This is a genomic window from Lysinibacillus sp. HST-98 (assembly GCF_016757845.1).
In the GTDB taxonomy this organism is placed as follows: Bacteria; Bacillota; Bacilli; order Bacillales_A; family Planococcaceae; genus Lysinibacillus; species Lysinibacillus capsici.
This window is the reverse complement of record NZ_JAENHX010000007.1, coordinates 173,014-230,684: the sequence shown is the minus strand read 5'-3', so window position 1 is coordinate 230,684 and position 57,671 is coordinate 173,014. Positions and strand designations below refer to the sequence as shown.

Here is a 57,671-nt window from a genome sequence, read left to right as displayed (position 1 = left end):
AGATTTTCAATTTGAAAAATTTGAAGGTAATATCATTCATACATCTAAAGGATCTTATACATATGAAAACCTTTTATTTGCAACTGGACGTCGTCCCAATATAGAAATTGCTGAGCAATTAGGAGTAACTTTAGATGGTCGATTAATCGCTGTCAATGAGCACTTTGAAACAAGCCTGCCGAATATTTATGCGATTGGTGACTTAGTGGGGGGGTATCAACTTGCACATTCTGCCAGTGCTGAGGGTATTTACGTTGTCGATTATATTGTAGGAAATCAACCAATACCAATTGATCAAACAAGCATTCCACGTTGTGTTTATACAAACCCTGAAATAGCTACATTTGGTTTACTAGAAGAGCAAGTCAAAGCGCCGTACATTGTAACGAAAATGCCTCTACAAACAAACCCAAAGGCATTAATGGAGGGGAATACCGAAGGCTTTGTGAAGCTAATTTCATCTAAGGATAATGGGCAAATTTTAGGGGCGTGTGTAGTAGCTGATGGCGCAACAGAAATGCTTAATACGCTATTAGCAACAAAAAATGCTGGTGGTACAGCTCGATCACTTGCACATATTATTTTTCCACATCCTACTGTATCGGAGCATATTGGAGATGTAGCTAAAGCTGTGTTTGGGAAAGCAATACACCAATAAAAAGCTGTTGACATTCTAGAAATTTATGTTAAATTAATTTTATAAGAATACTAGGTATTTAAGTTAACTAGACATCTAGAGGCTTCTATTTTACAAAACGATTGTTCATCGATTTGTAGAATAGGGGCCTTTTTTATAACATTGATAAAAGGAGTGGGCAAGATGACAAAAGCAGTCATTATTAATGGAAGTAATTCGAAAAATTCTCGAGTTACTGCCATTCATGAAAAGGTGGAGAATCATTTCATTGCACAAGGAGTAGAGGTTCACTCAAATTATATACATGGGCTCCCAGCTACAGATTTATTAACAGCAAATTTTTCTAGTAAGGAAATACAGTCTGAAAATGAGCATGTTAAGGAAGCAGATTTTATTGTCATCCTTACACCAATTTATAAAGCATCCTATACAGGTATTTTGAAGACTTACTTGGATCTACTACCACAAAAAGCCTTGCTCGAAAAGGCTATACTCCCCATTGCTGTAGGCGGTTCGATCAGTCATTTGTTGGCATTGGAATATGCATTAAAGCCAGTGTTAGCTGTACTAGGAGCCACATCCATTACTAATTCTGTTTACATTTTAGATAAACAAATTATTCGTTTGGAAGATGGAGGCTTTGCGATAGAAGAAGAAGCCATCAGTAGACTTGAAGCACAATTAGATCAGTTGCGGCATGTATTCATTATTAATTGAATAAATAAAAACGCATGATAGGGGCATCCTATAATGCGTTATTTTTTAATTTCCTTCTGGATTTTCTTCATTCTCCACAGGTATTGTAGAGAGATATAAGAAAGCCTCATCTTGCAATAGCAATATTTTTTCTTCACAAATTCCATGCGATAATGGTCCGGAAAAAATGGACTCCCACCATGTTCCTGTTGTTGTTGTCATTCATCTACGCCCCCGTTTCGGTTGTAATATGTAGTTGTATATTTCCCGAGATGAAAAAACTAAAACATTTCATTTTCACATATTGCTATTTCACCCCCTCGATGTAGAAAGAGGATTTTTGCCTCTCGATGTTGTATCGTATAGACAAAGATAGTTTGTTTCAAAATGAAAAAACTATGTATGCCATTTTAAAAAAGGGGTGCTTTATTGATGAATTTTACGTCACAAGATGTGGAAAATATGATTACAGAGCAACGTCAATTTTATTTTTCCCGTGCTACAAAAAGTGTGAAATTTAGAAAAGAGCAATTAAAGAACTTAAAAATTTCAATTTTGAAATATGAGAAGGAAATATTGAATGCACTTTACTTAGACCTTCGTAAAAGTGAATTTGAGGCGTATGCAACAGAAATTGGCATTGTATTAGATAGTATTTCATATATGGTAAAACATGTAGAGGAATGGATGGAACCAGAAGCAGTCAAAACACCGATACAATATCAAATGGGCAAGAGCTTTATTGTTCGTGAGCCCTATGGCGTAACATTAATTATCGGGCCATTTAATTATCCATTCCAACTTGTAATGGAGCCACTAATTGGTGCCATAGTTGGAGGAAACACTGCAATTGTCAAACCATCAGAAACCTCTGTACACACAGCAGCCATTGTGAAAAAAATCATTGAGGAAACGTTCCCGTCTTCATATGTACGTGTTGTGGAAGGTGAAAAGGAAGAGGTTACGGCTCTTATTCATGCTTCCTTCGATTACATCTTTTTTACAGGCAGTGTGGCCGTTGGTAAAGTAGTAGCAAAAGCTGCTGCAGAACGTTTGACACCAGTTGCTTTAGAGCTTGGTGGCAAAAGTCCAGCAATTGTCGATCAAACAGCAAATCTAGAGGTAGCGGCAAAGCGGATTGTATGGGGTAAATTTACTAATACAGGACAGACATGTGTGGCCCCTGATTATCTGCTTGTACACAAGGACGTTTATGATCGTTTTATGAAAATATTAAAAGAAACAATCCGTTCGTTTTATGGCAAAAACCCTTTAAAAAGCCCTGATTATGGGCGTATCGTCAATTTAAAGCAATTTGATCGTTTACAGCAAATAATTGTGGAAGAACGTGATGCCATTACATATGGTGGACGAATAGATCGGGATGATTTATATATTGAACCTACAATCGTTGAATATGTAAAGTGGACAAGTCCATCAATGCAGGAAGAACTATTTGGTCCTATCTTACCTGTTATGATGTATAATGATTTGCCACTTGCCATTCATCAAATCAGGCAATTACCGAAGCCTTTAGCGGCATACTTCTTCTCAGAACATGAAAAAGCTATGCAATACTTTTTGGAAGAATTACCGTTTGGTGGTGGGTGTATTAACGACACCATCACACATGTTGGAAACTTACATTTACCATTTGGTGGTGTAGGTCCATCAGGTGTGAAAGCATACCATGGCAAAGCGAGCTTTGAAAACTTTACTCACCCGAAATCTATCTTGAAGAAATCATCCAAGCTGGAGACAAATGTGTTATTCCCGCCATATAAACAGAAAGTGAAAATTGTGCGCTCAATTATGAAATAGCTTAACAATGGAGGTATCTTCTGATGCCTCCATTGTCACTATAAGCTTAAGGTGCATAGACAATTGTTCTCTAAATAACTCTTTCTCGTTATGTCGAAAAATGCCGATTGGTGATTATAAATGAAAATTTGAAGAAAACATGATTTTTTCTTCGAATGAAAGCGTTTTCGTTGAAAAAACACAAGAGAGGCATTTTATTTATCATGAAATAAGTAGTAAAATAAGTTCAATAGAACGTGGGGGTTTTCATATTGTCGTTTTTTGTCGATTATTAAGAATGATGACATGAGTGTAGAGATTGATTGGAGGACTATGAAATGTATGCAGAGGAATTGTTAAGCGCATTACCTTTGAAAAAAATAATTGGCGTGCTGCCAGATCAGGTTAGCGATATCGTAATAGATTCAAGAAGTGTGCAACCAAATAGCATGTTTGTTTGTATCAAAGGTTATACAGTAGATGGGCATGATTATGCGCAAAAGGCTGTGGATGGTGGCGCAACAATTGTTGTGACGGAGCGAGAATTACCGCTAGGAGAGACGATTGCACAAGTGATTGTGAAAGATACAGATCGTGCAGTAGGTTTACTAGCTGCAAAGTTCTTTGATTATCCTTCTAAGGACATAACGATGATTGGTGTAACAGGAACGAATGGTAAAACATCCGTAACAGGAATTATTCAAAATATAATGCATGGTATGGGCGAAAAATCGGCTTTATCCGGTACAATTGGCTTTAATTTAAATGGAATTTTATATGAATCAGCTAATACAACGAGTGATGCGTTATCGACACAACAAATGATTTTCCGTGCAAAAATGGAAGGCTGTCGATTAATGACAATGGAAGTTTCATCACACGGATTAGCACTTGGACGTTTAGCAGGTGTTGATTATGATATCGCTATTTTTACTAATCTAACGCACGATCATCTTGATTTCCATGGTACGATGGAGGAATATGGCCATGCAAAAGGGTTATTATTTTCCCAACTTGGACAAGATTTAGAAAAAAATAAATTTGTTGTGTTGAATGCTGACGATGCTTGGTCAGAGCGATACGCTGCAATGACACCATTTCCGGTGTGGACATATGGTTTAAAGAATGAAAATGCTGATTTCCGCGCCATTAACTGTGAGTATCACGACTATATGACATCATTTGACGTGGAAATGCCTGAAGGAATTTATCGTGTAAAAATGAATTTGCTTGGGGAATTTAATATTTATAATGTATTGGCAGCCATGATTGCGTTTTATGGTAGGGGCTATTCAATGGAGTCCATTATTGAACAAATTGAGCAACTACCACCAGTCAAGGGTCGTATGGAGAAAGTATGTTCAGAGCTACCGGTGCAAATTTTTATTGATTATGCCCATACTCCAGATGCAATTGAAAAGGCGATTGAAGCAGCGCAACCTTATAAAAAAGGCAAGCTGATTTTCTTAGTTGGAACAGGTGGCAATCGTGATAAATCGAAGCGTCCTGCCATGGCTGAGAAAGCGTCTGCTGCGGAATATGTCATTTTAACGACAGATGATCCTCGCTATGAAGACTATGATAGTATTACAGGCGATCTTGCTAAAGGAATGCTTCATGATAATTATGCTTGTATTGGAGATCGTGCAGAGGCAGTGCGCCATGCGGTTGAAATTGCTGAGCCAGGTGACATGATTATTTTTGCTGGTAAAGGTCATGAGGATTATCAAATTATCGAAAATACCAAATTTCCACATAGTGATGCAGAAATTGCGATAGAAGCAGGCCGATTAAAATTCGTGTGATGAAAGCTAAATTCTTAGGAAACCCTTTTAGTTGTAACTAAAGGGTTTTCTTTTTTGAGATTTCATGTAAAAAGGTTGTACGAAAGGCAAGTCTTCTTTTATTATTATTAAGTATGAAAAAAGGAGAATGACGAGATGAATTCAAATTTAGAAAAAGATATACTATCGCGTCGTACTTTTGCCATTATCAGTCACCCTGATGCTGGAAAAACGACGATTACAGAAAAGCTTTTACTTTTTGGTGGTGCCATTCGTGATGCAGGTACAGTAAAAGGGAAAAAAACAGGTAAATATGCAACATCGGACTGGATGGAGATCGAAAAACAACGTGGGATTTCGGTTACTTCATCTGTCATGCAATTCGATTATAATGGCTCTCGTGTGAATATTTTGGATACCCCTGGTCACCAAGATTTCTCAGAAGACACATATCGTACATTGATGGCTGTAGATAGTGCTGTCATGGTAGTGGATGCTGCAAAAGGGATCGAGGCCCAGACTTTAAAGCTATTTAAGGTTTGTAAGATGCGTGGTATTCCTATTTTTACATTTATTAATAAGTTAGACCGTCAAGGGAAAGAGCCTCTTGAATTGATTGAAGAGCTTGAAGAGGTATTAGGTATCAATGCATATCCTATGAACTGGCCAATCGGTATGGGTAAAGAGTTCCTTGGTATTTATGATCGTTACAATAAACGCATTGAGCAATTCCGTACAGATGAGGCGGAACGTTTCTTACCAATAGACGACAATGGGGAGCTTGCTGTAGAGCATCCAATGAAGGTGACTTCTTATTATTCACAAGCAATGGACGATATTTTACTTTTAGATGAAGCGGGGAATGCCTATTCTGAGGAAAAAATACGTCGTGGGGAATTAACACCTGTATTCTTTGGTTCAGCATTAACGAACTTTGGTGTTCAAACTTTCCTTGAAACTTATCTACAATTCGCACCGACGCCTCAGCCAAGAATTACTGAAGATGAGCAGTTTATTGATCCTGTGGAGCATGATGAGTTTTCAGGCTTTATTTTCAAAATTCAGGCCAATATGAATCCAGCACACCGTGATCGTATTGCCTTTGTACGTATTGTTTCTGGTAAATTTGAACGTGGGATGAACATGACGTTATCTCGTACAGGAAAGTCATTTAAAGTCACACAATCTACACAGTTCCTTGCAGACGATCGTGAGACAGTAGATGAAGCAGTTGCTGGCGATATTATTGGTTTGTACGACACAGGAACATACCAAATTGGCGACACTGTTGTAGGTGGCAAGAAAACATTCCAATTTGAAAAATTACCACAGTTTACACCAGAATTATTCGTCCGCGTAACGGCAAAGAATGTTATGAAATCAAAGCAATTCCATAAAGGGATTTTACAATTAGTGCAAGAGGGTGCTATTCAATACTATAAAACGCTGCATACAGAGGAAGTTATACTTGGAGCAGTTGGTCAATTACAATTTGAAGTATTTGAACATCGTATGAAAAATGAATACAATGTGGAAGTAAAAATGGAGCCTATTGGTTCGAAAATCGCACGCTGGATTGAAAATGAAGAGGATGTCAAAGAATCAATGTCATCAGGTCGATCAATGCTTGTAAAAGACCGTTTTGACAATCTTGTTTTCCTATTTGAAAATGAGTTCGCTATGCGTTGGTTTGCAGATAAAAACGAAAATATTCAACTTTATAGCCTTCTATAATCATAAAACACGAATCGACAATTTTGCGATTCGTGTTTTTTTGCAAGGAAAAATGACACTGTTTGTAGAATATATACATTATTAGGAAATATAATTTTCCTTAAAGGTAGTATCTCAATAACGGGAGCTTATTTATAAAATAATCTCCTTTTCGGCTATGATAGAAAGGAAGAGGTAGAAAAGGAGTTTGTTTAGATGAATATTAGTCATTTTTCCATTAAAAGACCTGTCTTTACGATTGTTACTATGCTTTTAGTCATCATATTAGGCGGTGTATCATTATTAAAAATACCGATTACGTTAATTCCGGAGTTAAATCCTCCTATCGGAGTGGTTGTCACCTCTTATCCTGGGGCAAGCCCGACGGAGGTAAATGAAAAGATAACGAAGCCATTAGAGGCTACACTTGCTACCTTACCTGGTATCAAAAAAATCCAGTCAACCTCACAGGAAGGCTCCAATTTAATTGTGCTTGAGTTCAACTGGTCCGCAAATATGGATGTTGTACAACTTGATATTTTACAGCGAATTGATATGACCCCATTGCCTAATGATGCTGGCAAGCCGAGTTTCCTAAAATTTGATCCTTCTCAATTTCCTATTATTCAGCTATCTTTACGTGCAGAAAATAATCAAGTAGATGTACGTGTATTAGCAGAGCACTTAGAGAAAGAACTACTACGGACAGAGGGTGTAGCCAGTGTGAATGTTTCTGGCAAATTGATTGAAGAAATCCAAATAACATTGGATGAAGCAAAGCTAGTTGAAAAAGGCTTGACACAGACAGATGTGATGCAAATCGTTCAAGCGAATAATGTGTCTCTTCCTGGTGAGCCTGTTTCAACAGATGATGGAAAATTGCTAACAACACGTATAGTTAGCACATTATCTTCTCCGGAAAGCATTGCCGACTTAATTGTTTCGGTTGACCCTTTAACAGGCAAATCATTAACAATTGGTGATCTTGCAACCGTTGAGAGGACAGAACAACAATCTATTACCACAACACGTGCAAATGAGCATCCAGCAGTTCTTATGTCTGTATTACAGGAATCTGGTGCAAATACAGCGGAGGTTTCTAAAAATTTCCAAAAATCCTTGGAGGCATTACTAAAGAAAGAACAGTATAAAGGAATCACAGCAGATATTTTAGTTGATCAAGGAAATTATGTGGATTTAGCGATTAGTAATATTGGCTCTTCCTTACTCTTAGGTGGATTATTTGCGATGTTCATTCTATTTGTTTTTTTACGTAGTGTAAAGAGTCCGATCATCATTGGTATTGCGATTCCTTATTCCGTTATTGTCACATTTGTTTTGATGTTTTTTGCGAATTTTTCCCTCAATATTATGACATTAGGTGCTCTGGCACTTGGGATTGGTATGCTTGTGGATAATGCCATAGTCGTTATTGAGAATATAGAAAGACATCTAGGACTAGAAAAGGACCCGATTACTGCAGCAAAGGAAGGCACAAAGGAAATAGCCCTTGCCATTACAGCTTCCACTTTAACCACAATAGCAGTATTCATCCCTGTTATGTTCATCGAAGGATTGATTGGTCAAATTTTTACAGAGTTTGCCTTAACAATCTCGTTCAGCTTAATTGCCTCTTTAGTAGTTGCGCTTACAGTCGTTCCGATGCTAGCAAGTCGACTTTTAATGAAAAACAATAATTTTTATGTACAACGCAGTAAGTCCCGATTTTATAGGCATTACAAGGCGTCTATTGTATGGGTACTAAAGCATCGAATGCTTATACTACTTTTTACAGTTGTTTGCTTTAGTCTTTCTTTGTTTGGACTGACTAGAATAGGTACTGAATTTTTACCGCCTACAGATGAGGGGTTCACCTCTATAAGTGTCAATCTTGAAAACGGTGTCGCTGTATCAGAAACGGAAAAGATTGTTAAGCAAATTGAGGAACGTTTAAAACAGGAAAAGGATGTAGATGTGTATGTTAGTTTAATTGGCGGTACACAACAATCCCAAGCACGTGGACAAACTAACGCCAATCAAGCTGAGATGTATGTAAAACTTGTCCCATTAGCAGAAAGGCAACGCTCCATTTTCGAATTTGTGGAAGAACTAGAACAAGATATACAGGAAGAGCTTGGAGAGCAAGCTGAAATTACTTTTAATGTATCGACAGCTACAGGTTCGTCACCACACACCTTAACATTCCGCTTAACAGACTCTGATGAAAAGAGGCTACAGCAAACTGTTAAGAAAGTGCAGCAAGAACTACTAGCGATTCAGCAAGTGACAAATGTCTCTACGGATTTAGATATTACTGTTCAAGAGATACAAATTGAGGTTAATCGTGAAAAAGCAAAAGACTATGGTCTTGCTCCAGCACAAATCGCTCAAACTGTAAATCAAATGACAAAAGGTCAATTAACGTCCCAATTGACTACTGATGACGGCGCAGTATTACCCGTTTATACAGGCTTTGGGCAGTCATTTAATACGAGTATAGATGCTTTAAAAGCCATGCAGCTACGTTCGCCAGCAGGATTATTTGTAAAATTAGAGGAAGTGGCTACTGTTTCTATGCAAGAGGGGCCGGTATCCATTCGTCGTTCTGATCAAGCAGCAGCAGTGGCCTTTTTTGTAGATTATGAAACAAAGGAATCGTTGGGAGGAATCTCAGCAAAAGTAGATGAAGCCTTAGAACAAGTTAATTTACCATCTACTACTCAAGTTGTGTTCAGTGGGGACAGAGAGCTCTATGATAGTGCAATCGATGATATGTTACTAGCTGTGATGCTAGCCATCGTGCTTGTATATATTGTGATGGCAGCTCAATTTGAGTCATTTAAATATCCGTTTGTTATCATGTTTACCGTCCCATTAATGATTATTGGTGTTGCGATAGCTATGTTCCTAACAAATACTTTAATTGGTGTAACCTCAGTTATCGGTATCTTAGTGCTGGTAGGAATAGTCGTAAATAACGGTATTGTGCTGGTAGATTATATTAATCAGCAAAAGGCAATAGGCATGCCAGCTTATGAGGCAATTTTACTTGCTACCCAAGATCGGCTACGTCCAATTTTAATGACAGCCTTAACAACTATTTTAGGGCTATTACCACTCGCACTGGGCATTGGAGAAGGGACCGAGATGAATCAGCCAATGGGCATTGCTGTTATCGGAGGGCTTGTGACCTCAACTTTACTGACGCTGTATATTGTACCGATCATTTACAGTTTAATGGATAAAGAAACAAGAAAGATGCACTAGGTTCAAGGGGGGAATGGGAGATGAAGGTTCATTTTTTTACAGGTTTTCCTGGTTTTATTTCAAGTCAACTAATTCGAGCATTATTTCAAAAGAAACAAGCACAACAAGTAATTGCAATCGTATTGGCAGGTGAAGCCATAAAGGCACATAAAGAAAAAAACAAAATATTAGAGGATTTTCCTGACTGTTCGATTCGAATCGTGGAAGGCGATATTACACTACCAAACCTTGGATTAGAAAATCAAACCATCAAAGAAATTGTACCGCAAATTGAAGTGCTTTGGCATTTAGCTGCTATCTATGATTTAGCTGTGCCACGTGATATTGCTTGGAAGGTAAATGTTCATGGTACAACTATGGTTAATGATTTTGTTCGCACCTTACCAAATTTACAGCGGTATATGTATTTCAGCACTGCCTATGTGGCTGGTACACGTGAGGGCGTACTGCGTGAAAATGAATTAATTCGACCAAGGGCATTTAAAAACCACTATGAGGAAACAAAATATGAGGCTGAGCACCGAGTAGAAGATTTAAAATCGGAAATACCGTTGACAATAATTAGACCTGGAATTGTGCGTGGTCATTCCCAAACTGGTGAAACCATTAAATTTGATGGTCCTTATTTCATTTTAAACTTAGTTGAACGTTTGAAGGGTTTACCTTTTATTCCTTATATTGGTAAAACTACATCGACGATTAATGTAGTGCCAGTTGATTATATTATAAATGCTTCTACTTTTCTGGTTAATGAACAGAGTGCAGAAGGGAAGACACTTCATTTAACTGATCCTAATCCTCACCCTGTACAGGAGGTATACCGTACAATGGTGAAACTAGTTACAAATTCTTATCCAAAAGGACGTTTACCATTTATATTGGCTAAGCTATCATTGCAGATTCCATTTGTTCGAAAAAAATTAGGTGTTGAACAAGAAACATTAGATTATTTAACATGGAATGCCTCATTTGATGCGACTGAAGCACATCATATCTTACAAAAAGGGGGTATTACATGCCCTGATTTTATACAGACGATGCCAAAAATGATTGAGTTTTATTTAGCACATAAGGAAGAGAAGAGCTATCAAATTCAGATTAAGTAACGAAAAAACATATAGATATTTTTGTCAGCTGTAAATGATAGTGCTATAATATTTGAAAGAAGATACCTTCGACAATTTGTCAAAGGGGAGTAGCTAACAGGCAATTAACTTTACCTGGTTTCACATTCGTCAATACATGGTACAACCATCGGGTGTGATAGTGAATGGCTCTATACGTATAACGTGTAGATTGAAGTACCATAAATAGAAAGGGTACGAATTTACTTAGCGAGACCTTTGCCTGAATTAGGGCAGGGGTTTTTTTCTTTTATACTTGGATGACAGGGTCATTGAGGGTATAGAGAGCTTAGAGGAGGCACTAGAATGGAAGCGATTTTATTACAATATGGCTGGGTGTTAATTGTCCTTGTTGTATTAGAGGGATTACTTGCAGCTGATAACGCGGTAGTAATGGCTGTTATGGTGAAGCATTTACCACAAGAGCAGCAAAAAAAGGCGTTATTTTATGGACTATTTGGAGCATTGATATTCCGATTTTCCGCATTATTTGTTATTACAGTTTTAGTAAATTATTGGCAAATACAAGCGGTCGGTGCAGCTTATCTATTGTTTATGTCTGCGAAAAATATATATGATTTACGGAAACATAAAGATGAAGAAGAAGCAACTGAAAATGCTGGGAAAAAAGGTTCTGGTTTCTGGTTAACAGTACTAAAGGTAGAGGCAGCCGATATAGCATTTGCTATTGATTCGATGCTAGCAGCCGTTGCAATTGCTGTAACTTTGCCACACTTAGGTGAATTTGATATTGGTGGCATCAATGGCGGTCAGTTCATTGTAATGCTCCTTGGCGGATTTATTGGTGTCATTATGATGCGGTTTGCTGCCCAATGGTTTGTAAAAATATTAAATGATTACCCTTCACTTGAAACAGCGGCATTTCTTATCGTTGGCTGGGTAGGTGTGAAGCTAGTTGTCTTAACATTGGCACATGAGAAGGTGGGGATATTGCCTAAAGAATTTCCACATTCCACGGCATGGGAGTTAACATTCTGGATTGTCCTAGTTGGTATTGCTTTTGTCGGCTATTTAGTCGGTGTAAGAAAGAAAAAATAAGTATATGAACGTTGGAGGAATAGTTATCACTATTCCTCTTTCTTTTTTTATATATTTTTTCTATACTATAATCTATCTAGTTGGGCATCATATGTGGGAGGAGTTGTTAAAGTGCCTTGGAAAAAATCATCAAATAAACTAGTCACACCATTTCAGGTACTTGTTTCTTATTATTTTATAGCGATAGCGATTTCCTTCCTGTTATTACGGCTTCCAGGCGTGCATCAAGAAGGTGTAAAAGTCTCTTTTTTAGATAGCTTGTTTACAGCAGTAAGTGCAGTAAGTGTTACTGGGCTAACAACGATTAATATATCGGAAACCTATACTACCTTTGGGCTTGTAATGATTCTTGTTATTTTACAGTTAGGTGCCATTGGTATTATGTCACTTGGTACCTTTGTGTGGCTGCTTGTTGGGAAAAAAATAGGCATGCGTGAGCGTCAGTTAATCATGATTGATCATAACCAGTACAGTGTCTCTGGTGTAGTTAAGTTAATCCGCGAAATTTTAAAAATTTTATTTGGCATTGAATTAACGGGTACCATTATTTTAACGCTACATTTTACCAATTATTTTGATACCTTAGAAGAAGCCTTTTTACATGGAATTTTTGCCTCTATTTCTGCTACGACAAATGGAGGATTCGATATAACGGGAATGAGCTTACTCCCATTCCATAATGATTATTTTGTACAGATGGTTACCATGGTACTGATTGTATTAGGTGCTATCGGATTTCCAGTATTAATTGAATTGAAGACTTTTTTGCTTAATCGACGCGAGAATTTCCGTTTTAGTTTATTTACTAAAATTACTACTTCAACATACGCCATTTTATTTATAGTTGGTGCGCTTGTCATTTTACTCCTTGAATCATTTCATTCTTTTAAGGAAATGTCTTGGCATGAGGCATTATTTTCAGCAATGTTCCATTCTGTATCAACGAGATCAGCTGGACTGACTACTTACGATGTCACGACTTTTAGTGAAGCTACAGATATTTTCATGAGCTTCCTAATGTTCATTGGCTCTTCCCCAAGCTCAGTTGGTGGAGGTATTCGTACCACAACTTTTGCCTTGGCCATTTTATTCTTAATTACCTTTGCTAGAGGAAGAGAGGATATTCAAGTATTTGGACGAGAAATTCATTTGATTGATGTCTTCCGATCATTTGTTGTCATTTTATTAGCCTTTTTCATGGTATTAGTTGCAACCCTTATCTTGCTTATAACAGAGCCACATGCATCACTTATTCAAATTATTTTTGAAATTACCTCAGCGTTCGGAACATGTGGTATGTCGTTAGGCATAACCTCTGATTTATCAGTGGTTGGTAAAATCATTATCATTATTTTAATGTTTATTGGTCGAGTTGGATTAATCTCATTCCTTTATACTCTTGGAGGTGGCGGAAGAGGAAAGAAATCAGGCTTCCACTATCCGAAGGAGCGAGTAATTATTGGTTAAATTTTAAAGTATGTGAGGCATTAAGTAAGGAAAATTCCATCGTATACCTCATATAAAAGTAAGAAATTATTATCTTGTCATAAAATATTCAAAAAATTTAAACTTTTATTTCCTGATTGGATAGATTGTTTTTTGGGTATTTTTTACAAAGTTCTGCCAATCTTTTTTTGAGAAATTTGACCTATATTAGTAAGGCTGGCTATGAGTACTTAACTAACCGAACAATGTAGCGAAGAAAGAATAAATTTAGCAGTATTTATTGTTACTATGAGGATTTAAGAATCGTTTAAGTAATAAAAAAAAGCTAGTCCTGATAGTTATGACAGGACTAGCGTTTCTTATTAGTTAGAGTAGATTGTTGCAAAGTAAGGTGCTTGACCATGTCGGAAATAGGTTAACAGATAGCCATTTTTTTGTACAATTTTGCCATTTGCAAACTCTTGGTAGTCAAGAGCATGAGGGATAATCAAGGTATGCTTAAACAACTCTTTTTCAGTTAACTTAAAGTTAGCAAATTCCTCACCTGCGATAGCTGGATCTTCTCGTAAAGCGTGATAAAGGGCTTTTTGTTGCTCTTCTGTAGGACGCTCATTCCACCATAGCTTCCGTGGTTGGAACTGCTGAGCCATTAAGTAATCAAGCTGCATTAAACTCTGGACAATGTTTAAATTCACATCATCAACCGTTTCTAAAAACATTAATAAACGACGGAATAAATCCTCTAGCTGATGGCCAATACGAGACCAACCTTTTGTTTCCCAATATGTTCCGAAGTTTTGGAAGAAATCAAATGGTGTATCAAAGACCTCTGTAACCAAGTATTCAATCGTATGATCCATACGGTGATCATTCCAATACTTTTCAAGAACATCCTCTGCATGTTTAATGCGAACGATATCTTCAAATGATAGAACATTATTTGAAAAGATTTCGTAAGGAGATAGATCCACATAGGTATAGCCAAACTTTTCGGCTTCTAATCGAAGTCCTGTGCCGCGTAAAAGTTTCAAAAATCCAAGCTGTAATTCCTCTGGCCGCATTGCAAAAACGTCATTAAATGTTTGGCGAAAACTAGCATAATCTTCTTCTGGTAAACCAGCAATTAAATCTAAATGTTGATCTATTTTTCCGCCATCTTTCACCATAGTTACTGTTCGCTTTAGTTTTTCAAAGTTTTGACGACGTTTTACAAGAGTATTTGTTAAATCGTTCGTAGATTGAACACCTATTTCGAATCGGAACAAACCTTTTGGTGCATTATCATTTAAGAATTGAATGACTTCAGGGCGCATTATATCAGCCGTGATTTCAAACTGGAATACAACACCTGGTTTGTGTTCATCAATTAAAAATTGGAACATTTCCATTGCGTAGCTACGACTGATGTTGAAGGTACGATCCACAAATTTAATTGTTCGAGCTCCGTTATCCATTAAGAAACGAATATCCTCTTTTATTTTTTCACGGTTAAAGTATCGGACGCCAACTTCAATAGAAGATAAACAAAATTGGCAGCTAAATGGGCAGCCTCGGCTTGTTTCGATATATTGAATTCGCTTACCTAGGTAGGGAAGATCCTCCTCAAAACGAAAAGGACTTGGTAATTCGCGCAAATCAATTTTAGGTGGCATAGCGTGAATCTTGACTTTCTCGTCCTCTAAATAACAAATACCAGGAACATCTTCTAACAATATTTCACCGTGGAAATAGCGCAGTAATTGCTTAAATGATGTTTCTCCTTCACCCATCACAATGAAGTCTACCTCAGGTATTCGACGTAACCAATGGTGACAATCATAAGAAACCTCAGGTCCCCCGAGCAGAATTTTAACATTTGGACAGACAGTTTTTAACATCTTGATAACGTGAATTGTTTCTTCGATGTTCCAGATATAGCAACTAAATCCAACGATATCAGGTTTTTTTTGGAATAAATCTGATACAATATTAAAAGCAGGGTCTTTAATAGTATACTCTGCTATAATTGGATTAAACTCCGGTAAAGCTGCGCCTTTTAAATAGCGCAATGCTAAATTTGTGTGAATATACTTTGCATTCAAAGTAGTTAAAATAGTATTCATGCAATAATCTTCCTTTCAACATCCTATTGTATCAGTCAAGTATCTGACATACAATATAATTCTTTTTACCTATTTATTTTGTAAACGGTTCGTGAAATAATTTAAAATACTTAAATTTACTAAATTTTGTAATAATAGAATCGTGCTGTCATAAAGTATAGTAAAGGCTCAAAATTCGATTTTAGAGGTTTTTTACTCTTTTGAAAGGTTCGGTGAGAAAGTTGAAGCAAAATGATATTAATCAATGTTTTGGAAATCTTATGAAAAGTACTTCGTCACCAACACTTATACTCAATAAAGCAGGGAAAATTTTGAACGTCAATGAGGCTGCTATCAATCTTTTCAATCTTAATTTAACCTATATTGGCTATTTAGCTATGGACGAGCCATCTAATTTTAAATGGACTAAGTTCGTCAAACAGTTACAAAATGATTTGCGTTCAGAGGAAATTTTCAATATTCGCACAGTTGGAAATGAATACGAAATGTTATCTTTCAAATGTTTTTACGATCCCAACACAGAGGAAATTGTTGCGCAAATTTCAACATTAAATGATGATGTTGCCCATAAGTTATATGTTAGCCAAGCACATGAGAGAGCGCAATCATTTAATGCCTACGATTACTTACCTTATGCTGTTATTGTTAGTGACGCTAGTGGTATTATTCTTGGGCTAAATAAATATGCCGAAATGTTTCTGAAAGTTGAAAATTCACAACTTCTTCATAAAGCGCATCAGCATATATTCGATTCATTTACATTGAAAAAAGGGCAAATTACAACCTATCTTTCTAAGTTAATGGGTGAAAAACATGCAAGCATTCATGTAGTCGATGAAACACAAGTGAGCAGAACTTGCTATTATGAAATTTCAAGTATTTTTGATGAATACAATAATATTATTGTCACTGTTATTAATGATGAAACAGAGAAAAAGCAACTTCAGCATAAAGTTGAGCATCAGCAAGCATTAAACGTTGTGGGACAGATGGCAGCGAGCATTGCTCATGAAATTCGTAACCCATTAACTTCTTTAAAGGGTTTTACAGAATTACTAAAATTAAATGCTGATGATGAATCACGCATGTATCTCTCTGTTATTGACAGTGAGCTTCAACGGATGGAACAAATTTTATCCGAATTATTAGTGTTGTCTAAGCCAACAACAATGAAAGTGGAATTATTAGAACTGGATCATATTGTAAAGCAAGTCATTGAGTTTATGCTACCAGATGCACTCATGAAAAATATTATGATTCAGTATATTTCAACCTCTAATCAAGTCTATATTGGCGGCAACGAGAATCGACTAAAGCAAGTGCTGATGAATTTAATTAAAAATGCGATGGAATCCATGAATAATGGTGGTACGATTACCGTCGAAATGGCAACAAACGACTGTGCGATTGTCGAACTTATGATAAAAGATGAAGGTGTTGGCATGGACAGCACGACACTTCAAAACCTATTCCAGCCTTTTTACACGACAAAATCAACAGGGACAGGACTGGGCCTTGCTTTCGTGAAAAAAGTGATTGAAGAACATGAAGGAGTAATAGGCGTTAGTAGTGAACTACAGAAGGGGACATGCTTCCATCTGCAGTTTCCAATTTACACGTTTAATCAGATGGATACAATGGAAGTATCCACAAAAGATTCTGCTTATTTAGTAACATAAAGAAAGTAAAAATGGTTGCATAATGAACAACAAAAACTTCTAAATCATATATTGCTTTTGACAATGCTTTTCTAATGTCGCTATAATGTCATGTATAAAGAGCGAAGTGAGAGGAAAAGAATATGCCGTCAGAAGATCTAAAACAATCTTTAAAATTATATATTGTATTATCACGTGCACTAAAAGCAATTAATGAAACAACACATCAGTTATTTCAGGATAATGGTTTAAACCCAACTGAATTTGCTGTTCTAGAACTTCTCTATCATAAAGGAAGACAGCCATTACAGCAAATTGGCAATAAAATTTTGTTAGCCAGTGGGTCTATTACGTATGTCATTGATAAGCTGGAGAAGAGAGGTTACTTATTACGAGTATCTTGTCCTGCTGATCGTCGTGTTACGTATGCAGAAATCACCCCTGAAGGTGAAGCTTTTATGGGAGAGCTGTTCCCAAAACACGAACAGCATTTGCATGAATTAATGAGTGTACTATCTCCAGAAGAAAAAGAACAAGCTATTACGTTATTGAAGAAAATTGGTCTTTCTATAAAGGACCTATCTTATTAAAAAAGTTGTCTCATTGATTTGAGACAACTTTTTTTTATGATCAAATAGAAGGACGATAGACTATGTCTATCGCCCTTATCATTTTATTATTTTTTAGATATAGTTGCTGCCATATTAAGCATAGCATCTGTTAAATCTTGTTCATCATTATCATGAATAGTTAATTTTGTAATGAGACCATCTTTCTCAAGGACAACCCCAATTACTTTCTCAGTGTCGAAGTCCACAACATAACCCTCGATATTTTGAACATCTTTGAATGCTGCTAATTCCTCAGCAGTTAGAGCGACTGTTTCACCCACTGCGTTCATATAATCTTGCATAGTTGTTTTTACTTCTTCAAAGCTCGATTGTGAAGCTTCAATTGTTTCAATACGCATAAACACTTCGTCATCATCATTGGACACTAACATGTCTTTACCAGGCTCTTCTTGTGTCAGTGTAAATCCAGGAAGTTGTTGTAGTTTATAGCTTTGATCAACACTTGCAGATTCAGTTGCCTTTTCTGTTTTATCTACACCATTTTGGACGTATTTTACATCTTGTTGAGGCTGTTTAGAAGCATCCTCTGTATTTGTATCATTTGATGCAGGTGTATCTTCTTCTTCCTCATTTGATTCACCTGCTGTATCATCTCCAGATGGTTTTTGATCGGCAGCAGTATTTGATGGCTCATTTTGCTGAGCATCTGAATCCCCTGTTTTATCAGATGTATTACAACCTACAACTAATACGGCTGTTAGTAATAATGCAAGAATAGAAACTAATTTTTTTTGCATAAAAAACCCTCCTTTTCTAAATTAAACGTAAGTAAAGATAAAATGTTTCCAAATATTAATGTTATGATGTTAAAGGTAACACTAAAAATAATAATAGTACAAAAACGACATGAGCTACAATAACAAGTGGCATACTTTTACGCCATTCATATAAGAAGCCCCAAATAATGCTTGTTACCAATGCAGCAATGACACCAAGCATAAATCCGCTAAGGGCAATTGATACAGCACATAATACTGCGGTAACTATGACAGCCAGCGGTGGGCGCATAAAACGTTTTAACTGTTGTTGGATATAACCACGCCAAAATAATTCTTCACCTATAGCAACGATAAATACGAGTAAAACATAGTGCCAGATATTTTGTGGTCCGTAGCTTGCTAAAAATTTTTGAACGGATTGTACTAAGTTATTATTAATATATGGAGCGAGCCAGTAACCAAAGCGAATAATACCATATGTGATGGTACCGTATCCAATACCAAAGAGTAAAAATTGCCATGTAGGTAATTGATCTTCAATGGAGCCAGCTAAGATGGCAATGGCAATACATACTAGTAGAGTGAATGCATACATGTACCAAAATACAGCTTGGTTAGCAAAGGTAAAAGCAAGCATGCCATAAACGAATAATAAAGAAAGGAGAAATAGTATTGTTTGTTTCGAATTTGTTAGCATATTCGACCTCCATACCTTAATCTTATCAAAAAAATAGTCCCTTATCATCTATTAAGACAAATAGGGACTATTCAGACTATTAAGCTTCATTAGTATATAAGATTTTATATCGTTTATGATTGACGACCGTTTTTTCTTCAATTTCAAGGGAATCAAAATTCTCCATATATGTTAAATTAACGATCACCGAATTTTCATTTACCTTTTCTACAATACCTTGGAGACCATTTTTAAACTCGATAATATTTCCAACTTCAGCTATTTTCACAGACAGTCAGCTCCTTCATCGACTAATAATATACAGTTTGCATGAAAAATTGGTAAACGTAAAGCTTTTTTTAAATAATTCATAATTTATTACACAAATGAGGAAAAGAGAGGAATAAAGTTCATGGAAAAATACGAAAATATGCTTAAACAATTACAAAATGGGGAAAGAGAAAGTATTGAAATTCAAAAGGAAGAATTTTATGAATTTAGAGAAATACTTGTAAAACACCCATTATTTAAACATTTTAGAGGTGAGGCCAAGCAAAATGGGCGAATTATCTACACTTATACTGAAATACCAAGAAGTTAATTTGTCGAACATTGTCGTAAGTTAATGCTGTAAGAAATGAAATATAAATGTATAATAATGGTATGATTATTTGTGTGTGGAGGGTTGTATGAATGGTCAATCTACTCTTGAAACAAATGGAACAAACTCGTGAGATGATGATTCGCTCAGGTGTAGAAAACGGGTTACAAAATGCAAAAACCATTCAACTGAGTCGCAGATTAGATCAGTTAATGAATACTTATTATAGACAGATGGCATTTGAAGAAGAAAAAGACCAAGAAGACTAACAAAAGATTGTTCCAGTATTCAGAGTAAAAAAACATTTTAACATATATGTTTAAAATGCATTTCAATGGGGAATAACTTACTATGAACACAGCAACATTCTCATTTCCCCCTTTAGAGCAGTGATCCCCCAATCACTTGCTCTTTTTTTTTGCTTATTCGGTATATATGCCCTACCTATAAATTTTAGTACAAGTTGTGGGAAGAGTTTGAATTATCCCATTCATTCACCTAAACTGAAAGATATAGAGTTGGACTCTCATGGAGAGTGCAGACATTCTAGAACAAAGGAGCATGTACATATGACAAAGAAACGAATTGCATTTATTGGAACTGGAGTAATGGGTGCTAGTATTATTAAGCATTTATTAAAAAATGGTCATGAAGTTACTGTCTATACTCGTACGCAAGAAAAAGCAGATTCTCTTGTTGCTTTAGGGGCATCATGGGCAAGCTCGCCTGCTGAAGCATTTAGAAACCATGAAATTGCCTTTACAATGGTTGGTTATCCTTCAGATGTAGAGGAAGTATATTTTGGGGAAAATGGCCTCTTCCAAACAGCAGAACAAGGCAACATTGTTATTGATATGACGACATCAGAGCCATCTTTAGCAAAGAAAATTTATATGCATGCTCAATCCATCGGAGTAGAGGCTTTAGACGCCCCTGTTTCAGGAGGGGATATTGGTGCACAAAATGGCACTTTGTCGATCATGATTGGTGGTGATCAGGTCACATACGACAAGGTATTGCCAATTATGAAGCAGTTTGGAGAAAATATAATTTATCAAGGTGAAGCAGGAGCTGGGCAGCATGCAAAAATGTGCAATCAAATTGTCATTGCCTCTGGTATGATTGGCGTGTGTGAATCATTAGCTTATGGACTAAAGGCAGGTTTAGATTTACCTACTGTACTACAATCGATCTCTTCAGGCGCAGCCGGATCATGGTCTTTAAGCAATTTAGCCCCACGTATGATAAAAGAAGATTTTGCACCAGGGTTTTATATTAAACATTTTGTAAAGGATATGAAAATAGCTTTAGATGAGTCAAACAAAATGGGCATCACATTACCAGGACTTGCATTAGCCTATGAAATGTATGAGAAATTAATCGCAGCAGGCTATGGTGATAATGGTACACAAGCACTCTTGAAGTATTATAAATAATTCGCGATGCGATTATGAATAGGAAACCTGAAGGCTCCTTAATGGGAGACCTTCAGGTTTTTTTGTTTTACTCTTTCCCGAAAAGTTGAGAATCCAGTGAGAAGCTGGATGCGCCTGCGAGAGCAAAGTAAAGAGCTATTGCACCTAATGCTAAATCTAATTCATAACCAGCCAATCCATTTGCCCCGATAAAGCCGATGCTAAGCTTTGCTGTAAAGATCGCTACAATCATTGTAATCGTTAATAAAGCACCAAATATTCTTGTTGCTAAACCTAAAATAATTGCGATTCCACCAACTAATTCAATAATTGCCACGATATACGCCATAAATCCTGGTATACCTAGACTATCAAAGAAGTCAGCTGTATAGCTAATACCGCCTTGAAATTTTTGAAAACCATGCACTGCAAAAATAACGCCTAGAACGATACGTAAAATTGTTGAACCAATATTTTGCATAATAAAGTAACTCCTTTTCTTTTTGCTTACAATTCGTAACTTAGTTTATTTTTAAAAACAACTTTTGTCAAGTAACTTAATGTGTTTTTAGAACAGGTTTTTTAAAAAAGTGATATACTGTTAAATAGGAACTAATATACAAAGGGGGGAAGTCATTTGGATCAAAAAAATATTTGTCCACGATTTGAAAAAGCACTCATGATATTAAATCATCGTTGGAATACGCTACTTATTTATCAGCTACTAGATGGTCCGCAAAGGTATTCGACCATTAAAAATCAGCTGAATATTAGTAGTCGTGTATTAACAGAACGTTTAAAGGAGTTAGAGACTGAGCAAATAGTGCTACGTACAGTAATTCCCTCAACACCAGTTGTCATTGAGTATGAATTGACGGAAAAGGGTTATGCTATTGCACCTGTGCTAAAAGCGATTGAGCACTGGTCCTCTGAATGGGTAACCATAAATATAGAATGATAAAAAGGTATTCAACCGAGGGGCTTGAATACCTTTTTTTGGATTCATACAGAAAATAAGCGTTCAATTATCGACCATTTGGCAGTTATTTTTCAGTGAATTTACTGTTATATTGTAAATAATATTAATTTTCTTTAAAAAAAGGTATTTTTTATTTCAGAGAGAAATTAATTGTTTATTATAGAGAATGGAGAGGAGGGTATTATGAAGAAGAGTACAGCTATAGACGTACAACATCGAAGTCAATTAGCCATTTATTTATCATTACCGATACTTTCATGGGCATTTTATGATTTTGCGAATACAATTTTTTCTTCAAATATAAATACAATATTTTTTCCCTTTTACATGGATGAGGTTTTAGGAACAAATGAAGTGATGCAACAAGTTGCGAGCACCTTTATATCTTATGCAAATGCCATTGCAAGCTTGTTGCTCGTTATCTTTTCACCCCTTTTCGGTGTGTGGATTGATAACACAGGTTATAAAAAGAGATTTATTGTATGGTTTGCATCCATATCTATTCTGTTTACGTTTATGATGGGAATATTTGCGAATGTACAAACCACTGTCAATTACTCTGGTGTGCCTCTTAGTTTATTTTTGGTAGTTGCAAGTTTTGTCATAGCAAAATTTTTCTTTAATTCAAGTTTAGTATTTTACGATTCTATGATGGGTGATCTAGGAACAAAAGAAGAGATGCCACTCATTTCAGGGTATGGTGTTGCAATCGGATATATTGGTACACTTTTTGGATTACTTGTTTACTTGTATGTTGGTAACAGCGATTTTCATCGAGCGTTTATTCCAACAGCCATTCTGTATCTACTCTTTTCATTGCCATTATTCTTAATTAATAAAGATACGCCGATCCCAAAGTCGCAACGGAAGTCCTTAAAGTTTTTAGATGGTTATAAAGAAATCATTCAAACATTTAAAGATATGAAGCAATATAAAGCAATCTTTACCTTTATGATTGCTTATTTCTTTCTAAATGATGCCATTGCGACAACGATTGCTATGATGGCTGTTTATGCGACAACAATTGTTGGCTTTAGTTCTGGACAATTTATCGTTCTTTATTTGGTCTCTACTGTCTCAACAATCATTGGGTCACTTGCCTTTGGGTATATTACGAAATCAATAGGAGCTAAACGTGCCATTACAATTGTTGCAGTTATTATGATTGTTGCTTTGATATTCGCTGTTTTTGCTTCAGCACAATGGATGTTCTGGCTTGCTGGTAGTCTATTTGGTATATCACTTGGCTCAATGTGGGTGACATCTCGGACATATATTATTGAATTATCACCGAACGAAAAACGTGGACAATTTTTTGGTTTGTTTGCTTTTTCAGGTAAAGTATCCTCCATTATTGGTCCAGCCATATATGGAACTGTTACATTGTGGATGAAGGATTATGGTACTATTGCTAGTCGTGTAGCATTATCGACGTTGATCGTTATGACGGTCGTTGGTCTATTGGTACATCTAAAAGTTAATGATAAAAATGGAAATAGCAAGTAGGAGAAATGTATTGCCTATGATACAATTGAATTATAAACAGATGTAGAGAAAGGAGCGGGGTTGCATTGGAACATAAAGGAATATTATTAGAAAGTGGAACAAATGAGCTAGAGATTGTTGAATTTGAAGTAGCTAACAATAAATTCGGCATCAATGTTATTAAAGTAAAAGAAATTATTCAACCGATCCCAGTAACGTTTATCCCACACGCGCACCCGCATGTAGAAGGAATCATTCAATTACGAGGTGAGGTATTACCTGTTGTAGATATGCTACGAGTATTAGGGATTCAAGGTGCTGAGCGTAATCCACAACAAAAATATATTGTAGCAGAATTTAATAAACAACGTGTCGTTTTCCATGTAGATAATGTAACACAAATTCATCGAATTTCTTGGAATCAAATTGAAAAGCCTTCAGATATGTATCAGGGAGGTACATCACAAGTAATCGGTGTGATTAAACAGAATGAGCAAATGATTCTATTACTAGATTTCGAAAGAATTATGGTGGATATCAATCCTGCGTCAGGAATTAGTGTGGAATCTGTGAAAAAGCTCGGTAAACGTGAGCGATCTGGAAAGAGAATTTTAATTGCAGAAGATTCACCGTTATTACGTAAATTACTGTTCGATACAATGAATGAAGCTGGTTATGACAATGTAGAATTCTTTGAAAATGGCCGCGATGCTTATGAATACTTAGAGGGAATTGCGAAGAGTGGCAGTGACATAGCGGAGCATATTCAATTGGTGGTAACGGATATTGAAATGCCACAAATGGATGGCCATCATTTGACACGAAAAATCAAAGAGCATCCCGATCTTCAAAAGCTTCCTGTTATCATTTTTTCAAGTCTAATTACAGACGACCTTCGTCATAAAGGGGATCAAGTAGGGGCTGAGGATCAAATAAGTAAGCCAGAGATTGCAGAGCTCATTTTGCGTGTTGACCAACTGATTCTGTAATCACCATGGCTTACATGATACTTCTCAATTTTAATAATGGGTATCCTGCAAGTATAAATAAATGAAAGTAAAGTCGGATGCCTTAATTAAGAGGGTCCGATTTTTTGTATATGTCCTAATATTATGAACAAAATAAATGCTAGATGCTTGAAGGATGTGATTATTTGAATGAATTAAAAACAGCTATTATTGATATCGGCTCCAATACTATCCGACTAGTGTTATATCAATATAATATTGAAGAGGGACTTCGTGAGCTTGGAAATATTAAGACGGTAGCACGATTGCGTACATATTTACAGCCCTCAGGAGAGATGTCTGACGAAGGTATTCAAGTGTTATCAGAAACTTTATTGACATTTAAAGCCATGCTTGAGGATTTTGAAGTAACAGATGTAATAGCTGCTGCGACTGCTGCTATTCGACAAGCCACTAATCGAGACAAAATTATTGAGGAAATGAAAGAACGGACTGGTATCCAAATAGAGCTTTTATCAGAAGAAGAAGAAGCCTATTTTGGCTACGTTGCTGTTGCTTATTCCATGGGTACGAAATCGGCCGTAACGATAGATATCGGTGGTGGTAGTACCGAAATTACGCTGTTTGAAAATAAAGAAATTCAGCAATCACATAGTTTCCCTTTTGGGACAGTTTCTTTAAAGCAACGTTTTGTAAAAGGTGAAATTATTAATAGTAGTGAGAAAAAAGAGCTTGTTGCCTTTGTCAAAGAGCAGTTCCAAACACTCCCTTGGATAAAAAATGTTGCTTTACCTATTATCGCAATTGGTGGTAGTGCGCGGAATATTGCTCAAATACACCAACAAAAGCATGATTACCCTATTGCCAGCGTTCATGGTTATGAAATGACAAAGGAAAATTTGGATGATTTAGGCTTATTTTTAGGGCAATTAAGCTTTCAGGAATTGAAACAATTGGATGGGCTCTCATCTGACCGCGCAGATATCATTGTTCCTGCATTAGAGGTATTCAGAGTATTGATGGAGGTAGTTGGTAGTGAGTCCTTCCAACTGACCAAGCGAGGTTTACGTGAGGGACTCATTATTCAACGGATTTTGCAAACAAATCCACAGGCGTTTGATAAATATAATGTATTTGAAGGAAATGCTAGAAGATTAGCACGTCAGTATGGTCGGAGTGAAATGGAAGTAGATTATTTAATGCATTTAGCAGACCAATTGTATCGTGAATGTTGTCATTTAGGCTACTTGCAATATCATCCAGAAGATTTGCATTTATTAGCAAAAGCGGCGAAGGTTTTTAATATAGGAGAGTATATCGAATTAAGCTCTTCAAGCCAACATACTTTTTATTTAATTGCAAATCAGTCCATTGATGGTTTAAATCATTTAGAACGAGTAAAACTAGCACTTCTTGCCTCCTATAAAAATAAAGATTATTTCGAACGATTTGCTGCTCCATTTGCTACATGGATGAGTCGAGAGGAACATCGTAAAATAAAAGATTTCGGAGCGTTATTAAAATTTGTCTATGCATTAAATGTTTCAAAACGCAATATAGTACATGCTATTGAAATGCTCACAGAAGAAGATTATGTTCAGCTTAATATTTATGTAAAAAAGAATGCAGCGGCTGAAAAATATCAAGCCAATCGACATAGAAAGCATTTAGAACGTGCATTAAAAATCCCAATGAAGATCAATTTTATTGAAGAAGGGTGGAACAATGGATGACAACTGAAGTAACGAAAAACGAGCTACATGAGGAAGAATTTTCAGAAAACTACAATCTATTGTTAGAGGAAATTGCAAAGCCTCAATATTATAATAATCGCGAATTAAGCTGGCTTGCCTTTAATGAGCGAGTGCTAGAAGAAGCAGAGGATATTAATAATCCTCTGCTTGAGCGTTTAAAATTTTTAGCTATATTTAGTTCCAATTTAGATGAATTTTTTATGGTACGTGTTGCAGGCTTACAGGACCAGGTTCGTGCTGGTTTTCATAAGCCCGAAAACAAATCTGGCTTAACGCCGAAGGAACAGTTGGCCAAAATTGCAGAACGCACACAAGCATTAGTGCGTCGACAAACTGAAGTATATAGACATTTAATCTATGATTTACTGCCTCAACATAATGTACATATTGCGGACATGAAAGATTTAAATAGCAAGCAAAAATCATTTATCAATGAAATGTTTGCAGAAACTATCTTCCCTGTTTTAACACCTGTTGCAGTGGATGCATATCGTCCTTTCCCAACTTTGCTTGGTAAAACTTTGAATTTACTAGTGCTGTTAGAGCAGGATGAGTCAGATCTTGAAAGTCGTGAAAGAGTAGCGATTGTCCAGGTTCCATCTGTGCTAGATCGCTATATAAAAGTACCGTCCGAAGAAGGAAAGACAGTTGTAGTTTTATTGGAGGATGTGATAGTAGCGCATATTGAAAAGCTGTTTTATGGCTATAGCGTAAAATCAGCACAAGCCTTCCGCTTAACAAGAAATGCAGATTTAACTATCCATGAAGAAGGGGCTCGAGATCTTCTCGTGGAGATCGAAAAAGAGCTGAAAAAGCGAAAGTGGGGAGTAGGAAGCCGTTTAGAAGTTCGAGTGGGAGAAATGAACGAGGAAGTGCTGCAATACTTACTAGATGAATTCGAAATAGAAGAATCCGATGTATTCCATATTGATGGTCCTTTGGATTTAACGTTTATGTTCTCTTTTGTGAAAGGTATTTCAGTAGGTCGTGAGCATTTAGAATATGAAAGCTTTATCCCACAGCCACCTTTAGATTTACAGTCTGACGAAAATATTTTCGAAAAAGCACTTCAACAGGATATATTTTTCCATCATCCATATGAATCTTTTGCCCCTATTGTTGATTTTATTTCTGAGGCCGCTGTCAACCCGAATGTGTTGGCTATAAAACAGACATTATATCGAGTAAGCGGGAATTCCCCTATTATTCAAGCGTTAAAGCTTGCCGCTGAAAACGGTAAACAAGTAACGGTATTAGTGGAGCTAAAGGCACGTTTCGATGAAGAAAATAATGTACACTGGGCAAAACAATTAGAACAAGCAGGTTGTCTTGTGATTTATGGGATGAATAATTTAAAAACACACTCAAAAATCACGCTAGTCGTTAGTCGTCGTAACGGCAAAATTGAACGTTTTGTCCATTTGGGTACCGGAAATTATAATGATGCTACTGCAAAAATTTATACGGATATGGGCATAATAACGACAGATAAAGAGTTTGGCATTGATGCGACAAATTTCTTTAACTACTTAAGTGGCTATACAGAAAAACCTACCTTTAATCATTTAGTCGTTGCACCATTTGATATACGAGATGAGTTTATTCGTTTAATGGATGAGGAAATTGCCTGTCATAAAAAATATGGAAATGGTTTTATTCGTGCAAAAATGAATTCATTGACAGACAAAGATTTAATGATGAAGCTTTATGAGGCATCCATTGCGGGTGTAAAGGTCGAGCTTATTATTCGTGGTATATGCTGTATTAGACCAGGAATCCCAGGTATTAGTGAAAACATTACCGTAACAAGTATTGTTGGTCGTTTCCTTGAACACTCTCGTATTTATTGGTTCCATCATAATGGGGAAAATAAAGTATATTTATCCTCTGCAGATATGATGACACGCAATATGATTAAACGTGTAGAAATTTTATTCCCTGTATATGCAAGTGAAGCAAAAACTCGTATTATTGACATAATGAATGCACAATTAATGGATACTGCGAAAGCTCGTATTCAAGACTCTAATGGTAAGTATCATTATAAAGAGTTTGATCGTAGCGAAGATCCATTAAATAGCCAGGAAGTTTTCTTGAAGGATGCATTAAAGCCTACGCTAGACGAAGAATAGAGCAAACACGCTACTTAGTGAGGGATAGAATGAAAAAATGTAGAGAAAATGTAGCGCCATTTGCAGAATATCAACAGCTCATGCAACTAAATCCATTTGATGCAATTATTTGTTTGAGACAAGTTGATAACACAGTGTTTGAGGTCGTTGAATTTAATGAAAAGCTATCGTCAATGATTGAGCTGGAGGATATAACAGCCAAAAACGCTGAGAACTTTTTTACTAAGCAATGCTGGCTGCAATTGTCGGGATTTCTAATTGAAGAAATCAATAAACAGCATACTCTAAAATTAGGTAACGGGTTTCAAGAGAAAACTTTTGTGCTCCATGTTCAGCACATTTCTGAATCAGTCGTTGCCATTATTCTTCGAGCGACAACATTTGAAGAAAATCCCTATTTACAGTTCATTGAACAACATATAAGTCCAGTGTTAACGACAGATTTACAAGGTCGAATAATTCATCAAAATATTGCTGCTACTGCTACACTATCGAGAGCGCAGCACAGTCTAATTGGACTAGATATTTTTTCATTACTAGAAAGTAAATACCTCAATGAATTTAAATTATTATTTACCAAAACAATCGAAGGTTCAGCGTTTGGCATGCCTAAATGCTTATTGAAAGGTGATTTACTAAGCAAAGAGCCCTTTTATTTAAGAACGCATCCAACCTATTATAATGGTGAAGTTGTGGGTGTCCACCTATTTGTTAAAGATGCGAATTCATTTATGAATGATCATGAAGCATTCTATTACCTAGCACTAATGGATGAATTAACAGGTATTTGGAATCGAAAAGCTTTTAAGGAGCATTGGCTACAGCATTTAAATGATAAAAAGCAAGTGCATAAGCAAGCCGCTCTTATTTTAGTTGACATTGACCGTTTTAAAAAGTTTAATGAATCCCTTGGCGAGAGCAAGGGAGATGATTTGATGCGCATGTTTAGTCATAGGTTACGGGAGCTTTGCTACTCAAAGTGTTCGCTATATCGATATAATAGTGATGAGTTTATTTTTGTGCTAAAAGATGCAACCATTCAAAAAATTGAACGAACTGCAAACTTGATTATGGACGTATTAAAACAGCCATTTATGATAGATGGACAGGAATATTTTATTAGCGTATCGATTGGGATTTCACTTAGCCCAGCAGACGGTAAAGATATCGAGACACTTGTACGGAAAGCAGATAAAGCTTTATTTTCTGTTAAAGAACATGGTCGTTCACATTATCGCTACTACCGTGAAGATATGACGGCCATTTTTCCAAACGAAGCATTGATGGAGGCACATTTACGTCGTGCAATTGAATTTAATGAACTAAGTCTGCATTTACAACCGCAAATGGATTTAGCAAATAATAGCATCAATAGCTTTGAAGCATTATTACGATGGAATAACCGTAAATTTGGTTTTGTATCACCAGCACAATTTATTCCTATTGCGGAAGCCTCAGGGTTGATTATTGAAATCGGTGATTGGATTATTGATGAGGTATGTCGTTACCAAAAAGAATGGCAATCGAAAGGATATCGTCCTGTACGGATTGCAGTCAATATATCCCCAAAACAGTTTAGAAAAGAAAATTTTGCCCGAAAAATTAAAACAACTTTAAAGAAATATGGTGTACCGCCTGAATTATTAGAAGTAGAAATTACCGAAAGTTCCATGACAAATGTACATGAAACATTTTCGATTCTTACAGAACTGAAGCAATTAGGTGTTTATGTGTCTGTGGATGACTTTGGAACAGGCTATTCCTCATTAAGTTATCTCAAGCGTTATCCGATTGATATTATTAAAATTGATCAGTCATTTATTGCAGATATAGCAAAGGATGACAAAAATGAAGCCATCATAAAAGCCATTATTTCGATGTCTCATAATTTAGGATTAGAGGTCATTGCTGAGGGGATTGAAGAACCAATACAAGTCGATTTTCTCAAACGCCATCGTTGTCAAAAAGGGCAAGGCTATTTGTATAATAAACCATTACCAGTTGAAACGATTGTACAACAATATTTTGTAAGCTAGAAAACGGGTAGCACTTTCATCATAAAATAGATGAAGTGCTACTTTTTTATTTGCCGTTTTTAAGACCGTTTAAGACAATTGCTGTAAATTGCGCCATCTCAGAGGCTAGGTCAAAGTCTTCACTATGTATCAACCAATCATAGACATTGGCACGCATACAGCGCTGAATAAGTGTTTGTATGGTAGCAGCAGAAACATCTTGTCTAAATTCCCCATGTTGAATTCCTTCCTCGATATATGTATTCATTATCTGAAAAATCTTACGTTGTGGATGGATTAAATAATGATCCTGTTCTACTTGGTTTGTCATAGCAGCCGTATACACTGTACGTAATAAATCCTTCCCCACAATATTGGTTAAATATCTCATTTGCTCTTGATACACTAATAGAATTTTTTCACTTGCTGGTAATGAGGGATCAATATTTTTTTCAACTGTACGATAAAAATTATCAAGCTCCTTAAATTTTTCTAAAATAACATCATATTTAGATGGGAAATGTGTATAAAATGTACCCTTTGAAACATTACATGCTTTCGTAATTTGTTCAACAGAAACATGTTCATAACCATGCTTGTTAAATAAATCTAAAGAAGTTTTTAATAATTTTTCACGTGTTTCTAATGCCTTTTTCTGTCTGCTTGTGAGTGTTTCCATTGGTAGCTAATACCTCCTTTTTGAAATATTGTAAAATATCTTTTGTAAAAAATATTCAGAAAATATTAAATTTTTAATTGACGAGATGGAATTTGATTGATTATGATTTAAATGACCGAAGTCAATGACTGCGGTCAATGAAGTTATCTCGTTATTAATGTTACTTTAAAAAATGAAAGTTGGCTAGTATATCATCAAGTTTTCCGTTGTATTTTCAAAGAATGGGGAGGTTACAATGAAGGAAAAATTAGGTTTTATTGGCTTAGGGAATATGGGTTTACCGATGGCTATTAACTTATTAAGAGCAGATTATCAGGTATATGGTTTCGATACGAATGCGAAAGCAATGGATCAATTCGCAGCAGCAGGTGGTTTCGGCCTTGAGACAGCTATGGATATTGCGAAACAATGTGATGTTATTATGACAAGCTTGCCTACCCCTCAGGTTGTAGAATTGGTTTATCAGTCAGAGCAAGGAATTTTACAACATGCAAAGAAAGGATGCCTACTGATTGATTTTAGTACTGTTAATCCCGAATTGAATGATACGTTACATACAGAGGCTATAGCTTTGGGATTACGTTATTTGGGAGCTCCTGTCAGTGGGGGTGTCATTGGGGCTATCAATGCGACATTAACTATTATGGTTGGTGGTGACACAGATGATTATAAAAGTGCCAACGAAATATTCAGAATAGTCGGTAAAAACATTTATCACTTAGGCACATCTTCAAGTATAGGAACGCGAATTAAATTACTCAATAACTTAATGATTGGCTTTTACACAGAGGCAGTCGCTGAAACGATTGTACTTGGTGAAAAAATGGGTATTCAGGCAGACACGCTCTATGATGTATTAAGTAATAGTTATGGGCAAAGCCGTATTTATGAACGTAATTATTTGGAATATATGAAAAATGATAATTATGAGCCGGGCTTTTCGACAAATCTACTATTAAAAGATTTGAAGTTAGCTAAGGAAATGGCTGATGAAGCAGGCGTATCGCTACGAATCGGCGAAAAGTTAGTGGATCTTTATAGTGAAATTGCTCAGCAGGGCTATGGAGAAAAAGATATGTCTGCAGCTTATTTAAGTTTAAAAGAAAAATGTAAACTAGAACAATTTTAAGAGGAGGAAATGGATATGACAACGACACAAGAGGTTAAAACATTAACACATTTTATTGGTGGCAAATTGGTTGAAGGAAAAAGTGGCCGATTCGGTTCGGTATTTAACCCAACAACAGGTGAAGTCATTGCTAAGGTACCCCTTGCAACAGTAGAGGAAACACAAGAGGCAATCGAGCAAGCTCAAGCAGCATTTCCAGCTTGGCGTGAGACATCAGTGGCTAAGCGTGCAGAAATTGTACTAAAGTTCCGTAACCTTATCACTGAAAATATGGAAGAGCTATTACAAATCATTTGTACTGAAAGCGGTAAAACGATTGAAGATGCCAAAGGTGAAATTACACGAGGACTTGAATCTGTTGACTTAGCCATTGGTGCGCCACACTTAATGAAAGGAGAATACTCTGTAAATGTTGGAGGTCAAATAAATGCTTATTCTGCAAAGTATCCATTAGGGGTTGTGGCAGCAATTTCTCCATTTAACTTCCCCATCATGGTGCCTCTAGCACAAACGAGTATGGCCATTGCTGTAGGAAATGCGGTTGTTTTAAAAGCATCCGAGCGTGTGCCAATGACTGCATTGTATGTTAGTGAGCTTTGGAAGAAGGCGGGATTGCCTGATGGTATTTGGACAGTAATCAATGGTGATAAAGATGCAGTCAATGAACTTTTAGAAAACCCAGCTGTGCAAGCGATTTCATTTGTTGGATCAACACCAGTTGCAAAGTATATTTATGAAACTGGGTCAAAATATGGAAAGCGTGTTACGGCACTTGGTGGGGGTAAAAACAATATGGTTGTAATGCCTGATGCGGATCTTGAACAGGTAGCTAATGCCTTTATTGGAGCAGCGTATGGGGCAGCCTCACAACGCTGTATGGCGATATCTACCATTATGCCTGTAGGAAAGGATACTGCAGATCGTCTAGTGGAGATTCTGAAGGATAAAATCGCTAATCTGAAGGTTGGCCCTTATACAAATCCTGATTCAGATTTTGGCCCTGTTATTTCTCAACAATCGAAAGAAGCAATTCTTACTGCAATTGATCGAGGGGAAGCCGAAGGAGCTTCAGTAATTTGTGACGGACGAGAGCTTGACATTGTCAAAGAGTCTAAAGGGTTTTATGTAGGACCTACATTATTAGATCATGTAAAACCAGGAATGGAAGTTTACGAGCAAGAAATATTTGGACCAGCTCGCAATGTTGTTCGTGTAGATTCCTTAGAGGAAGCTATTACACTTATAAATAAGCATGAGCTAGGCAATGGTGTCACAATCTTTACGAATGATGGATTAGCAGCTCGAAAATTTACAACAGAAATTGATGTTGGCATGGTTGGTGTCAATGTACCAATTCCAATTCCTGTTGGCTACCATAACTTTGCAGGCTTTAAAGGCTCTCGTTTTGGTGAGGGGCATATGTTTGGCCCAGATCAAGCACGATTCTTTACAAAAACTAAGACAATTTCAGAGCGTTGGATGGCTGGTAATGCCTCCTCAGCATCCACATTTGCATTCCCAAGCAATAACGACTAATAAAACCTAGAGCTGTAGAGCTATACAGCTCTTTTTTTCTAAAAAAGGGGATGGGTGGGGTGTAAATGTTAGCGTATATTGGTCTTTTTGTTAGTTTAGCATTATTAGTTTATTTAACAATGAAGGGTGTAAATCTACTTATTTCAGCACCGTTAACTGCGCTTTTAGCAGCCTTAACAAACGGTCTTGCATTTTTTCCTCAAACAGCTGATAAAGATCAGGCCAACTTTCTAACGAGCTATATGGATGGATTCACAGGATTTGTTGGTTCATGGTATTTAATGTTCATGGCGGGCGCTATTTTCGGTAAAGTCATGGAGGACACAGGCGCTGCAGATAGTGTCTCTAAATGGATCGTAGAAAAAATAGGGGTGAAATATGCAACATATGCTGTAGTCTTAGCTGCTGCAGTACTCACATATGGTGGTGTTTCAGTTTTTATCGTAGCCTTTTCTGTTTATCCAATGGCTATTAGTTTATTTAAACAAGCAAACTTTCCACGACGTTTTATTCCTGCTGCACTGGGCCTAGGTTCTGTCACATTTACGATGACATCAGCAGGCTCACCTGAGATTCAAAATTGGATACCGATTCCATATCTTGGTACAACTCCATATGCTGGTTGGCAAGTTAGTATTGTCGTGGCTATTTTTATGGCCGTTGGTGGCTCGCTTTGGCTGAATTGGATGATTAAACGCGCTGTAAACAATGGGGAGATTTTCATTGAGCGCTCCACTGATCCAATAGCTGATAAAACACGTAAGCTACCGAGTCCCCTTTTGAGTCTCGTACCATTATTAGTTGTTTTAGTCATTTCTTATATTTTCCATGATTCACTTGGAACCTCTGCTTTAATTGTAGCCTTAACTAGTGGCTGTATCGTGGCTTATTTAGTGAGTTACAAATATGCAAAGTCAGTTGGCGCAACATTAGCAGCAGGTGCGATGGGTGCTATTATTGCCATTGCAAATACGGCGGCTGTTGTCGGCTTTGGTGGGGTAGTAAAAGCAACACCATCCTTTGTTGCAACTGTTGATGTAATGACCAATATCCCTGGCAGTCCGCTGATTGGAGGAGCCTTAGCCATTGCGGTTATTGCTGGTTTAACAGGTTCAGCATCAGGGGGACAAACAATTGCAATGCCCTTACTAGCACCACATTATATTGAGATGGGTGTAGATACAGAGGCGTTGCATCGGACAATCGCTATAGCATCTGGTTCCCTAGATTCATTGCCACACGGAGGATATGTTGTGACAACCATTAATTCAGTATGTAATGAAAAGCATAAGGATGCATATATGCCGTTTGGAGCTTTGACGGTTATTATCCCTATCATAGGTACAATACTTGCAATCATATTATTCTCATTAGGGATGTAGGAGGGATGGAGTATGCAAGGAAAAACGGTTTTTATTACAGGTGCAGCTCGTGGTATTGGTCTTGCCATGGCACAAGCATTTGCTGAGCAAGGGGCTAATGTTGTGATAACAGATAAAAATGAACAGCTTCTAGAGGAAGCTGTCGCACAATACCCTTCTTTAACTTCTTATATATGTGATGTGACAGAAGAACAAGCCATAAGAGAAGCCATCGATTTTACGATTAATAAATTCTCAACATTAGATATTTTAATCAATAATGCAGGATTTCAACATGTGTCGCTTATTGAGGATTTTAAGACAGAAATTTTTGAGTCAATGCAAAAAGTGATGGTCGTTGCTCCCTTTGTTGCGATGAAGTATGCGTTACCACATATGAAGAAAAATCAATTTGGTCGTATTATCAATATGTCCTCCATCAATGGCGTCATTGGGTTTGCTGGGAAGGCAGGATATAATGCAGCAAAGCATGGTGTGATTGGGCTTACTAAGGTAACGGCACTAGAGGTGGCGACAGATGGAATTACGGTAAATGCTATTTGTCCAGGGTATGTTGACACGGGATTAGTACGTAATCAGTTTATGGATTTAGCACAGACACGGGGTATTCAAGTGGAAGAAGTACTTGAACAAGTATTATATCCACTTGTACCGCAAAAACGTTTACTTGATGTCACAGAAATTACAGGACTCGCATTATATTTAGCAAGTGATATAGCAAAGGGGTTAACCGGTCAGGCCATTCTATTAGATGGTGGCTATACAGCTCAGTAGCTTAGGAGGGAAAATATGATTCAAACAAAAACCATTTTTACTGTTCATTCACCAGGAACGATTGTATATGGTCGTGATTCATTTGAAGAAGTAGGAGAGTATGCGAAAAAACTAGGTTCTAAGGCATTAATTATTAGTGATCCAATGATGGATAGTTTAGGATTTGTGAATAAATGCCATACACTGTTAAAGACCCAAGGGATAGAAGTCGTTTCATATATAGGGGTGATAACTGAGCCGGATGATACGTATGTAGCAGAGGGATTACAGCTTTTGCAGAAGGAAAACTGTGATGTCATTATATCTGTTGGTGGGGGTAGCTGTATTGATACGGCGAAGGCGATTGCAGTAGTGGCTACAAATGGCGGCTACATAGGAGATTATATGAAAATGGCAAAGGTTGCAGCTGTTCCACCAATTCCACACATTGCGATACCAACAACAGCAGGTACAGGCTCTGAAGCCACAGATGCAACTGTTATTACCAATACAAAAAGTGATGTAAAAATGATGATTAAGCAACCAGCTTTTATGCCAACTATAGCGGTTGTTGATCCTATTTTAACCATTACTTCACCTCCAGCAATTACCGCAGCAACAGGAATAGATGCATTGAGCCATGCCATTGAGAGCTATTTATCGCGTTTAGCTCATCCTTATTCGAATGTGCTCGCCTTATCTGCTATGGAATTAATTGTGAATAACATCATAAAGGTTTATGAACGTGGAGATGATATTGATGCTAGGGAAGCGATGTCATTGGGTTCGATGCAGGCAGGGCTGTCATTTTCAAATGCTTCTGTTGCCCTCGTACATGGAATGTCGCGTCCCATTGGTGCACTTTTCCACGTACCACATGGCATCTCCAATGCGATGCTTTTACCAGCTGTACTAGACTATTCAAAAAATGCTTGTATAGATCGATTGGCAGATTTAGGACAATTTTTTAATAAAACAAAAGAACGCCTACCACAAGAGGAGCTTGCTCAGCTTGCTATTACGTCCATTAAAGACATATGTAAGTATATGAAAATTGGCAATTTAAAACAGTGGGGAATAGAGGAGGATGCTTATTATCAGGCTATTCCTAAAATGGCTGAGGATGCACTTGCAAGTGGAAGTCCTGGTAACAATCCCAAGATACCAACTTTAGAAGAGTTAATGGAGCTATATAAAATTGTCTATACGTATGAGTTTTAATGATATTGGAGAGCTATTCATTTGAATGAATGGCTCTTTTATATTTTTTTGAAAATTAACTCGCATTCTATAGAATTAATATGACATATTCGAGAATATATAGTAAACTTTTAGTGAATCACCATTCATTTTTAACAAAGGGGGAAATGGAATGTTGCAAGGGAAGACGATTATTATTACGGGTGGATCAAGTGGCATGGGGCTGTATATGGCAAAGCAGTTCGTGACTGAGGGAGCTAATGTTGTCATAACAGGTCGTAATGAAGAACGATTAGCAGAGGCAAAAAAATTTATAGCGGAGGCTGGTCCCTCTATTGAGACATTCCAAATGGATGTACGTGTACCTGAGCATGCTGAGGCTATGCTCGCATTTGCTATTGAAAAATTTGGTCAAGTGGATGGGCTTGTGAATAATGCAGCAGGTAATTTTATTGTACGTGCAGAGGATTTATCACCGAATGGCTGGAAGGCTGTCGTAGATATTGTATTAAATGGTACATTCTACTGTTCTTCAGTAGTAGGCAAGTATTGGATTGAACATAAGATCAAGGGGTCTATATTAAATATGGTAGCGACGTATGCTTGGAATGCAGGAGCAGGTGTGGTCCATTCTGCTGCAGCAAAAGCAGGGGTACTATCTTTGACGAGAACGCTAGCTGTTGAGTGGGGGAAACAGTATGGGATTCGGGTTAATGCTATTGCACCAGGTCCAATTGAGCGTACTGGTGGAGCCGATAAGCTTTGGGAATCAGAAGCAGCGGCAGCTCGTACACTAGATTCTGTTCCACTAGGCCGTATAGGAACACCAGAAGAAATTGCTGATTTAGCTACATTTATGATGTCTAACAAAGCAAGTTATATGAATGGCGAATGTGTAACTTTGGATGGTGGGCAGTGGCTCAATCAATATCCATTCTAAAAATGTTTGCATAACGAATAGCTGGGTTGACGCATACTAAGGGTAAAGAAAGGAGTTTTGCCGATGGGTATGTGGTTAATACCAGCTCTAATTGCCATGATAATTATTTGTATAATTTCGTTTGTATACACGTTGAAAATTGCAAAGATGACTTCTGAACGGAAGTCTGAAAAGGATACTCCGATTTCAGAAACGGTTGAAGAGTATTCAACGATTTTGAACCCAATTGTTTGGGTCTATGCAATTTTTTTGCTTTTTTTAGGGATCATGATTTTTTACTACTGGAGTAAGGCTGGCTATTAGTTAAGAACACCATCTTCATTCGGTCACGAAAAACTTGACTGGATGAAGATATTCTAAGTTTTTGCTGTAAAGGCTAAAATAATTCATTGTTCGTGAAAAACTCTTCTCGGCCTGGTCATGGTCATACATAGAAAAGTTGTGATATGATGAAAGGGAAGGACTGTTCTACACAGTGAGGACAGAAAAGGAGAAGAAGTTCATGATTTCAACTAACAGCAAAGACTTATTAGCAATGCCAATTAGTGATTTTATCATTTCCTCTGAAAAAGTTGCACATGTACAAAGTGGAAATAGTGCAGAACATGCACTCCTTGTACTAACACGTACAGGGTACTCGTCCATACCTGTATTAGATTTGAAATATCGACTTCAAGGTTTACTTAGCATGAAAATGATTACCGAATCGATTCTTGGACTTGAGCATATTGAATATGAAAAGCTACCTGATATTAAGGTTGACTCTATTATGGAAAAAGAGATCGCTGTATTGAAGCTGACGGATACTTTCCAGCGTGCTTTGGATTTAGTTATTAACCACGCCTTTTTATGTGTAGTGGACGAAGATGGTACATTCGCAGGGATATTAACAAGACGTGTTATTTTAAAGCAATTGAAAAAATATATTTATCAAAAAGAGTAGTAGCTTAAGAGGGAACTCAGATGAAAATCATGAGGCCCTCTTTGCTTGTATTGGAGGTTTACAGATTGATGGCAACAGAGGCAGAAATTTTAAAAATCTTAGCTGAAGAACGCAATATGCGGAAAGCAGCAGAACGTCTATTTTTATCCCAACCAGCCCTTTCACAACGATTACAAACGATTGAAAAAGACTGGGGTGCCCAATTATTTATTCGTTCACAAAAAGGTTTAACAGCAACACCTGCTGGTGAACAAGTTATTGCTTATGCAAAGGAAATGCTAGCCAAAAAGGAAGAAATATTTGAAACGATTCAATCCTTAACGACAAAGGTAAATGGGACATTAAAAATTGCTTGTGCATCCATTGTTGGTCAGAACTGGCTACCAAAAATCTTGAAGGATTTTGTGTCAAAATATCCAGAGGCTAAAATATCCCTGATGACGGGCTGGAGTTCTGAAATTGTGAAAGCTCTTTATGAGGGCGAGGCACATGTAGGCATTGTACGAGGCCAAGTTGACTGGAAAGGAGAAAAGATCCACCTTTTCAGAGATACTCTTTATTTGGTGGACAAAGAGGTTAAAACAATTGAAGATGTGCTAAAGACAGACCGTCCATTTATTCAATATAAGAGTGATTCCAACTATTATCAAGAAATTCAGCAATGGTGGCAGCAGCATTTTGCCTCGAATCCAAGAAAACAAATTTTAGTGGATCAAATTGAAATTTGCAAGCAAATGGCATTAAATGGTATCGGTTATGCGATCTTGCCTTCTATTACGTTAAATGACCACGATGCCATTTACAAAATCCCTCTATCAAATGATGAAAAAGAGTTTGGTCTTACACGCGATACTTGGCTAATTGGTTATGAATCCTCTTTTGAATTAAGACAAGTAGAGGCGTTTGTGGAAGTAGTGCAGGATCATGCACGGTGTTTGTTTGATTATACTAAATAGAAAATCAGGCAGCTCCAGGTTGTTTTGGAGTTGCCTTTTTGCATTGTAGAATTCTTAAGAGTTTATGAATATTAATGAAGATAACATAAGAAATGGAACAAAATGCAATATAAATCGTATAATTATGTAACCATCTATTTACATAAAAAGGGGTTGAGCTTTTGAAAAAGACAAAATGGACGGCACTGACCTTACTAGTCATGCTGGTAATGAGCTTTATCTTGCCTACAACTCAGGCAAGTGCTGCTGCTACGCTAGAGGTAAAAGCAACAGCGGGTGTTTCTGGTAAAGCGAAATATCAATCAGTAGTACCACTCCAAGTTACAGTGAAAAATAATGGAGCTGACTTCTCAGGAGATATGGCGATTAATTCATCAAATTCTTATGAGGCAGCTTCAGCACTTGTCGTTCCAATTGATATAGCAGCAGGAGAGGAAAAGACATTTACTTTCTATCTTGATGGTTTAGCTGACTATAGTTATTCGGACACAGATTTATTTGCCTTTTATGAAGGAAACATTGAAAAAGGAAAAAAGATTGCCTATAAGGGAACTAAACGTCTGCAATCAAATTTTTTAGACCCCTCATCAACATTCATTTATACATTAACAGATAAAAGTGATCGACTTTCAGCCCTATTACGTTTATCAACATTTGTAGCTCAAAGTAATGTGGAAGTATTTAATATCAATCAATTAAAAGATTATACACTTCCAGAAGATTCGCAGGGACTTGCGATGGCCAATGTCATTGTTGTAGATGAAGTGGCTATTGCTGATTTAACACAGAAACAACAAGAAGCATTACTAAAATGGGTACAGGATGGTGGTACCTTACTTCTAGGTGCTGCTGACCAAATCAATGCTACAGCAGGGATTTTTAAAGAGTATTTACCTTTGTCATTATCACAAGAAATGACTGCGATTTCTGCAGAAGCTTTAACTAAATTGTCAGGAGGCGGCATTTTTACACAGCCGATTTCAGTTTACGCAGCTACTAGTAGTGAAGGAAGTTTACCTGTATTAACAGAAAATAATGCAGTGTTAGCAGCAAAGAAAAAAGTGGGTAGCGGGGAAGTGATTCAAACAACCTTCTCTTTAGGTGATCAACCACTTGCTTCTATGGACGGCTACGGAGCACTTTTAGCCAAAGTGATAAATATTCAAAGTATTTCACAGCAAGGAATGATGAGACAGGGACAATCTCCTCTCGATCAAATATCTTATGAACTTCGTAACATTAATGAACTATTTCCATCATTTGAAGTATCAGTGAGCTATATGCTAATTGTCATTATTCTTTATATTTTAATAATCGGGCCAATTCTTTATTTTGTCTTGAAAAAAGCGGACAAGCGTGAGCATGCATGGTGGATAATACCGTCCATCTCTGTTGTTCTTTCCATTGTTCTCTTTATTGTCGGAGCGAAGGATCGTATTGTTCAGCCACAAGTTCAACAATCTGCGTTCTATAAAGTAAATGAAGACAATAGTGTAAATGGCTATTATGTAGAGTCCATTCTAACGAATCGCAGTGGGGACTTTGTGGTCAATGCTGACCAAAATACAACTGCCGTTGCATTAAGAAATTATAATAACTTCACAGGCACGATGGGACCATTACATGAATCTTCTTATGTAAAAGAAAATGCTAGCGGTTCAACACTAACATTACGTGATTTAAGCTACTGGTCTGTGCAATCCTTTGGTGGAAAAACATCAGCACAAAATATCGGGAAGATGGATATAGATATAACACTGAAAAATGAACAACTATCAGGAACAGTAAAAAATAATTTCCCGTTTGCATTAAAAGATGTCACATTAATCTCTGGCGTGAAAGAAGTAAAACTAGGTGATATTGAAGCAAACGGAACTTTACAGGTAAATAAGGAACTGAAAACAACGGTTCTTCAAAAACCATCTATTTTCAATAATTATAATTATAGTTACCCATCGAAAAAGGATGAGGTAAACCCAATGCGGATTGAACGAATGAAAACTTTAGCATTGCCGCTTGTCGAAAAGGATAACCAGCCAATACTTACAGCTTGGACAGATCAAGCTGTGGTAGGTGTTGAATTAGAAACGAGTGCCAATATGTCACCAATTACGATGCTTGTTCAACCATTTAAAGGAAAAGTTGAGCTAACAGGACCATTTACAATGAAGCGTAATAACTTCTCGTATTCAGTAGAGCCACTATCAGCAAATGGCTATTATGAAAAGATAGAGGAAGAATTGAATAAATGGTACCTATCTGAAGGATTGTACGAAGTAACGATGACCATGCCAGATCAATTTATGGATGCCGTTGAATCACTTAATGAGCTGACAATTTCTAATAAGGATGTCTCACGTATGCAACTATCCATTTGGAATAATGAAACGAATATATATGAGCCTTTAGTCGATACAAAGCAAGTGTTTACAGACAAGGTTTCAACATACTTTAATCAAGATGGAGAGCTTCGAATTGAAATCAAATATGGTCCCGATCCATCAGGAGAACAAACGAAGTTACCAGACATAGAGCTGAAAGGAGTGGCAAAATAATGATTGAAATTCGTGATTTAACGAAACGATACGGCTCCTTTACAGCATTAGATCATTTAAACTTATCTTTAGAAGAGGGCGTTGTATTTGGATTTGTTGGCGCAAATGGAGCAGGGAAATCAACGACATTCTCTATTTTAGCTACACTATTGTCACCGACTTCAGGAGATGCTCTGATAAATGGCAAAAGTGTTGTGAAGGAACCAAAAGAAGTTCGAAAGCAAATTGGTTATATGCCCGATTTCTTTGGTGTTTATGATCAGTTAAAAGTAGATGAATATTTAGATTTTTATGGAGCGAGCTACGGTATCCAATTAGCAGAGCGTCAAGTGTTAATTCCACAACTATTAGAACTAGTGAATTTAACAAGTAAACGCTATGAATATGTTGATTTATTATCACGTGGTATGAAGCAACGCTTATGTTTAGCTCGTGCACTTATCCATGATCCAAAGGTACTGATTCTAGATGAACCTGCATCAGGACTAGATCCACGTGCTCGCGTGGAAATGCGAGATATTTTACGGAATTTAAAGTCTATGGGAAAAACAATTTTAATTTCGTCGCATATTTTACCTGAACTTGCTGAGATGTGTGATGAAATCGGTGTTATTGATAATGGTAAATTAATTGCACATGGAAATGTAGCCGCGATTCAGGCCCAGCTACAAGGAGAAAAGCGTATTGTGTTGAAAGTGACAGATCAATTGGATGCAGTACGAGCGTTTTTAGAGGAAGATCCGCATATTTCCTCAATTGATGTCATGGAAAATCGTTTAGAAATAGCCTTTAACTATCGAGGAACAGATGCTGAGCAGGTGGCATTGCTAAAAAAAGCGATGCTTATAGATTTGCCAATCTATGCATTAAGTGAAGAAGAGAAGGATTTAGAGGATGTCTTTATGGCGATTACGAAGGGAGCGGACAATCAATGATGGAAAGATTTTATAATCCAGTACTTGTTAAAGAATTGAAGTTACGCTTCCGTTCTTTTAAAAGCTTTTCAGGTTTAATGTTTTATTTAGCTGTACTGTGTATTTTCATTGCAGGGTTTTTATTGCTTACAACTGAATTTACTGGCAGAGGCTTCTTTAGACCAGAGACAAGCTTTATGATGTTTGCTGTGCTAACCATCTTGCAAATGGCATTAGTTCTTTTCATTACACCAAGTTTGACTGCAGGTGCTATCAGTAGTGAGCGCGAAAAGCAAACATTAAATATTTTATTAACAACGACACAAAGTTCTACACAAATTGTTATTGGAAAATTACTATCCTCCGTAGCATTTCTAGTATTGATGCTGGTAGCGGGATTACCACTATACAGTCTAGTGTTTCTATTCGGTGGTGTGTCGCCTTCACAGCTTATTTCTATATTTTTATTTTATTTAGTCACTGTAGTAGCAATAGGTAGTATAGGTGTGATGTTTTCTACGATTACTAAGAGAACTATTGTTGCCATGATTGCCACATATGGCTCAATCATTTTCTTAGGAGGTATTACAGCATTCTTCTTCTTTTTAACAATGGCCTTTCATCAAATGGGTAATGCCATTGGAACAGGTGCCTCCTTTATGACCTATTTCTGGGCATCTATTAATCCAGGTGCCTTGATGCTGACACTTATTTCTCCAGAGATGGGAGATACGTTAGCAGAGCTTTCGGGTGTAGAACTACCTGTATGGATTACGTATTTAATTGCCTATGTATTCATCATTGTACTTTGTTTAACCATTGCGATTAAAAAATTACGTGCCAACATGAAAAGTAACCGATGAGGAGGAATTGGTATGGAGCGTCGTAAGCAATTACGAAAATATATTCAGCGTGCAAAATCGAGATTAACTCTTGAACGAAGCATTCCCATTGCACAATACGGTTTGTTTTTGGCATTGCTTTCGAGTGCTTCTCTCGTACTTATTTCCCGACTATTTGTCTGGCCATATTATCGCCAAATAGCATTAGGTGCCTTTATTACCGTTATTATTGCAACTATTGCTTCTATTTGGTGGAAGCGGGTCAAAGAGAAAGAGGCATTGCATAAACTGGATCATTATTTCACACATAATGAATTAGTGACAGCTTTATCATTTAAAGATGATCAGGATCCTCTTGTTCAATCATTATTATCGAAAGCGATCCAAAATGCTGAAAAAGCTTTCGCAGACTTTAAGGCTCGAAAGAAAAATCTATTTCGTCCAAAGGCGTTTATCGGATTATTTATTACAACAGTTGTACTAGCCATTCTTTATATGTTCCCAGCAGCTACGCAAATTGAAGCAATAGAGGTTGAAAAGGAGCAAGCAGTTATCGAAGATATGAAGAAGGAAGTTGCTGAATTAGAGAAGAAGGCGGAAACAAAAGAAGTAAAGGAGCAATTGCAAGAACTTCAAAATACTTTAAAAGAGGCTGAAACAGCAGAAGAAGCTTTACGAGAAGTTGTCAAAAAGCAAAAGGAGCTAGCATTAAAGGAGCAGCAATTAAAGGACAAACAAACAGCTAGTCAAGATGGCACAACAGAAGGCCAAGGATTATCGAAGGAAGAGGTTAAGCAGCTAAAAGAGCTTGCCCAAATGCAGCAAGGGCTCACAGAAAATGCAAATGCCACACAAACTGCTATGAGTAAACTGGGTAAACCAGCAAGTAACTCCTTACAAAATGCAATAGCGAGTGCCAATAATGCCAGCAGCAACAATCAAATCAGTCAACAGTCATCTGGTAATTCCCAACCTAGTAATCAACAAAGCCAGTCTAGTCAAAATAATGCGCAAAGTGGTTCTCAACAGCCAAATGGTAGTAGCCAGAGCAATGGACAAGGCCAAGGACAAGGCCAAGGACAGGGACAAGGTCAGGGACAAGGACAAGGTCAGGGACAAGGACAAGGACAGGGTCAGGGGCAAGGCCAAGGCCAAGGCCAAGGCCAAGGACAGGGTCAAGGAGCAGGAAGTGGCCAAGGCGGTCGGAATTTGTTAACGACACCGAATCGAATTGGTGGGGCAAGTGAGACATCAGTAGATGGTGGCGCATTAGGAGATGGTTCCCATGTATCTGAGCAACAAGGAAATGGTCCGATAACAAAAGGTTCTATTCGACCTTATGAAGAAGTAATTGGCTCTTATAAGGACAGCTATTTAGAGAGTTCAGAGCGTTTACAATTACCGAAGGATTTACAAAATGTCGTGCAATCTTATTTCACGTCAATTGAGTCGCAGTAGGAGGAAAAGAAATGGCCTTTACAGAGCAACAGTATGTAGATATGAGTACGAAATTACAACAAGTTAAAGAAGAAATTCATCGCTTCATTGTTGGACAGGAAGAAGCAATTGATTATACCCTGTATGCAGTATTAGCAGATGGTCATGCATTGTTAGAAGGTTTACCTGGCTTAGGAAAAACGATGTTAATTCGTACCATTTCAGAGGTACTGGATCTGTCGTTTTCACGTATTCAATTTACACCAGATCTTATGCCAGCAGATATAACAGGAACGAGCATGATTGAACGTACACCCGATGGAAAGCAGCAATTTACCTTTCAACCTGGGCCAATCTTTAGTCAAATGGTATTGGCTGATGAGATAAATCGGGCAACACCCAAAACCCAAAGTGCCTTGTTGGAAGCAATGGGAGAAAAAACCGTAACAATATTAGGGGATACAAAAAAACTGGCGAAACCATTTTTCGTGTTGGCAACTCAAAACCCTATTGAAATGGAAGGAACATACCCATTACCAGAAGCACAGATGGACCGTTTCCTTTGTAAAATTCTTGTACCCTATCCTGAAAAAAGCGAACTTATTGAAATTATGAAGCGAACGACAGGTGCCCAGGAAATTGGTTTACAGAAACAGATGGATACGGATGCTCTCATTCAAGCTCAGCAAATGGTAAAGGAAGTGATGGTTGCTGATGAAATGCTAGAGTATGCAACTGATCTAGTGGTGGCTACGCATCCTGAAAGATCCGATGCGCTTGATGAGGTTAAACAATATGCAATGTATGGCAGTGGACCACGTGGTTTGCAGAGCTTAATCAAATTGGCAAAGGCAAGAGCTTTAATGAATGGTCGTTTTCATGTTTCTGTAGCGGATATTAAATCTGTTGCTAAGCCTGTTTTACGTCATCGCATGCTGTTGAATTATGAAGGGGAGGCTTCAGGAAAAACAGCGGACGATGTGATTGATGTTATTTTAGAAAAAGTTCAGCAAGGTATTAGCAAGTGACAGCAAAATACTTATTGCCCGAAGACTGGTTAGCGAAAATCAGTCGCTTCCAAGTAGCGACGGCCTCCAAACTACGCGGACAACATAAGGGCTCGCACCGTTCTCAACGCTTCGGGGCATCCCTTGATTTCTCGGATTTTCGAGAATACCATTTAGGAGATGATGTACGCCAAGTGGATTGGAACGTCTTTGCTCGTACAGATAAATACTTTATTAAAAGGTTCTTAGATGAGCAAGAGATGCGTGTACATATTCTACTAGATGCTACCAAATCGATGGGGCAACATGCTAAGTGGTTATTTGCTCGTCAAATTGTGGCCTCCCTCGGTCTAATGGTATTAGGTCGAGATGATCGTCTATCCTTTTCTTTTGTCCAAGATGAAGTGAAGCCACCATTTCGACGGAAGGGTACCATGTATCGCCGAGCTTTTTTACAGCTAGTAACAGATATAGAGGAAGCTAATTACTCTAATCGTTTTGCCAAGGATGCACTTAAAGCTTTACCTAAAGATAGTACCGTATTATTCATTGTTACAGATGGATTAGAGCCAATTGAGGAATGGGAACAGCTATTAAAAAGGCTACCACGCTATGCTGGAGATGTTCGCATTTTGCAAATTGTAACGCAAGAAGAACTGTCACCAAATTATTCGGGTGATGTACGTCTCCTTGATCGTGAAACAGGTAATGATGTGAATGTGACGATGTCCTCTAAAGTATTAGAGTCCTACCATGCAAGACGCATACTACATGAAGAAGAATTTGAAGCCATTTGCCGTCGCTTTGGTGTTCGAAAATTACAATTGAAAGTGGAAGATGGATTGCAACATGCGATTTTCCAGCAATTATTAAAAGCACATTGGATTAGGTGAGGTGAGCCGTATTGGGCTTTAGTCAAATTATATTTAGCTGGACGGCCATCATCCCGGTCATTGTCCTACTTTATTATTTCTTTCGAAAAAAATATACAGATCAAACAGTTTCTTCGACGCTTTTTTGGTCGGAGATTATGCAGGAAACGCGAGTATCGCCTTATTTAAAGCATTTACAAAAAAATGCCCTACTATATTTACAGCTTCTTGCTTTACTGCTACTTGTTTTGGCATTGATGAATCCTTATATAAAAAAATCAACCATTGTTGGTGCACAAACCATATTTATTGTAGATACTTCAGCCACAATGCTGGCAGGCAAAGAGCAATCAACCTTTGACGCTCATAAACAGGAAATGCTGAACTTGATGGATGAATTGAATGGTCGACCTGTCACATTAATTACAACTGGCGCTACACCAACAGCTGTTTTACAGCAAGAAACCAACACGAGTGAAATAAAAAAAGCTATTCAAGATTTACAAGTAACCTATGAAACTGCTGAAATGAATAAGGCGCTGGATGTAGCACAGGCATTTGTGGGCGATACACCAACTTCTATCTATGTTTTTACAGATACACTTGATAAAAAGCAATTACCGATGGACAATGATTCTGTGAAATGGCTAGTAAGAGGTGCTACAAAAGACTTAACAAATATCGCTATTACCCGCTTTGCTGCTACGACAGATGGACAAGCTTCGTTGGCACTTGTCCAACTCCATAATGATACAAATACCGAGCAAAAGGTAACACTCGCATTGAATAATGCAGAGGGTGAGGAGCTGGTAGCAGAAAGTGTCGTTGTGCCTCCAAATGAAGCCATTACGAAAACATTTAAAGATTTGCCTTTAGCAAAATCGATGACAGCTATTATTGATGCAAAAGATGATTATGACATAGACAATCAACAAACTGTTTTACTACAAACGACTACGTCCAAAATTATTGTTGATCAAGGCTTGCATCAACTGATACAAAAAGGTTTTCAAACAGTTAGTAGTGGCGTGAAAATCGTCCCTTCCTTGCAAGTAGCTGACAATCAAGATGCTACCATAATCACAAACCAATCAGCCTTATTGGAAAAGATGGACAACCCCCTCGTATTATTTGGTCGTGATGATGCAGAAAAAGTAGATGCGAATGGGACGGTAAGCACTAGAAGTGATGCATTATTTGCCTTTAGTGAACTAAAGGATGTTTATGTTAGTGCTGTTTATCCTGGCTTTGCGGACTATGAAACGATTGCTTCTGTTGGAGAAGAGCCATTCATCCAACGCTCCCCTAAAGGAGATATCGTTGTTTTAGCGGATATTGCTGATACAGATTGGCCCTTACATCCATCATTCCCACTATTTCTATGGAGTACAGAGCAGCAGCTAACAGAATCAGTTGGGTCACTTGGGATTTTTTCACCCAATGAACAACGTGCAGTTGCTTTAGCGCAAGGAGACTGGAATGTTTATTCGCAAGAGGACGAGTTTCTTTCGTCTGTTACCAAGGGTATGCTAACTGCGCCCAAACAGCCAGGCATTTATATGGTACGCTCAAATAATGAGGAAAAACAATTGATTGTGCAATTGCAAGCCCAAGAACGTGTTATTGAACAAGGAACAAGCTTTACATTAGGTGATATCTCAGACAACGGAAAGGAAGAAGTGTCGATGACCTCTTTCGTGCCTTGGCTAATTGTAATTATTTTACTATTGCTTGTTTCAGAGTGGGAGGTGCAACGACGTCGTGGATTTACGAATTGATATGCCGTTAGTATTGTTGTTACTCCTTCCATTATTTTTGTATTTTGGATGGACATACTTTCATGAGCGGCGGCGACTCAAAAGAAGTCATATTGTTGTACTTACTATTCGCATAGTGGCAGCAGGCTGTTTAGTTTTTGCACTCGCAGGTCCATATCTATTATTACCAATAAAAGAAGAACAAATTGTTTATTTAGTAGATCGTTCTGCTTCTATGAATGGTACGGAAGATGAGATGGTTCAGTTTATACAGGAGAGCCTACAATCAAAAAAAGAACCACAACTTGGGGGCATTTATTCATTTTCCTCTACTTTACAAACAGAAGCTATTTTGTCTAAAACATTAAAGGAAGTACCAAAACTAACTGAAATCAAAGCTACCGATCAAACGAATATAGAACAAAGTCTACAGCTTGCTTCAGGGATTATAGATCCTAAAAAAGCAACTCGTCTTGTGCTATTAACAGATAGTAATGAGACAAAGGGAGATGCTTTAGAATTTGCTACGAAGTTGAAAGGGTCCAATATTAGTGTGGATATTAAGCCTTTTAGTCAACCCGTTGTCAATGATGTATCACTAAAAAGCTTTGTATCCCCTCAGGTGGCTTATGTTGGAGAGCAACAACAATTAGTGACAGACATATATGCAACCTCAACAGGCCAAGGTGAGCTGTTATTATATGAAAATGATGAGCTTATTCATCGAGAGGCAGTTGAGCTGACAGAAGGCACGAATGTGTTTACCTATAAACATGCAGCAACAGCTGAAGGACTTGTAAAATATGAAGCCGTTGTTCAAGTTGGTCAGGATGCTATTTTTGAAAACAATAAGTTAACTAGTGTCACAATGGTTCAAAGTGAACCACATTTATTAATCGTTAATGGTTATGATACAGCTTCACCCATCGCAGCAGCACTTGGTAGTCAATCCATTGCCTATGATGTTGTAGCACCTAAAAGTCTACCAAATGAACTATCCAGCTATTTGCAATATAATGCTATTATTTTCGACAATGTACCAGGTCATTTAGTAGGTGAAGCAAAAATGAGTGTTATTGAGCAAGCAGTCAAAAACTTTGGAGTTGGTTTTACAATGGTTGGTGGAGAAAATAGTTTTGGTCTAGGCGGCTACTTTAAAACACCGATTGAAACCTTATTGCCAGTGGAAATGGAAATTAAGGGCAAAGAGCAATTACCTTCCTTAGGATTAGTGATTGTACTTGACCGTTCTGGCAGTATGCAAGGCTCGAAGCTAGAGCTTGCTAAGGAAGCTGCGGCACGTTCTGTTGAGATGTTGCGAGATGAGGATACATTAGGATTCATCGCCTTTGATGATCGTCCTTGGGAGATTATAGAGACAGGGCCACTTAGCAGTAAAGAAGAGGCTGTGGATACTATTTTATCCGTAACACCTGGTGGGGGAACAGAAATCTATAGTTCATTAGCTAAAGCCTACGAGAACCTTGCTGATTTAAAGCTCCAACGTAAGCATATTATTCTCTTAACAGATGGGCAATCACAGGCAGGGAACTATGAGGATTTAATTACTGAAGGAAAAGAAGATGGTATAACCTTATCGACAGTAGCGATTGGACAAGATGCCGATGCGAACTTATTAGAAGCACTTAGTGACATGGGCAGTGGACGTTTCTATGATGTCATAGATGAGCAAACCATTCCTTCTATTTTATCTCGTGAAACTGCTATGATTTCCCGTACCTATATTGAGGACAATCCATTTTACCCTGCAATTTATAATGCAGCAGGATGGAACGCACTGTTTGCTAATGGTGTCCCACAAATGAATGCATACATTGGGACAACGGCAAAACAGGGGGCTACTGTCGTAGCAGAAAGCGAAAAGGAAGATCCTGTGTTAGCGCAGTGGCAATATGGTCTTGGTAAAACATTTGCCTTTACATCTGATTCAACGGGTAAATGGACAGGAGATTGGGCAAGATGGCAAAATTGGGGAGTATTTTGGCAAACACTTATTTCTCAAATGCTACCAAGCTACAATGATGTAGCCTATGATGTAAGATTGGAAGCAGATGGTTCCTTTATGATTACAGACCCTACAAATGAAGCTGCATTTTTAGATATTGTTGCAGTAAATGAAGCAGGGGAGGAGCTAGAAACACAACTTGAAACCATTTCCGCATCCCAAGTTCGAGCTGTAGTACAAGCTGAACCTGGATTAATTTTCTTCCGTGTAGCAGATGAAAAGCAGGCCATTTATCAGGCAGGGCTAAGTGTTCCTTATAGTGCTGAATACGAGCTACTCCCTGTAAATAACCAACTGATAGAAGAGTTAACGCAACGAACAGGAGGCACTGTTTTAAGGGAACCACAAGATGTCTTCCGTGACTTTACGACAAAAGGAGCAGATCGGCAAAATATTGCCACATGGCTACTCTTAGCGAGTATGCTTCTTTTCTTTATTGATATTACCATAAGACGTTTTGGTTGGAATTTCCTAACGAATGCGAAGAAAAAAGAGCCGCTGGTTGAGGAAAAAACTATACCAGAAGACACGAATGTAGCACAGTTGTTAAAAGGCATGAAAAAACGATCTTAAAATAGAGGAAGCAGTGCAAACTCGAATAGTTTTGCACTGCTTTTTATATTCCTTGAAATAGAGAGCTCTCCCCTTTGTAAAGAGGGTAAGAATTATCTAAAAAGTAGGCTCTTTGCTCATAAAGAGAAGAAAAGCGCTCCAAATTGGACTACCCCAGCTCAATGAATGCTCATAATTCAATCCCTCTCAATAAAGAGAAGAATGAAACCTCTTTACTAGCTCTGTTTTACGCAAGCTACTCGCAACCATTACACCTAAAATGGCGCCGATTGTACTAGATGTTAAAAAGGCTGGTAGGAAGAAGAATGCTGCTACAGATGTTCCCATGAATAATTTTGCGTAAGGGACGGCAATAAGTGAAGCCAAAATGCCAGTTCCGATAACTTCTCCGATACTAGCTAACCACATTTTATTACTATATTTATAGGCAAAGGCAGCACAGAACGCGCCGATGATACTACCCGGGATGGCTAGTAGAGAGCCTGTTCCAGTAAGAATACGAATGATGGCAGTGACAAAGGCAACTATAACTGTTGGTACGGGTCCAAGTATAATAGCTCCTATCACATTAATCGCATGCTGAACGGGGTAAGCACGTGCGATGCCTGTTGGGATGGATACGAAAGTAGAGCCTGCAACAGCAATGGCTACTAATAAAGCCATGACTGTTAATTTACGAATTGACATAAAGTTCACTCCTTTTGGTAAAGTTGGTGAGGAAAAATAAAAAGGCCACTCCCTTTAAACAATAGGAAGCGGCCTTGCGTGTATATAGTGATAACAGCAAGTAGCGCCACTTCCCTCCGCTAGTGTGAACTAGATCAGGTTCAAAGGGTCCGTATATTACCATATACGTCTCAGCCTTTTAAAGACTCCCCTAGTGGTTAAGATTATTCAATTTAGTGAATCAACAATAATGTAACATACTGCTAAAAATAGTCAATGATTTTTCAGACTATTTTGTATCGGGTTGCATTAAATGAGGTGCTTTTTTCACTGTCCAGATGAGTGCAAGGAAGAAACAAGCTAATAATATGATAGAACCAAAAATATAGGGGCTATTCATATTCCAGTCAAATAATAAACCTGCCAAAGCGGGTCCAATCATATTCCCAAGGCTCATATAGGCATTATTCAAGCCCGCAGCGAATCCCTGCTCTTTTTCTGCAAGTTTTGAGATAAGTGTATTAACAGCTGGACGAATTAATGTCGTTGCTGTAGAGAAAATTGTTGCTACAACTAATATAAGGGCAAAGCCAGAAACAAATAATATTAAGAAAATAGCAACGGATGCAATAAACAAATTAACTAGTACTACTTTCATTTCACCATAACGATTGAACAGTGGTGTAATAATAAACATTTGTACTACTACTCCAAAAGCACCACCAACAACTAATATAATCGCTATATCTACAGGTGTGTAATTAAACTTTTCTGTCACAAATAATGACAATGTCGTTTGGAAATTTGCAATTCCAAACGAGAACACCAGCATAATTATGAGCATAACAAAATAAGGCATATGTATGGAACGAGCCATTTGCTTCGCCAGATTGTCTTGCTTTTGTTTCTGTTGCGCAGTGTTTGGTTTGGTAGAAGGTAATAAAAAGTAAGATAAAATAGATGCTACAATGGCTGCAGCTCCAGCTGTGAAAAATGGGAAATGTAAGCTTACCTTTGCTAAAAAGCCACCAATACCAGGTCCAATCATAAAGCCAAGAGACATAGCGGCACCCAACATCCCCATACCTTTCCCGCGTTCTTCATAGGTTGTGACGTCAGCGACAAAAGCCATAATAGGAGGAGCAACAAATGCAGAACCTAGACCACCTAAAAATCGTGCTAAAAAGAGCATCCATACATCTGTAGCAAGGCCAAATCCGATTTGTGCAAGACCTGTTACGATAAGACCGAAAATGATTAAATTTTTTCGACCGTACTGATCTGAAAGATTCCCAGCAATAGGAGAAAATACGAATTGAGCTAAGGCGAACGTTGCGATTAGCATACCTAGAACTTGTCCTGCTGCACCAAATATTTTTAAATACTCTGGCATGACAGGAATAATAATGCCAATACTCCCCATTGCGATAAACATATTAAACATTAAAATATACAAAGCCGCCTTATTGGACTTCTGCTGGGTCATCGAATGAACCCCCTTTTTGTAATCAAATTTAGTACAGTCTATCATAAAGAATTATTGCTTGGCTAATAGTTAAGATTATCGTACTGGTTCTATATTTAGAATGGTTTTCCACAAAAGTTTTCATCTGCGTACCTAAGGATGATGAAATAATACATTTTAGTCATAAAAATTGAGGGAGGAGAACTATAGAATCGAGCAACAACAATCGATGGATTTCTCTTATAAAAGAAGAATTAAAAAATTTGTGAGTTTGTCTGTAATGGTCTATAAATTGTAGCGACTGTTATAGTAGTGGCATCAAAATTATGGAATACCAAAAGTACACTTATGGCTTATTTATTGTTAATACAATGGATAAAGAAAATATAAATTTATGCAGATTAGATGAAAAAATCTATAGGTAAAGTTTCCTATAACAGATGATGGGAGCATCTATTAAAATTTAGATAAAATATTTTCTAAATATAATAATACAAATAGTCGATTGAAAATGTTCTTATTTAATAGGAAGTTAGATAGGCAGAGAAAAAAACTAGCGAATTGGTGTGAAAACCAATTCGCTAGTTTAATTATCGGATACTCATTTTAAATTCTAAAAATAATTCGTTGTATTTCCCTAAATAATCAGGTCCCAAATTTTTGTAGACCTCTAATGTATCGCGTTGTTCTTCAGAAGGATAGTAGCGTTCGTCGGAAACAACTTCTGCGTCCATCAAGTCCATGGCTGCAATATTAGGAGTAGAGTAGCCTACAAAATCGGCATTTTGAGCACCTGATTCAGCACTTAGCATGAAGTTAATAAATGCGTGGGCACCATCAATATTTTTCGATGTTTTTGGGATGACCATATTATCAAACCATAAGTTTGAGCCTTCCTCAGGTACAGCAAAGTCTAACTCTTCATTTTCATACATCATGTCAGCTGCTTGGCCAGACCATGTAAGGGCAACAGTTGCCTCATTATTAATCATTAACGGTGTAATTTCATCTCCAATGATCGCTTTTACATTTGGTGCGAGTGTGATTAATTTGTCAGTAGCTTCACGAAGTTCCTGATCATCTAGTGAATTCAGAGAATAGCCAAGACTGTTTAAGCCCATGCCCATGACTTCACGCGCACCATCTACTAAAAAGACTTTTCGCTTTAAAGAAGAGTCCCATAGATCGTCCCAAGAGGAGAAGTCTAAGTCTCCAACAAGGCTTGGATTGTAGACAATACCTACTGTTCCCCAAAAATAAGGGACAGAATATTTATTGTTATCATCGAATGGTAAATCTAAAAAGTAAGGATCAATATTTTTTAAATTAGGGATTTTCTTCTTATCTAAAGGAATCAATAATTTTTCTTCCTTCATCTTCTCAATCATATATTCAGAAGGGACAGCAATATCGTAAGCTGTTCCGCCTTGTTGAATCTTTGTCATCATAGCTTCATTGGAATCGAATGTTTCATAGATAACATGAATGCCTGTTTCTTTTTCAAATTCTTTTAACAAATCAGGATCAATATATTCTCCCCAGTTAAAGATGGTTAACGTGTCTTTTCCACTTTTACCGCCACCAGCACTTAAGGCATCAGCCGCGTAGAATAAAAGGGCTGAAACGAAAAGGATGGCGATGGTAGCTTGAATTAGTGACTTCATCGTTGACCCTCCATTCTTTTACTCGTACGACTAGTAATGAAATAATAACCAACAACAACTAAAACCGTAACAAAGAATACTAAACCAGAAATTGCATTCACCGTTAGAGAAATTCCTGCGCGGGCCATTGAATAAATTTCTACGGATAAAGTACTAAAGCCATTACCTGTTACAAAGAATGTCACGGCAAAATCATCTAATGAATACGTAAGGGCAAGGAAGAAGCCTGCAAAAATACCTGGCTGAATATAAGGAAGAATGACACGCATCATAACGTCCTTTTTCGTTGCTCCTAAATCTAATGCTGCATCGATTAATGAGTTATTCATTTCTAGTAGCTTTGGTAAAACCATTAATACCACAATCGGTACACTAAATGCGACATGCGCTAATAAAACAGATGCAAAGCCCAGTTTAATGCCTACCATTGTAAATAAAATTAAGAAGCTAGCCCCGATAATAACGTCTGGGCTGACGATTAAGACATTGTTTAAGGATAATAAAGTATTACGCATTTTAGAATCCTTAACCGTCACAATCCCAATTGCTCCCAGCGTACCAATAATAGTAGAAATGAGAGCAGAAAGTAATGCCACGATGACCGTATTTATTAATATAACAAGAAGACGTGAATCTTCAAAAACAGCTTGATAATGCTCCAAAGTAAAGGATTCAAAATTATTCATGGAGCCGCCACTATTAAACGAGTAAAAGATTAAATAGAAAATTGGAGCATAGAGAACGATAAAAACAATTGTTAAATAGACTTTGGCTGAAGCAGATAGTTTGTTCATCGTACGCCACCCCCTTTATCTTTTTGTCCCGTAATTAGCATGATAATCACCATGAATAAAATTAAGAATACAGCAATAGTGGAACCCATACCCCAATTTTGTGTCACAAGGAATTGCTGTTCAATCGCTGTGCCTAGAGTAATGACACGGTTCCCTGCAATTAAGCGAGTAATCATGAACAGGGATAGGGCAGGGATAAAGACGACTTGAATACCAGATTTAACGCCATCCATTGTCAATGGTAAAACAACACGACGGAAGGTTGTAAAAGCCGAAGCACCTAAATCACGTGCTGCATAAATGAGTGTTGGGTTTAAACGATCTAAAGAATTGAAGATCGGTAAAATCATAAATGGAATAAAGATATAGACCGACACAAAGACAAAGCTAATATCGGTAAAGAGCATTTGCTTTGGATCAAAGCCAAATACTTCGATAAATGCATTAATAGGCCCGTATAACCCAAAGATGCCGATAAAGGCATATGTTTTTAACAAAAGATTAATCCATGAAGGAATAATAATAAGTAGAAGCCAAAGTTGTTTATGCTTTGTCTTCGTTAAAAAATAAGCAGTTAGGTATGAAATTAATAGTGTAAAGAATGTAATTAAAAATGCATACCAAAACGAGCTCAAAGTCATCTTTAAGTAAACCGAAGAAAAGAACGCTTTGTAGTTATCGAGCGTAAAGTTGCCATGTAAATCAAGCAGGGAATAATAAACAACGAGTGCAATTGGCGCGATAACGAAAAAGGCAATCCATAACACATATGGAAATAACGCTGATTTCGATGTTTTAGTTTGCATCTTCATCGTCTCCATACGATTCTAATCGTTTATCAAACTCTTCCTCTGTTTCGTTTAAGCGCATTACGTGAATCGCCTCAGGATCAAAGTCTAAACCAATCTCAGTCCCTACT

Annotated in this window: 50 protein-coding genes and 1 riboswitch (2 of these 51 only partly in view); of the genes, 37 read left to right on the top strand and 13 right to left on the bottom strand. The window is 37.4% G+C overall.

Features of this window, described 5'->3' with window-relative positions; translation table 11 throughout:
- Both lpdA and ssuE read left to right on the top strand, forming a co-directional pair.
- Positions 1-658: the 3' portion of a dihydrolipoyl dehydrogenase gene (gene lpdA / locus JIN86_RS16700; RefSeq protein WP_004224552.1), read on the top strand. The gene continues 680 nt to the left of window position 1, outside the view; the window shows 658 of its 1,338 coding nt (coding positions 681-1,338); its start codon lies off the left edge, out of view; the stop codon is at positions 656-658.
- 162 nt (positions 659-820) lie between these two features.
- Entirely contained in the window at positions 821-1,354 is a 534-nt protein-coding gene (ssuE, locus tag JIN86_RS16695; protein WP_004224554.1) for an NADPH-dependent FMN reductase, read from the top strand.
- A gap of 45 nt (positions 1,355-1,399) precedes the next feature.
- On the opposite strand, the gene JIN86_RS16690 is transcribed toward ssuE, so the two are convergent.
- Positions 1,400-1,555, bottom strand: a complete 156-nt coding sequence (locus tag JIN86_RS16690; protein ID WP_004224556.1) for a hypothetical protein — start codon at positions 1,553-1,555, stop codon at positions 1,400-1,402.
- A gap of 210 nt (positions 1,556-1,765) precedes the next feature.
- On the opposite strand from JIN86_RS16690, the gene JIN86_RS16685 reads away from it, so the two are divergent.
- The 7 genes from JIN86_RS16685 to JIN86_RS16655 all read left to right on the top strand — a co-directional run bounded on the left by JIN86_RS16685 (position 1,766) and on the right by JIN86_RS16655 (position 13,547).
- A complete protein-coding gene (locus tag JIN86_RS16685) occupies positions 1,766-3,154 on the top strand; it encodes an aldehyde dehydrogenase (protein WP_004224560.1) in 1,389 nt (462 codons plus the stop codon).
- A gap of 317 nt (positions 3,155-3,471) precedes the next feature.
- Positions 3,472-4,938, top strand: a complete 1,467-nt coding sequence (locus tag JIN86_RS16680; protein ID WP_004224562.1) for a UDP-N-acetylmuramoyl-L-alanyl-D-glutamate--2,6-diaminopimelate ligase — start codon at positions 3,472-3,474, stop codon at positions 4,936-4,938.
- 135 nt (positions 4,939-5,073) lie between these two features.
- Positions 5,074-6,651, top strand: coding sequence for a peptide chain release factor 3 (locus JIN86_RS16675; RefSeq protein ID WP_004224564.1), 1,578 nt, complete (start codon positions 5,074-5,076; stop codon positions 6,649-6,651).
- Positions 6,652-6,846: 195 nt separating this feature from the next.
- Positions 6,847-9,897, top strand: a complete 3,051-nt coding sequence (locus tag JIN86_RS16670; protein WP_202342415.1) for an efflux RND transporter permease subunit — start codon at positions 6,847-6,849, stop codon at positions 9,895-9,897.
- Positions 9,898-9,917: 20 nt separating this feature from the next.
- On the top strand, positions 9,918-11,003 hold the full coding sequence (locus JIN86_RS16665; protein ID WP_202342414.1) for an SDR family oxidoreductase: 1,086 nt from the start codon (positions 9,918-9,920) through the stop codon (positions 11,001-11,003).
- Positions 11,004-11,327: 324 nt separating this feature from the next.
- Positions 11,328-12,080: a TerC family protein gene (locus tag JIN86_RS16660; protein ID WP_004224572.1), complete on the top strand. Its 753-nt coding sequence runs from the start codon at positions 11,328-11,330 to the stop codon at positions 12,078-12,080.
- Positions 12,081-12,191: 111 nt separating this feature from the next.
- Positions 12,192-13,547 carry a TrkH family potassium uptake protein gene (locus tag JIN86_RS16655; protein WP_004224574.1) on the top strand — a complete coding sequence of 452 codons (1,356 nt, stop codon included), beginning with the start codon at positions 12,192-12,194 and terminating at the stop codon, positions 13,545-13,547.
- A 341-nt stretch (positions 13,548-13,888) separates the two neighbouring features.
- On the opposite strand, the gene JIN86_RS16650 is transcribed toward JIN86_RS16655, so the two are convergent.
- On the bottom strand, positions 13,889-15,628 hold the full coding sequence (locus JIN86_RS16650) for a B12-binding domain-containing radical SAM protein (protein WP_009371859.1): 1,740 nt from the start codon (positions 15,626-15,628) through the stop codon (positions 13,889-13,891).
- 311 nt (positions 15,629-15,939) lie between these two features.
- Here JIN86_RS16650 and JIN86_RS16645 point away from each other — a divergent pair, with 311 nt between their 5' ends.
- Positions 15,940-17,307, top strand: a complete 1,368-nt coding sequence (locus JIN86_RS16645) for an ATP-binding protein (protein ID WP_225340738.1) — start codon at positions 15,940-15,942, stop codon at positions 17,305-17,307.
- Positions 17,308-17,429: 122 nt separating this feature from the next.
- Positions 17,430-17,876, top strand: coding sequence for a MarR family winged helix-turn-helix transcriptional regulator (locus tag JIN86_RS16640; RefSeq protein WP_004224579.1), 447 nt, complete (start codon positions 17,430-17,432; stop codon positions 17,874-17,876).
- Between the two features lie 86 nt (positions 17,877-17,962).
- Here JIN86_RS16640 and JIN86_RS16635 read toward each other — a convergent pair whose 3' ends face one another.
- The 3 genes from JIN86_RS16635 to JIN86_RS16625 form a co-directional block, all read right to left on the bottom strand.
- Positions 17,963-18,655, bottom strand: coding sequence for a hypothetical protein (locus tag JIN86_RS16635; protein WP_048391996.1), 693 nt, complete (start codon positions 18,653-18,655; stop codon positions 17,963-17,965).
- Between the two features lie 61 nt (positions 18,656-18,716).
- Positions 18,717-19,334 (bottom strand): CPBP family intramembrane glutamic endopeptidase, encoded by a 618-nt coding sequence (locus tag JIN86_RS16630; protein WP_004224581.1) that lies wholly within the window; start codon positions 19,332-19,334, stop codon positions 18,717-18,719.
- A gap of 79 nt (positions 19,335-19,413) precedes the next feature.
- Positions 19,414-19,602, bottom strand: coding sequence for a YkvS family protein (locus JIN86_RS16625; protein ID WP_004224583.1), 189 nt, complete (start codon positions 19,600-19,602; stop codon positions 19,414-19,416).
- A gap of 123 nt (positions 19,603-19,725) precedes the next feature.
- Here JIN86_RS16625 and JIN86_RS16620 point away from each other — a divergent pair, with 123 nt between their 5' ends.
- From JIN86_RS16620 to JIN86_RS16610, 3 genes are all read left to right on the top strand, one after another.
- Entirely contained in the window at positions 19,726-19,914 is a 189-nt protein-coding gene (locus JIN86_RS16620; RefSeq protein WP_004224587.1) for a hypothetical protein, read from the top strand.
- Positions 19,915-20,006: 92 nt separating this feature from the next.
- Positions 20,007-20,183 carry an aspartyl-phosphate phosphatase Spo0E family protein gene (locus JIN86_RS16615; RefSeq protein WP_004224595.1) on the top strand — a complete coding sequence of 59 codons (177 nt, stop codon included), beginning with the start codon at positions 20,007-20,009 and terminating at the stop codon, positions 20,181-20,183.
- A gap of 300 nt (positions 20,184-20,483) precedes the next feature.
- Positions 20,484-21,350, top strand: coding sequence for an NAD(P)-dependent oxidoreductase (locus JIN86_RS16610; RefSeq protein ID WP_202342413.1), 867 nt, complete (start codon positions 20,484-20,486; stop codon positions 21,348-21,350).
- A gap of 67 nt (positions 21,351-21,417) precedes the next feature.
- On the opposite strand, the gene JIN86_RS16605 is transcribed toward JIN86_RS16610, so the two are convergent.
- Positions 21,418-21,810: a DoxX family protein gene (locus JIN86_RS16605; RefSeq protein WP_004224600.1), complete on the bottom strand. Its 393-nt coding sequence runs from the start codon at positions 21,808-21,810 to the stop codon at positions 21,418-21,420.
- Positions 21,811-21,966: 156 nt separating this feature from the next.
- Here JIN86_RS16605 and JIN86_RS16600 point away from each other — a divergent pair, with 156 nt between their 5' ends.
- The 6 genes from JIN86_RS16600 (at position 21,967) to JIN86_RS16575 (ending at position 30,683) form a co-directional block, all read left to right on the top strand.
- On the top strand, positions 21,967-22,287 hold the full coding sequence (locus tag JIN86_RS16600; protein ID WP_004224602.1) for a winged helix-turn-helix transcriptional regulator: 321 nt from the start codon (positions 21,967-21,969) through the stop codon (positions 22,285-22,287).
- A gap of 204 nt (positions 22,288-22,491) precedes the next feature.
- Positions 22,492-23,814 (top strand): MFS transporter, encoded by a 1,323-nt coding sequence (locus JIN86_RS16595; RefSeq protein WP_202342412.1) that lies wholly within the window; start codon positions 22,492-22,494, stop codon positions 23,812-23,814.
- A 65-nt stretch (positions 23,815-23,879) separates the two neighbouring features.
- The gene (locus tag JIN86_RS16590) at positions 23,880-24,782 is read left to right on the top strand and encodes a chemotaxis protein (RefSeq protein WP_004224606.1); all 903 of its coding nucleotides are present in this window, start codon (positions 23,880-23,882) and stop codon (positions 24,780-24,782) included.
- 164 nt (positions 24,783-24,946) lie between these two features.
- On the top strand, positions 24,947-26,494 hold the full coding sequence (locus JIN86_RS16585) for a Ppx/GppA family phosphatase (protein WP_202342411.1): 1,548 nt from the start codon (positions 24,947-24,949) through the stop codon (positions 26,492-26,494).
- Positions 26,491-28,647, top strand: coding sequence for an RNA degradosome polyphosphate kinase (locus JIN86_RS16580; protein WP_004224608.1), 2,157 nt, complete (start codon positions 26,491-26,493; stop codon positions 28,645-28,647). Before JIN86_RS16585 ends, JIN86_RS16580 begins: the two co-directional genes overlap by 4 nt.
- 29 nt (positions 28,648-28,676) lie before the next feature.
- Positions 28,677-30,683, top strand: a complete 2,007-nt coding sequence (locus JIN86_RS16575; RefSeq protein ID WP_009371204.1) for a GGDEF domain-containing phosphodiesterase — start codon at positions 28,677-28,679, stop codon at positions 30,681-30,683.
- A gap of 46 nt (positions 30,684-30,729) precedes the next feature.
- Here the strand turns inward: JIN86_RS16575 and JIN86_RS16570 are convergent, their stop codons facing one another.
- A complete protein-coding gene (locus JIN86_RS16570) occupies positions 30,730-31,341 on the bottom strand; it encodes a TetR/AcrR family transcriptional regulator (RefSeq protein ID WP_004224617.1) in 612 nt (203 codons plus the stop codon).
- 235 nt (positions 31,342-31,576) lie between these two features.
- On the opposite strand from JIN86_RS16570, the gene JIN86_RS16565 reads away from it, so the two are divergent.
- From JIN86_RS16565 to JIN86_RS16485, 17 genes are all read left to right on the top strand, one after another.
- Entirely contained in the window at positions 31,577-32,470 is an 894-nt protein-coding gene (locus JIN86_RS16565; RefSeq protein WP_202342410.1) for an NAD(P)-dependent oxidoreductase, read from the top strand.
- 15 nt (positions 32,471-32,485) lie between these two features.
- Positions 32,486-34,006 carry a CoA-acylating methylmalonate-semialdehyde dehydrogenase gene (locus tag JIN86_RS16560; protein ID WP_004224624.1) on the top strand — a complete coding sequence of 507 codons (1,521 nt, stop codon included), beginning with the start codon at positions 32,486-32,488 and terminating at the stop codon, positions 34,004-34,006.
- Between the two features lie 65 nt (positions 34,007-34,071).
- On the top strand, positions 34,072-35,388 hold the full coding sequence (locus JIN86_RS16555; RefSeq protein ID WP_004224627.1) for a GntP family permease: 1,317 nt from the start codon (positions 34,072-34,074) through the stop codon (positions 35,386-35,388).
- A 12-nt stretch (positions 35,389-35,400) separates the two neighbouring features.
- Positions 35,401-36,162, top strand: a complete 762-nt coding sequence (locus tag JIN86_RS16550; protein ID WP_004224632.1) for a 3-hydroxybutyrate dehydrogenase — start codon at positions 35,401-35,403, stop codon at positions 36,160-36,162.
- Between the two features lie 15 nt (positions 36,163-36,177).
- A complete protein-coding gene (locus JIN86_RS16545; protein ID WP_202342409.1) occupies positions 36,178-37,362 on the top strand; it encodes an iron-containing alcohol dehydrogenase in 1,185 nt (394 codons plus the stop codon).
- 151 nt (positions 37,363-37,513) lie between these two features.
- On the top strand, positions 37,514-38,281 hold the full coding sequence (fadH, locus tag JIN86_RS16540; RefSeq protein WP_009371207.1) for a 2,4-dienoyl-CoA reductase: 768 nt from the start codon (positions 37,514-37,516) through the stop codon (positions 38,279-38,281).
- Between the two features lie 63 nt (positions 38,282-38,344).
- On the top strand, positions 38,345-38,584 hold the full coding sequence (locus JIN86_RS16535) for a hypothetical protein (protein ID WP_004224638.1): 240 nt from the start codon (positions 38,345-38,347) through the stop codon (positions 38,582-38,584).
- A gap of 199 nt (positions 38,585-38,783) precedes the next feature.
- A complete protein-coding gene (cbpB, locus tag JIN86_RS16530) occupies positions 38,784-39,224 on the top strand; it encodes a cyclic-di-AMP-binding protein CbpB (RefSeq protein WP_004224640.1) in 441 nt (146 codons plus the stop codon).
- Positions 39,225-39,292: 68 nt separating this feature from the next.
- Entirely contained in the window at positions 39,293-40,180 is an 888-nt protein-coding gene (locus JIN86_RS16525; protein WP_004224650.1) for a transcriptional regulator CcpC, read from the top strand.
- Between the two features lie 161 nt (positions 40,181-40,341).
- Positions 40,342-42,735, top strand: coding sequence for a DUF7408 domain-containing protein (locus JIN86_RS16520; RefSeq protein WP_202342408.1), 2,394 nt, complete (start codon positions 40,342-40,344; stop codon positions 42,733-42,735).
- Positions 42,735-43,670, top strand: a complete 936-nt coding sequence (locus JIN86_RS16515; protein ID WP_009371212.1) for an ABC transporter ATP-binding protein — start codon at positions 42,735-42,737, stop codon at positions 43,668-43,670. Before JIN86_RS16520 ends, JIN86_RS16515 begins: the two co-directional genes overlap by 1 nt.
- A complete protein-coding gene (locus JIN86_RS16510; RefSeq protein WP_004224656.1) occupies positions 43,667-44,512 on the top strand; it encodes an ABC transporter permease in 846 nt (281 codons plus the stop codon). Before JIN86_RS16515 ends, JIN86_RS16510 begins: the two co-directional genes overlap by 4 nt.
- 12 nt (positions 44,513-44,524) lie before the next feature.
- On the top strand, positions 44,525-45,949 hold the full coding sequence (locus JIN86_RS16505; RefSeq protein WP_202342407.1) for a hypothetical protein: 1,425 nt from the start codon (positions 44,525-44,527) through the stop codon (positions 45,947-45,949).
- Between the two features lie 11 nt (positions 45,950-45,960).
- Positions 45,961-46,956, top strand: a complete 996-nt coding sequence (locus JIN86_RS16500; protein WP_202342406.1) for an AAA family ATPase — start codon at positions 45,961-45,963, stop codon at positions 46,954-46,956.
- Positions 46,953-47,828 (top strand): DUF58 domain-containing protein, encoded by an 876-nt coding sequence (locus tag JIN86_RS16495; protein ID WP_066037221.1) that lies wholly within the window; start codon positions 46,953-46,955, stop codon positions 47,826-47,828. Before JIN86_RS16500 ends, JIN86_RS16495 begins: the two co-directional genes overlap by 4 nt.
- Positions 47,829-47,839: 11 nt before the next feature.
- Positions 47,840-49,585 (top strand): vWA domain-containing protein, encoded by a 1,746-nt coding sequence (locus JIN86_RS16490; RefSeq protein ID WP_202342405.1) that lies wholly within the window; start codon positions 47,840-47,842, stop codon positions 49,583-49,585.
- The gene (locus tag JIN86_RS16485; protein ID WP_202342404.1) at positions 49,569-52,163 is read left to right on the top strand and encodes a VWA domain-containing protein; all 2,595 of its coding nucleotides are present in this window, start codon (positions 49,569-49,571) and stop codon (positions 52,161-52,163) included. The genes JIN86_RS16490 and JIN86_RS16485 overlap by 17 nt, the downstream gene beginning before the upstream one ends.
- A 186-nt stretch (positions 52,164-52,349) precedes the next feature.
- Here the strand turns inward: JIN86_RS16485 and thiW are convergent, their stop codons facing one another.
- The 6 genes from thiW to JIN86_RS16455 form a co-directional block, all read right to left on the bottom strand.
- On the bottom strand, positions 52,350-52,850 hold the full coding sequence (thiW, locus tag JIN86_RS16480; protein WP_202342403.1) for an energy coupling factor transporter S component ThiW: 501 nt from the start codon (positions 52,848-52,850) through the stop codon (positions 52,350-52,352).
- 94 nt (positions 52,851-52,944) lie between these two features.
- Positions 52,945-53,052: riboswitch (TPP riboswitch) on the bottom strand.
- A gap of 66 nt (positions 53,053-53,118) precedes the next feature.
- On the bottom strand, positions 53,119-54,315 hold the full coding sequence (locus JIN86_RS16475; protein ID WP_004224664.1) for an MFS transporter: 1,197 nt from the start codon (positions 54,313-54,315) through the stop codon (positions 53,119-53,121).
- Between the two features lie 569 nt (positions 54,316-54,884).
- Positions 54,885-55,958 carry an ABC transporter substrate-binding protein gene (locus tag JIN86_RS16470; protein ID WP_004224665.1) on the bottom strand — a complete coding sequence of 358 codons (1,074 nt, stop codon included), beginning with the start codon at positions 55,956-55,958 and terminating at the stop codon, positions 54,885-54,887.
- Positions 55,955-56,752 (bottom strand): ABC transporter permease, encoded by a 798-nt coding sequence (locus JIN86_RS16465; RefSeq protein ID WP_202342402.1) that lies wholly within the window; start codon positions 56,750-56,752, stop codon positions 55,955-55,957. The genes JIN86_RS16470 and JIN86_RS16465 overlap by 4 nt, the downstream gene beginning before the upstream one ends.
- On the bottom strand, positions 56,749-57,558 hold the full coding sequence (locus tag JIN86_RS16460) for an ABC transporter permease (protein WP_202342401.1): 810 nt from the start codon (positions 57,556-57,558) through the stop codon (positions 56,749-56,751). The genes JIN86_RS16465 and JIN86_RS16460 overlap by 4 nt, the downstream gene beginning before the upstream one ends.
- Positions 57,548-57,671: the final stretch of an ABC transporter ATP-binding protein gene (locus tag JIN86_RS16455; protein ID WP_004224673.1), read on the bottom strand. 983 nt of this gene lie beyond the right edge of the window; the window shows 124 of its 1,107 coding nt (coding positions 984-1,107); its start codon lies beyond the right edge, outside the window; the stop codon is at positions 57,548-57,550. Before JIN86_RS16455 ends, JIN86_RS16460 begins: the two co-directional genes overlap by 11 nt.

Coding starts and splice junctions, on each gene's coding strand:
- JIN86_RS16635 (WP_048391996.1), bottom strand. CDS start 18,655: ATGCAAAAAAAATTAGTTTCTATTCTTGCATTATTACTAACAGCCGTA.
- fadH (WP_009371207.1), top strand. CDS start 37,514: ATGTTGCAAGGGAAGACGATTATTATTACGGGTGGATCAAGTGGCATG.
- JIN86_RS16545 (WP_202342409.1), top strand. CDS start 36,178: ATGATTCAAACAAAAACCATTTTTACTGTTCATTCACCAGGAACGATT.
- JIN86_RS16550 (WP_004224632.1), top strand. CDS start 35,401: ATGCAAGGAAAAACGGTTTTTATTACAGGTGCAGCTCGTGGTATTGGT.
- JIN86_RS16525 (WP_004224650.1), top strand. CDS start 39,293: ATGGCAACAGAGGCAGAAATTTTAAAAATCTTAGCTGAAGAACGCAAT.
- JIN86_RS16560 (WP_004224624.1), top strand. CDS start 32,486: ATGACAACGACACAAGAGGTTAAAACATTAACACATTTTATTGGTGGC.
- JIN86_RS16515 (WP_009371212.1), top strand. CDS start 42,735: ATGATTGAAATTCGTGATTTAACGAAACGATACGGCTCCTTTACAGCA.
- JIN86_RS16570 (WP_004224617.1), bottom strand. CDS start 31,341: ATGGAAACACTCACAAGCAGACAGAAAAAGGCATTAGAAACACGTGAA.
- ssuE (WP_004224554.1), top strand. CDS start 821: ATGACAAAAGCAGTCATTATTAATGGAAGTAATTCGAAAAATTCTCGA.
- JIN86_RS16690 (WP_004224556.1), bottom strand. CDS start 1,555: ATGACAACAACAACAGGAACATGGTGGGAGTCCATTTTTTCCGGACCA.
- JIN86_RS16670 (WP_202342415.1), top strand. CDS start 6,847: ATGAATATTAGTCATTTTTCCATTAAAAGACCTGTCTTTACGATTGTT.
- JIN86_RS16500 (WP_202342406.1), top strand. CDS start 45,961: ATGGCCTTTACAGAGCAACAGTATGTAGATATGAGTACGAAATTACAA.
- JIN86_RS16610 (WP_202342413.1), top strand. CDS start 20,484: ATGACAAAGAAACGAATTGCATTTATTGGAACTGGAGTAATGGGTGCT.
- JIN86_RS16675 (WP_004224564.1), top strand. CDS start 5,074: ATGAATTCAAATTTAGAAAAAGATATACTATCGCGTCGTACTTTTGCC.
- JIN86_RS16620 (WP_004224587.1), top strand. CDS start 19,726: ATGGAAAAATACGAAAATATGCTTAAACAATTACAAAATGGGGAAAGA.
- JIN86_RS16615 (WP_004224595.1), top strand. CDS start 20,007: ATGGTCAATCTACTCTTGAAACAAATGGAACAAACTCGTGAGATGATG.
- JIN86_RS16505 (WP_202342407.1), top strand. CDS start 44,525: ATGGAGCGTCGTAAGCAATTACGAAAATATATTCAGCGTGCAAAATCG.
- JIN86_RS16630 (WP_004224581.1), bottom strand. CDS start 19,334: ATGCTAACAAATTCGAAACAAACAATACTATTTCTCCTTTCTTTATTA.
- JIN86_RS16685 (WP_004224560.1), top strand. CDS start 1,766: ATGAATTTTACGTCACAAGATGTGGAAAATATGATTACAGAGCAACGT.
- JIN86_RS16565 (WP_202342410.1), top strand. CDS start 31,577: ATGAAGGAAAAATTAGGTTTTATTGGCTTAGGGAATATGGGTTTACCG.
- cbpB (WP_004224640.1), top strand. CDS start 38,784: ATGATTTCAACTAACAGCAAAGACTTATTAGCAATGCCAATTAGTGAT.
- JIN86_RS16680 (WP_004224562.1), top strand. CDS start 3,472: ATGTATGCAGAGGAATTGTTAAGCGCATTACCTTTGAAAAAAATAATT.
- JIN86_RS16475 (WP_004224664.1), bottom strand. CDS start 54,315: ATGACCCAGCAGAAGTCCAATAAGGCGGCTTTGTATATTTTAATGTTT.
- JIN86_RS16575 (WP_009371204.1), top strand. CDS start 28,677: ATGAAAAAATGTAGAGAAAATGTAGCGCCATTTGCAGAATATCAACAG.
- JIN86_RS16465 (WP_202342402.1), bottom strand. CDS start 56,752: ATGAACAAACTATCTGCTTCAGCCAAAGTCTATTTAACAATTGTTTTT.
- thiW (WP_202342403.1), bottom strand. CDS start 52,850: ATGTCAATTCGTAAATTAACAGTCATGGCTTTATTAGTAGCCATTGCT.
- JIN86_RS16580 (WP_004224608.1), top strand. CDS start 26,491: ATGACAACTGAAGTAACGAAAAACGAGCTACATGAGGAAGAATTTTCA.
- JIN86_RS16640 (WP_004224579.1), top strand. CDS start 17,430: ATGCCGTCAGAAGATCTAAAACAATCTTTAAAATTATATATTGTATTA.
- JIN86_RS16665 (WP_202342414.1), top strand. CDS start 9,918: ATGAAGGTTCATTTTTTTACAGGTTTTCCTGGTTTTATTTCAAGTCAA.
- JIN86_RS16535 (WP_004224638.1), top strand. CDS start 38,345: ATGGGTATGTGGTTAATACCAGCTCTAATTGCCATGATAATTATTTGT.
- JIN86_RS16650 (WP_009371859.1), bottom strand. CDS start 15,628: ATGAATACTATTTTAACTACTTTGAATGCAAAGTATATTCACACAAAT.
- JIN86_RS16510 (WP_004224656.1), top strand. CDS start 43,667: ATGATGGAAAGATTTTATAATCCAGTACTTGTTAAAGAATTGAAGTTA.
- JIN86_RS16555 (WP_004224627.1), top strand. CDS start 34,072: ATGTTAGCGTATATTGGTCTTTTTGTTAGTTTAGCATTATTAGTTTAT.
- JIN86_RS16595 (WP_202342412.1), top strand. CDS start 22,492: ATGAAGAAGAGTACAGCTATAGACGTACAACATCGAAGTCAATTAGCC.
- JIN86_RS16460 (WP_202342401.1), bottom strand. CDS start 57,558: ATGCAAACTAAAACATCGAAATCAGCGTTATTTCCATATGTGTTATGG.
- JIN86_RS16660 (WP_004224572.1), top strand. CDS start 11,328: ATGGAAGCGATTTTATTACAATATGGCTGGGTGTTAATTGTCCTTGTT.
- JIN86_RS16605 (WP_004224600.1), bottom strand. CDS start 21,810: ATGCAAAATATTGGTTCAACAATTTTACGTATCGTTCTAGGCGTTATT.
- JIN86_RS16470 (WP_004224665.1), bottom strand. CDS start 55,958: ATGAAGTCACTAATTCAAGCTACCATCGCCATCCTTTTCGTTTCAGCC.